Source organism: Streptomyces sp. NPDC088706 (assembly GCF_044752765.1).
Lineage (GTDB): Bacteria > Actinomycetota > Actinomycetes > Streptomycetales > Streptomycetaceae > Streptomyces.
In genome coordinates this window covers 57239-114909 of sequence record NZ_JBIVLW010000018.1, presented here as the reverse complement: position 1 = coordinate 114909, position 57671 = coordinate 57239, and the positions used below count along the sequence as shown (strand labels likewise).

The 57671-nt window shown below is 69.7% G+C and carries 46 protein-coding genes and 1 pseudogene (1 of these 47 cut by a window edge); 23 read left to right on the top strand and 24 right to left on the bottom strand.

Translation table 11 applies throughout. The features are described from left to right. From ACIQAK_RS28845 to ACIQAK_RS28830, 4 genes are all read right to left on the bottom strand, one after another. Window positions 1-122, bottom strand: the 5' end (the start) of a protein-coding gene (locus ACIQAK_RS28845) for a ParB/RepB/Spo0J family partition protein (RefSeq protein ID WP_366392058.1). 904 nt of this gene lie to the left of the window's left edge; only the first 122 of its 1026 coding nucleotides appear in the window; it begins with the start codon at window positions 120-122; the stop codon falls past the left edge of the window. Further along, window positions 119-1270 (bottom strand): ParA family protein, encoded by a 1152-nt coding sequence (locus tag ACIQAK_RS28840; RefSeq protein ID WP_366392059.1) that lies wholly within the window; start codon window positions 1268-1270, stop codon window positions 119-121. The genes ACIQAK_RS28845 and ACIQAK_RS28840 overlap by 4 nt, the downstream gene beginning before the upstream one ends. Before the next feature lie 373 nt (window positions 1271-1643). Next, the gene (locus ACIQAK_RS28835; protein ID WP_366392060.1) at window positions 1644-2840 is read right to left on the bottom strand and encodes a globin domain-containing protein; all 1197 of its coding nucleotides are present in this window, start codon (window positions 2838-2840) and stop codon (window positions 1644-1646) included. Window positions 2841-2943: 103 nt separating this feature from the next. Then, complete coding sequence (locus ACIQAK_RS28830) at window positions 2944-3390, bottom strand: Rrf2 family transcriptional regulator (protein WP_366392062.1); 447 nt, start codon at window positions 3388-3390, stop codon at window positions 2944-2946. 406 nt (window positions 3391-3796) lie between these two features. On the opposite strand from ACIQAK_RS28830, the gene ACIQAK_RS28825 reads away from it, so the two are divergent. Further along, the gene (locus ACIQAK_RS28825) at window positions 3797-4159 is read left to right on the top strand and encodes a hypothetical protein (RefSeq protein WP_366392063.1); all 363 of its coding nucleotides are present in this window, start codon (window positions 3797-3799) and stop codon (window positions 4157-4159) included. A gap of 539 nt (window positions 4160-4698) precedes the next feature. Here the strand turns inward: ACIQAK_RS28825 and ACIQAK_RS28820 are convergent. Continuing rightward, window positions 4699-5649: an AraC family transcriptional regulator gene (locus tag ACIQAK_RS28820; protein WP_366392064.1), complete on the bottom strand. Its 951-nt coding sequence runs from the start codon at window positions 5647-5649 to the stop codon at window positions 4699-4701. Window positions 5650-5764: 115 nt separating this feature from the next. Here ACIQAK_RS28820 and ACIQAK_RS28815 point away from each other — a divergent pair, with 115 nt between their 5' ends. Then, on the top strand, window positions 5765-6625 hold the full coding sequence (locus tag ACIQAK_RS28815; RefSeq protein ID WP_366392065.1) for an NAD(P)H-binding protein: 861 nt from the start codon (window positions 5765-5767) through the stop codon (window positions 6623-6625). Between the two features lie 202 nt (window positions 6626-6827). Continuing rightward, window positions 6828-7694, top strand: a pseudogene (locus tag ACIQAK_RS28810) (serine hydrolase domain-containing protein); the annotation flags it as partial. A gap of 293 nt (window positions 7695-7987) precedes the next feature. Here the strand turns inward: ACIQAK_RS28810 and ACIQAK_RS28805 are convergent. After that, on the bottom strand, window positions 7988-8905 hold the full coding sequence (locus ACIQAK_RS28805) for a recombinase family protein (RefSeq protein WP_366392066.1): 918 nt from the start codon (window positions 8903-8905) through the stop codon (window positions 7988-7990). 261 nt (window positions 8906-9166) lie between these two features. Then, window positions 9167-10657: a dienelactone hydrolase family protein gene (locus tag ACIQAK_RS28800; RefSeq protein ID WP_366392067.1), complete on the bottom strand. Its 1491-nt coding sequence runs from the start codon at window positions 10655-10657 to the stop codon at window positions 9167-9169. 418 nt (window positions 10658-11075) lie between these two features. On the opposite strand from ACIQAK_RS28800, the gene ACIQAK_RS28795 reads away from it, so the two are divergent. After that, a complete protein-coding gene (locus ACIQAK_RS28795) occupies window positions 11076-12236 on the top strand; it encodes a sensor histidine kinase (protein WP_401849338.1) in 1161 nt (386 codons plus the stop codon). After that, the gene (locus ACIQAK_RS28790; RefSeq protein WP_366392069.1) at window positions 12233-12895 is read left to right on the top strand and encodes a response regulator transcription factor; all 663 of its coding nucleotides are present in this window, start codon (window positions 12233-12235) and stop codon (window positions 12893-12895) included. Before ACIQAK_RS28795 ends, ACIQAK_RS28790 begins: the two co-directional genes overlap by 4 nt. 283 nt (window positions 12896-13178) lie before the next feature. Here the strand turns inward: ACIQAK_RS28790 and ACIQAK_RS28785 are convergent, their stop codons facing one another. Next, window positions 13179-16229, bottom strand: a complete 3051-nt coding sequence (locus tag ACIQAK_RS28785) for a Tn3 family transposase (protein ID WP_366392070.1) — start codon at window positions 16227-16229, stop codon at window positions 13179-13181. A gap of 177 nt (window positions 16230-16406) precedes the next feature. Between ACIQAK_RS28785 and ACIQAK_RS28780 the strand changes: the two genes are divergently transcribed. Continuing rightward, on the top strand, window positions 16407-17114 hold the full coding sequence (locus ACIQAK_RS28780; RefSeq protein WP_366392071.1) for a DsbA family oxidoreductase: 708 nt from the start codon (window positions 16407-16409) through the stop codon (window positions 17112-17114). Window positions 17115-17495: 381 nt separating this feature from the next. Here the strand turns inward: ACIQAK_RS28780 and ACIQAK_RS28775 are convergent, their stop codons facing one another. Together ACIQAK_RS28775 and ACIQAK_RS28770 are read right to left on the bottom strand one after the other, a co-directional pair. After that, window positions 17496-18062, bottom strand: coding sequence for a hypothetical protein (locus ACIQAK_RS28775; protein ID WP_366392072.1), 567 nt, complete (start codon window positions 18060-18062; stop codon window positions 17496-17498). Window positions 18063-18530: 468 nt separating this feature from the next. Next, a complete protein-coding gene (locus tag ACIQAK_RS28770; RefSeq protein ID WP_366392073.1) occupies window positions 18531-19538 on the bottom strand; it encodes an Lrp/AsnC family transcriptional regulator in 1008 nt (335 codons plus the stop codon). Window positions 19539-19923: 385 nt separating this feature from the next. Here ACIQAK_RS28770 and ACIQAK_RS28765 point away from each other — a divergent pair, with 385 nt between their 5' ends. The 9 genes from ACIQAK_RS28765 (at window position 19924) to ACIQAK_RS28725 (ending at window position 32218) form a co-directional block, all read left to right on the top strand. Next, a complete protein-coding gene (locus tag ACIQAK_RS28765; protein WP_366392074.1) occupies window positions 19924-21420 on the top strand; it encodes an MFS transporter in 1497 nt (498 codons plus the stop codon). After that, the gene (locus ACIQAK_RS28760; protein WP_366392075.1) at window positions 21417-22718 is read left to right on the top strand and encodes an amidohydrolase; all 1302 of its coding nucleotides are present in this window, start codon (window positions 21417-21419) and stop codon (window positions 22716-22718) included. Before ACIQAK_RS28765 ends, ACIQAK_RS28760 begins: the two co-directional genes overlap by 4 nt. An 872-nt stretch (window positions 22719-23590) precedes the next feature. After that, on the top strand, window positions 23591-25690 hold the full coding sequence (gene tap, locus ACIQAK_RS28755; protein ID WP_366392076.1) for a telomere-associated protein Tap: 2100 nt from the start codon (window positions 23591-23593) through the stop codon (window positions 25688-25690). 119 nt (window positions 25691-25809) lie between these two features. Continuing rightward, on the top strand, window positions 25810-26121 hold the full coding sequence (locus ACIQAK_RS28750; RefSeq protein WP_366392077.1) for a hypothetical protein: 312 nt from the start codon (window positions 25810-25812) through the stop codon (window positions 26119-26121). Window positions 26122-26124: 3 nt separating this feature from the next. Continuing rightward, window positions 26125-26679, top strand: coding sequence for a telomere-protecting terminal protein Tpg (gene tpg, locus ACIQAK_RS28745; protein ID WP_366392078.1), 555 nt, complete (start codon window positions 26125-26127; stop codon window positions 26677-26679). Window positions 26680-27355: 676 nt separating this feature from the next. Next, a complete protein-coding gene (locus tag ACIQAK_RS28740) occupies window positions 27356-28600 on the top strand; it encodes a ParA family protein (protein WP_366392079.1) in 1245 nt (414 codons plus the stop codon). Next, window positions 28597-29637 carry a ParB/RepB/Spo0J family partition protein gene (locus tag ACIQAK_RS28735; RefSeq protein WP_366392080.1) on the top strand — a complete coding sequence of 347 codons (1041 nt, stop codon included), beginning with the start codon at window positions 28597-28599 and terminating at the stop codon, window positions 29635-29637. Before ACIQAK_RS28740 ends, ACIQAK_RS28735 begins: the two co-directional genes overlap by 4 nt. Before the next feature lie 611 nt (window positions 29638-30248). Further along, window positions 30249-31076: a DUF1963 domain-containing protein gene (locus tag ACIQAK_RS28730; RefSeq protein WP_366392081.1), complete on the top strand. Its 828-nt coding sequence runs from the start codon at window positions 30249-30251 to the stop codon at window positions 31074-31076. Window positions 31077-31231: 155 nt separating this feature from the next. After that, a complete protein-coding gene (locus ACIQAK_RS28725; RefSeq protein ID WP_366392131.1) occupies window positions 31232-32218 on the top strand; it encodes a 4-hydroxy-3-methylbut-2-enyl diphosphate reductase in 987 nt (328 codons plus the stop codon). Window positions 32219-32255: 37 nt separating this feature from the next. Here the strand turns inward: ACIQAK_RS28725 and ACIQAK_RS28720 are convergent, their stop codons facing one another. From ACIQAK_RS28720 to ACIQAK_RS28710, 3 genes are read right to left on the bottom strand one after another with little or no spacing between them, the layout of a single operon-like run. Continuing rightward, window positions 32256-33038, bottom strand: coding sequence for an alpha/beta hydrolase (locus ACIQAK_RS28720; RefSeq protein WP_366392082.1), 783 nt, complete (start codon window positions 33036-33038; stop codon window positions 32256-32258). 36 nt (window positions 33039-33074) lie between these two features. Beyond that, window positions 33075-33290 carry a DUF6009 family protein gene (locus ACIQAK_RS28715; protein WP_366392083.1) on the bottom strand — a complete coding sequence of 72 codons (216 nt, stop codon included), beginning with the start codon at window positions 33288-33290 and terminating at the stop codon, window positions 33075-33077. A 7-nt stretch (window positions 33291-33297) separates the two neighbouring features. Further along, window positions 33298-34830, bottom strand: coding sequence for an MFS transporter (locus ACIQAK_RS28710; RefSeq protein WP_366392084.1), 1533 nt, complete (start codon window positions 34828-34830; stop codon window positions 33298-33300). 77 nt (window positions 34831-34907) lie between these two features. Here ACIQAK_RS28710 and ACIQAK_RS28705 point away from each other — a divergent pair, with 77 nt between their 5' ends. The 4 genes from ACIQAK_RS28705 to ACIQAK_RS28690 all read left to right on the top strand — a co-directional run bounded on the left by ACIQAK_RS28705 (window position 34908) and on the right by ACIQAK_RS28690 (window position 39430). After that, window positions 34908-35246, top strand: coding sequence for a hypothetical protein (locus ACIQAK_RS28705; RefSeq protein WP_401372368.1), 339 nt, complete (start codon window positions 34908-34910; stop codon window positions 35244-35246). Window positions 35247-35448: 202 nt separating this feature from the next. Then, window positions 35449-36861: a DHA2 family efflux MFS transporter permease subunit gene (locus ACIQAK_RS28700; protein ID WP_366392085.1), complete on the top strand. Its 1413-nt coding sequence runs from the start codon at window positions 35449-35451 to the stop codon at window positions 36859-36861. 367 nt (window positions 36862-37228) lie between these two features. Then, a complete protein-coding gene (locus ACIQAK_RS28695; protein WP_366392086.1) occupies window positions 37229-38779 on the top strand; it encodes a family 43 glycosylhydrolase in 1551 nt (516 codons plus the stop codon). 294 nt (window positions 38780-39073) lie between these two features. After that, the gene (locus tag ACIQAK_RS28690) at window positions 39074-39430 is read left to right on the top strand and encodes an FAD-dependent monooxygenase (RefSeq protein WP_366392087.1); all 357 of its coding nucleotides are present in this window, start codon (window positions 39074-39076) and stop codon (window positions 39428-39430) included. Here ACIQAK_RS28690 and ACIQAK_RS28685 read toward each other — a convergent pair. The 9 genes from ACIQAK_RS28685 to ACIQAK_RS28645 all read right to left on the bottom strand — a co-directional run bounded on the left by ACIQAK_RS28685 (window position 39406) and on the right by ACIQAK_RS28645 (window position 53530). Beyond that, window positions 39406-40170: an ABC transporter ATP-binding protein gene (locus ACIQAK_RS28685; RefSeq protein ID WP_366392088.1), complete on the bottom strand. Its 765-nt coding sequence runs from the start codon at window positions 40168-40170 to the stop codon at window positions 39406-39408. The two genes, ACIQAK_RS28690 and ACIQAK_RS28685, sit on opposite strands and share 25 nt — an antisense overlap. A 10-nt stretch (window positions 40171-40180) precedes the next feature. Next, window positions 40181-41038 (bottom strand): ATP-binding cassette domain-containing protein, encoded by an 858-nt coding sequence (locus tag ACIQAK_RS28680; protein ID WP_366392089.1) that lies wholly within the window; start codon window positions 41036-41038, stop codon window positions 40181-40183. Continuing rightward, a complete protein-coding gene (locus tag ACIQAK_RS28675) occupies window positions 41035-43053 on the bottom strand; it encodes an ABC transporter permease (RefSeq protein WP_366392090.1) in 2019 nt (672 codons plus the stop codon). The genes ACIQAK_RS28680 and ACIQAK_RS28675 overlap by 4 nt, the downstream gene beginning before the upstream one ends. Next, complete coding sequence (locus ACIQAK_RS28670) at window positions 43054-44253, bottom strand: ABC transporter substrate-binding protein (RefSeq protein WP_366392091.1); 1200 nt, start codon at window positions 44251-44253, stop codon at window positions 43054-43056. It lies immediately after the preceding gene. Between the two features lie 91 nt (window positions 44254-44344). Then, on the bottom strand, window positions 44345-44752 hold the full coding sequence (locus ACIQAK_RS28665) for a roadblock/LC7 domain-containing protein (RefSeq protein WP_366392092.1): 408 nt from the start codon (window positions 44750-44752) through the stop codon (window positions 44345-44347). Beyond that, a complete protein-coding gene (locus ACIQAK_RS28660) occupies window positions 44749-47169 on the bottom strand; it encodes a nitrate- and nitrite sensing domain-containing protein (protein ID WP_366392093.1) in 2421 nt (806 codons plus the stop codon). The genes ACIQAK_RS28665 and ACIQAK_RS28660 overlap by 4 nt, the downstream gene beginning before the upstream one ends. 338 nt (window positions 47170-47507) lie before the next feature. Beyond that, the gene (locus tag ACIQAK_RS28655) at window positions 47508-47900 is read right to left on the bottom strand and encodes a DUF6009 family protein (RefSeq protein ID WP_366392094.1); all 393 of its coding nucleotides are present in this window, start codon (window positions 47898-47900) and stop codon (window positions 47508-47510) included. 119 nt (window positions 47901-48019) lie between these two features. After that, window positions 48020-49546 carry a phage/plasmid primase, P4 family gene (locus ACIQAK_RS28650; protein ID WP_366392095.1) on the bottom strand — a complete coding sequence of 509 codons (1527 nt, stop codon included), beginning with the start codon at window positions 49544-49546 and terminating at the stop codon, window positions 48020-48022. A 1248-nt stretch (window positions 49547-50794) separates the two neighbouring features. Continuing rightward, window positions 50795-53530, bottom strand: a complete 2736-nt coding sequence (locus tag ACIQAK_RS28645; protein WP_366392096.1) for an AAA family ATPase — start codon at window positions 53528-53530, stop codon at window positions 50795-50797. Window positions 53531-53863: 333 nt separating this feature from the next. Here ACIQAK_RS28645 and ACIQAK_RS28640 point away from each other — a divergent pair, with 333 nt between their 5' ends. Continuing rightward, entirely contained in the window at window positions 53864-54298 is a 435-nt protein-coding gene (locus tag ACIQAK_RS28640; RefSeq protein WP_366392097.1) for an ATP-binding protein, read from the top strand. 92 nt (window positions 54299-54390) lie between these two features. Here ACIQAK_RS28640 and ACIQAK_RS28635 read toward each other — a convergent pair whose 3' ends face one another. Further along, window positions 54391-54690 carry a TetR family transcriptional regulator C-terminal domain-containing protein gene (locus tag ACIQAK_RS28635; RefSeq protein WP_366392098.1) on the bottom strand — a complete coding sequence of 100 codons (300 nt, stop codon included), beginning with the start codon at window positions 54688-54690 and terminating at the stop codon, window positions 54391-54393. A 471-nt stretch (window positions 54691-55161) separates the two neighbouring features. Between ACIQAK_RS28635 and ACIQAK_RS28630 the strand changes: the two genes are divergently transcribed. After that, window positions 55162-55641 (top strand): amidohydrolase family protein, encoded by a 480-nt coding sequence (locus tag ACIQAK_RS28630; RefSeq protein WP_366392099.1) that lies wholly within the window; start codon window positions 55162-55164, stop codon window positions 55639-55641. Between the two features lie 178 nt (window positions 55642-55819). Further along, entirely contained in the window at window positions 55820-56632 is an 813-nt protein-coding gene (locus ACIQAK_RS28625; RefSeq protein WP_366392100.1) for a DeoR/GlpR family DNA-binding transcription regulator, read from the top strand. A 24-nt stretch (window positions 56633-56656) separates the two neighbouring features. On the opposite strand, the gene ACIQAK_RS28620 is transcribed toward ACIQAK_RS28625, so the two are convergent. Next, window positions 56657-56914, bottom strand: coding sequence for a hypothetical protein (locus ACIQAK_RS28620; RefSeq protein ID WP_366392101.1), 258 nt, complete (start codon window positions 56912-56914; stop codon window positions 56657-56659). Between the two features lie 68 nt (window positions 56915-56982). Between ACIQAK_RS28620 and ACIQAK_RS28615 the strand changes: the two genes are divergently transcribed. Further along, the gene (locus ACIQAK_RS28615; RefSeq protein ID WP_366392102.1) at window positions 56983-57552 is read left to right on the top strand and encodes a thiamine pyrophosphate-dependent enzyme; all 570 of its coding nucleotides are present in this window, start codon (window positions 56983-56985) and stop codon (window positions 57550-57552) included. Window positions 57553-57671 lie beyond the last annotated feature (119 nt).

The following is a 57671-nucleotide window of genomic DNA, read 5'->3' as shown; positions in this document are numbered from 1 at the left end:
GGCAACTCGTTGGGGTCGATCGTTCCGAAGGCCTGATCGGTCAGCTGACGGCGTACGCTGCGCGCTTTGCCGGCTCGGGCGAATGATGACGAGGCGCCCAGCTGGTCTTCCTTGGAGCTCATGAAATCTGCCTCGCGATCTCTCGCATACCGGTCGACTGGTCGCAGTAGGGGGCATGTTCCAGCAGCGGCATGCGCTTGCGTACGGCTTCTCGCTGTTCCTTGAGGTCACCGATGACCGCGAGCACCTTGGGGTCGCCGAGGTTGCGCCATTCCCTGAGGGAAGAGGTCGCGACGACGCCGCGTCGGCTGTCGTAGAGGTTCACGACGAGTCCGAGGTACTCGATCTCCAGACGCAGGTCGTCCCGCAGCGACTCGATCTGGTCGGCGAGCATCGCGTAGGCCGTGGCGGATGAGTCTTCGGCCAGGACGGGGATGACCATGCCAGAGATTCCCTCGGCTTCACCCTGACGGCGTCGCCCGTAGTAGATCGCCGCGTCGGTCGCCATGCCGAGGCTTGGCGGGCAATCGATCACAATCGCGTCGAAGTCTCTCTCCAGTGGCTGCAGAGCCCGTTCCAGGGCTGCTTCCTTGTTACGCATCCGCGCGACTGCGATCTTCGCGTCGAGGAGGAACCCGTCCGGGCAGGCCGGCAGAACATGGAGACGCTTCTCGAAGCGCGAGGACTCGATCGTGACGATCAGGTCCTTCAGCTCTCCTTTGCCTTCCCCGCACATGTGCAGTACCAGGCTGTCCGTCCCCGGCGGCAGCTGCTCGACACCGAGCTGATCGCTGAGGTGCCCCTGGGGGTCGTAGTCCACCAGGAGGACCCGCATCCCATCCTCGGCGAGTGCCTGGGCCACCCCGGCCGCGACGGCCGTCTTCCCCACGCCACCCTTCTGGTTTATGACGACCTTGCGCTGGACGATGCCCGTCACCGGGCGGTGCCTGGGGGAGGGGTTGGCGGTCAACCAGGTCTGAACCGACTGGGCGAGCCCCTGAACGAAGGGCATCCCGTCCCGTTCGCTGCAGGTGCTCCTGAGCTCCTCCCACTGTCCTGGCGGCAGCCAGGTCGAGAACGGACGGGAGCCCGAGGTGTCGACCGTGGCATGCTCTTCGGACGAAGCGCGCCAGATGGAGATACCGGCGGACACCGCGTCCTGGATGTCGATGCCGTGTTCGGCGGCACGGACCTTGAGATCCTGGCGTAGCCAGGACGGCAGCTTGGAGACGACCTTCTCTCTGTCTCCGGCAGTGTTTGGAGTAGTCATGAGGTCAGTTTACTAACCTTGCAGTGGTTGATGATCCAACCCCGCCCAACACGCGTGTCGGCTGCTGACTCTGACCTCGCAGCAGCTCACAAGACGCCCTGTGCTCTTCGGCAGGGTGGGAGCAGAGGCGGAACGACACTGCTGTCACACACCGCAGCATCGCCAACCGCAGCGAGCCTGAGCGAAGGACCGGTTGAATACTCAGCCGCAACGCCCGGCTTCCGGTGCCTGCTTCCGGGCCCTGCCGATAACGGCGTTATCGGCAGGGCCCGGAAGCAGGCTTGACTCTCTGGAAGCCCTGCGTCCTTAACCTCGCACTTCGCGGTGTGGAAGGCTGAGCGCGCGTCGGGCGGCGGCCCCCTACGGCATCCCCCTATGCGCTCGCCAGCCAGAGGTCCGGGCCGAACACCTCGTAGTGGATGTCGGCCGGGCGGACCCCCGCGTCCAGCAGCCGGGTCCGTACCGCGCGCATGAAGGGCAGTGGGCCGCACAGATAGGCGTGGGTGCCCGGCAGCACAGTGATGCCGCTCAGGTCGACGAGCCCGGTGCGGTGGGCAGGGTAACCGGCCTCCGGCGCCTCGTACCAGAAGTGCGGTTCGGCCTTCGGGAGCTTCTCCGTCAGCTGGAGGTGGTGGGTGCGCAGGGCGTGGTCGGCGGGCGAACGGTCGCCGTGCACCACGGTGACGGGGCGGTCGTGGTTCTGCTCGGCCAGGTACTCCAGCATCGACAGCATGGGCGTGCAGCCGATTCCCGCCGAGGCCAGCAGCAGCGGCGCGTCCAGGTGGTCGAGGACCAGGTCCCCGTAGGGGACGGAGACACGCAGCCGGTCGCCCACGCGGGCGTGCTCGTGCAGGCGCCGGGAGACCTCGCCGTCCGGAGTCTGCTCACCGCGCACCCGCTTCACCGTGATGGAGCGCAGCCGGGAGCCGGGGGAGGAGGAAAGGCTGTACTGGCGTATCTGCCGTGCTCCGTCCGCCAGTTCGACCTGTACGGAGACGTACTGACCGGGCCGGAAGTCGGGGGCGGCACTGCCGTCCGCCGGGCGGATGTGGAAGGTGGCGACGTCCTCGGTCTCCTCGATCCGGGCGGTGACCTCCCACTCTCTCCACACATCGCCCGCCACGACGCTCCGTTGGGCGTAGAGCCGTCCCTCGATGGCGATGAGGGAGCCCGCCATCAGCCAGTAGACCTCGTCCCATGCCGCCGCGACCTCAGGGGTGACGGCATCCCCCAGGACATCGGCGATGGCGGCGAGAAGATGGGTGTGTACCAACTCGTACTGCTCGGGAGTCACCCCCAGCGAGGCGTGCTTGTGGGCGATCCGGTTCAGCATCACGTCGGGCCGGGTACCGGGGTGCTCGACCAGCGCGGTCGCGAATGCGGCGATGGACCCGGCCAGTGCTGTGCGCTGGGCACCGGAGGCCTGGTTACCGCGGTTGAACAGATCGCGCAGCAGACCGGGGTGGGCTTCGAAAAGCTTCTTGTAGAAGAGGTCGGCGATGTCCCCGACGGCCGCACCGACGGCGGGCAGGGTGGCTCGGACGGTGGCGGCGGACCGGGGGGAGAGCATGGCGAAGAACTCCTGTTTTTTTATTGGTACTAGTGATGCTTATTTTTGGGTGGCGGAAGACCGGTCCGTGGGCGCGGGTGAAAGATCCTGCCGGTGCCCGGGCTCAGTCCGGTGGTGGTCCGCTGCCGATGCCGAGCAGCAGCGGACCGGTCGGAGCGGCGACGAGATCGGCGACGGTGATCGGTTCGAGCGAGGAGTAGAAGGCGTCCTGGGCCGTCCGCAGAGCGCCGCGCAGCCGGCAGGCGGAGCGCAGCGGGCAAGGGGTCACGCCCTCGCACTCCACGACCTCCTCGGCACCCTCCAGCTCCCGCACGAGAGCCCCGATCGAGGCGGAGTACCCGGCCGCGGTCAGGGTGAGTCCGCCGCCCCGGCCGCGGCGGGCGTCGAGCAGGCCCAGGTGCTGGAGGCGGGCGACGACCTTGGCCGTGTGCGTGTACGGCACCCGCATGGTGTCCGCCACTTCGCGCGTGGTGGGCGCTTCCGTGCTGTCGGCGACCGCCAGCCGCATGAGCACGCGGAGCGCCACATCGGTGAATCTGGTCAGCCGCATGACCACATCTTAGGTAAGTTGCATATCTGATGCAAATTAACCGCAGGGCGACGAGGGGTGATGTGCACCGACCGACCGAAAGGCAAGGCGACGCGGGGGCCCGGTCCGGATCAGCGGGGCGACTCTCCAACGAACGCAGGCGCGTTGACGAAGGGCCGGCTGACGGCGGCGGAAACGGCGCACCGGCTGCGCGAAGTTGGGCTTTCCATGTGCCCAGGGAACAGCAACTATGCGGTTCTGACCCCGCCACGTGACCGCGCCTCTACCATGGGTATCCGCGTCGATCCTGGGAGCACTGGTGTTGGACCACACCCCGGACTATCCGCCGAAGACTCCACCGCCACCGAAGCGCCCTGTACAACCACCGCGCCCTGAGACGGGCTTGGAGGGGACAGGGCGGGTCCGGATGCGGGTGCGGAACCGGCGGTCGGCGAACTGGTCCCTGGAAGCGGCCTCTTGGTCGCCGAAGAAGGCGTTGGGCCATGTCGTGGGCCGGCTGCACGAGTGGGGGTACCGGGAGGCCGACCAGGTTGCGGGGGACCTGACAGAGGCGTTGGTGCGGGCCGCGGTGGCCGATGGCGGCCGACGGGTCTCGGTGCACCTCGCAGACCAGGACCGTCAGGCACTGATCGTCGCCCTGTCCCACCGGCCGGGCCTCGCGGTCGCGGACCCGGCAGTGCTGCCGGAGCTGACCGGGCTGGGCGCGGTGTCATGCGGGACAGACACCGCGGCGGACGGGCGCAGGGTGTGGGCGGTGCTCGATCTGTAGGGCTGGGAATACGTGGACGGCCCCGCCATGGGTGTCAGGCGCATCCGGGTCGACCATGGCATAGGCCCCTATGAAGAACTGATGGGTAACGGGCCCGCGGCCTCGGCCGAGGCGAGCACATGAACGACACCATCCAGGCGGTCGCCGCCGTGCCCTCCCAGAAGGCTTCCCGGCTCTCACCGGAGGGCAGCCGAAGCTCGCCCTCCGGTTCCCGGAGGAAGGCGAAGAACTCGAACTCGGTGGAGTTCTGGCGGACCAGGTGGGCCGCAGGATGGTCCACTCCGGACGGGACTCCGGTACGGCCTGCTCAACGGCGAGGTGGCTGTCACCGGGCGAGCACCCGCTGGTGAGCGTCGAGGTGTCTAGCGGCGCGGCCCGTCGGCCGGGTCGGCGGCACGCCGGCCGGATCGGCGGCGCGCAGGACGTGGGAGGAGAGGGGAACCGTAGCCGCCGATCGCCTGGAAGGTGCGGTCCATGCCGGAGGTGTCCGTGGTGGTCACGAAGATCTCACCGCCCCCGTCGGCCCAGCGGTTGACGGTTCAGGGCAGGGCGGCGCGGGCCGAGGCGCGGTGTTCTGTCGGACGGATGCCGAGGGTGCGTTTGAAGGCGACGCTGAGGGCGTAGGCGTTGGTGTAGCCGACCTGGCGGGAGACCGTTTCGAGGGTGGCGTCGGTACGGGCCAGCAGGTCGGCGGCGCGGCAGATCCGCCACTCGGTGAGATAGGCCATGGGGGGCTGGCCGACGATGTCGTTGAACCGCTGGGCGAACCGGGCCCGGGAGATGCCCGCCTCCGCGGCCAGCGAGGCGACCGTCCACGGGCGGGCCGGATCGCCGTGGATGAGTTTCAGGGCTTGGCCGACCACGGGGTCGTGGTGAGCCCGGTACCAGGCGGGAGCCTGGGCCTGGGGCAGCTCGAACCACTCGCGGAGGCTGGAGAGGAGCAGCAGGTCGAGCAGCCGGTCGAGCACGACCTGCCGACCGGGGGTGTCTTTGCGCAGCTCTTTCTCGATCATGGTGAGGGGCAGGCACCCGTCCGGCGCGGCAGGGACCAGGACGAGTCGCGGCAGGGCGGTGAGCACCCGTTCGGAGACGTTGCCCCGGACCGGGTAGGTGCTCTTGAGCAGGACCGCGTCGGCGTCGGTCGTGTCCGGCTCGCCGGGTCCGTACATCGGCAGTGCGCCCTCGGAGGCCGGCATCCCGTCGGGAGTGGTCCACCCGTCGTCGTCCAGCAGGGCCAGCGCCGGCGTGTCCGGGGCGTCCGCGACCGTGTACGGCTCGGGGCCCACCACGATCGCCACGTCTCCCTGCCGCAGCAGCATCGGGGCCCCGTCGTCCGGGGTCAGCCAGGCGTCGCCGCTGAGCATCGTGAGGAGGGAGAGCGGGGCCTGGTCGAGGAACCGCAAGGACCATGGCGGATTGACGACCGACTGGTCGAAGAGTGCCCCTTGGGCACAGACGTCCTGCAACAGCCCGGACAGCACATCATCCATGGTGTCCGAGCTTAGGGCAGGTCCGGCTCAAATGGAACGGGAAGTGAGACGGACAGACATCAAAACGAGAGGATCAGCCATCGACCGTACCGCTTCCGTGGTGTGGACTTCAGGTATGACGACTGAAACGAATGAAACAGCCCAAACCACCGGATTTTCCCGCATTGTCGTTCTCGGCGGCACCGGCAAGACCGGCAGCCGCGTCGCGGCCGCGCTCCGCCGGGACGGCCTGAACCCCGCCGTGGCCTCCCGGCGCGGCCCGCTCCGCTTCGACTGGGCCGACCGCTCGACCTGGGGGCCGGCCCTGGAGGGGACCGACGCCGTGTACGTGGTCGATTCCCAGGGCCCGAACGCATCCGCCGAGGTCCGTGACTTCGCGGCCGCCGCGGCCCGGGCCGGAGTGCGCCGGCTGGTGCTGCTGTCCGCCCGGGTCTGGGGTGAGCTGCCCGGCGACAACCACCTCGCCGTGGAGAAGGCCGTAAAGGAGTCCGGTCTGCAGTGGACCGTCCTGCGGCCCACCTGGTTCGCCCAGAACTTCACCGAATTCGAGTTCTTCGCCTCCCTCTGGGGACCGGAGGGCGAGCTTCGGCTGCCCACCGATGAGGGCCGGGAAGCCTTTGTCGACCTGGAGGACCTCGCCGACGTAGCTGCGGCCGCCCTGACGCAGGACGGGCATGCGGGGCGGACTTACATCCTCTCCGGCACTCGTTCCCTCAGCTTCGGGGACGCGGTCGCCGAGATCGCCCGCGCCGCAGACCGCCCCCTGCGCTTCGTCGCGGTCTCCGACGACGACTTCCGCGCAGAACTCGCCGCCGCCGGATTCCCGGACGCCGTGACCGACGAGATGATCACACTGTTCCGGCACATCCGCGAGGAGCGCGGCGCCGAACCGGTAGACGGCGTGCGCGAGGCGCTGGGGCGCGCACCGCGCGACTTCACCGACTACGTCCGGCGCACCGACTTCTCCGCCAGCTGACGAGGACGCCCCTGCCTCCGGGAGCACCCGGCCCCGGCACACCCGGGGCCGGGCACCGCGCCCCGACGAGCAGCACCACGTTTCCCGAACGGAGAACGGCCATGACCACCGGCAAAACGACCATGAACGATCTCGGCCTCTTCACGGGCGTGCCACAGCACGCCAACTTCTCCCGCATGGCCGACTGCTCCCCGCCCGCACCATGCCCGCCTCCAGCCGGCCCCGCCCGTGGCCCGTGGGGGAGGCCCTCGACCTACCGGACTACTACCGCTTCGGCGGCGCCCAGCGGTCCACCGAGCACTTCCTCACCGAGACGGACACCGCCGCGCTGCTCGTCCTGAAGGACGGCAGGCTCCGCTTCGAGCAGTACTGGCTCACCGGGGGACCCGACGCGCCCTGGCTGTCGATGTCGCTGGCGAAGAGCTTCGTCTCCGCCCTCGTCGGCATCGCGCTGGCCGAGGGCCACATCCCCTCCCTCGACACCCCCGTCAGCGACATCGTCCCCGTCCAGGCCGGCTCCGCCTACGACGGCGTCTCCGTCCGCGACACCCTGCGGATGTCCTCGGGCGCCCGCTGGAACGAGGACTACAACGATCCCGTCTCCGAGGTCTACCGGCTCGGCCGGGCGCTGTCGCCGGGCGGCTCGCTCGACGCCTTCGTCGCCTCCATGGTGCGCGAGAACGAACCCGGCACCGTCTCCCACTACAACTCGGGCGAGACCCAGGTGCTGGGCGCCCTGGTGGCGCGGGCCACCGGCCGCACGCTCTCCGACTACATGACGGAAAAACTCGTGGAACCGCTCGGAATGACCTCGCCCGGGCACTGGCTGATCGACCCGGCCGGTACCGAGCTGGCTTTCAACGGACTGAACCTCACCGCGCGCGACTACGCCCGCATCGGCGAGCTGTACCGCAACGGCGGCGTCGTCGGCGACACCCGCGTCCTGCCCGAGGACTGGGTGCGCGAGTCGGTGACCATCGCCGCCCCGCACCTCGAACCGGGCCGCGTCCTCGTCGCCGGTCACCCCTTCGGAGTCGGCTACGGCTACCAGTGGTGGATTCCCGACGGCGACCGCGGCGAGTTCAGCGCCGTCGGGTGTCTACAACCAGTTCGTCTACATCGATCCGACGAGCGCCACCACGATCGTCAAGCTCTCCGCCAACCGCCGGTACGGCACCTCACCCGGCGAGGACACCAACCGCGAGATGGAGACCATCGCGTTCCTGCGGGCCATCGCCCGCCACGACGACTGATCACGGCGTTCCGGCCAGGGCCCCGGAACCGCTGCGACCCGGAACCGCCCGGGCAGAACGGCCCTCGGGGAGTATCCGAACGGAAATTAGCGGTAGCCGCTGACCCGGATCATGGTCCGGTCGGGGTGAGGGTGCTGACGCGGTTCTCGTACTCGCGGCGGGCCTTGCGCTGGGCCGGGACTGCCGCGGTGCCGTCGAGGGGCTGGCAGCGGTCGAGGAGTTGGCGGTGGACCGCGGGCACGGTGGTGATGCGCAAGGTGTAGCCCTGACCACGTCGTACGGTCACGCCGTCGTCGAGCGCGCCGCGCTCGACGACGTCCAGTTCAGTCGCGCGGAGGAAGTCGGCGACCTTGCCCGGCATGTCGAGGGTGACCGCGATCTCCGGTGCTGGGGTCTCCTCGCGATCGTCGGTGTGCTCGGGCATGAGGTCGGCGACGGCTGTACGGATGGCGCCGCGGCTGACGTGGTGGTCGCGGGCCAGACCGGCGATGGACCGGCCGCCCAGGTACCCGGCGCGCACGGCGGCGGCCTTCGCGGCCGTGACGGCGGGGCGGCGTCCGCCCTTGTTGCCCTTGGCTTCGGCGGTCCGCAGTCCGTCGTAGGTCAGTTCGCGCTGGAGGTCTCGCTGGAGTTCGCCGGCGGCGGCAAGGGTCTGCACCATGAACTTCACGGTGGACAGCAGCTCTTTGGTGCGCGGGTGGCGTGCGGTGAGGTCCATCGCGGAGAACGCGCCGTCGTGAATACGCAGCGCGACCTGGTCGCGGTGCAGGACATCGAGCACGTCGAGGATGTGTCCGGTGCTGCGTACGAGGCGGAACATCTCGGAGATGTGCACGGTTTCGCCCGGCCGCGCGTAGGTGAGCAGTTCGCTGAACTTCGGCCGCTGGAGGGGGTGGAGGCGGCTGGAGGTGCCGGGGTCCTCCTCGAAGGCGACCTGGTCCTCGATCCCGGCGTCGTCCAGGACGAGGTTCTGCCGGGCGGTCGACTGCTGGTCGGTCGACACCCGCTTGTAGACCAGGTTCGCCACCGAGGGCCCCTTCCGTAGGGAGGATCGGACCCTATCTGTCGTCAAACCGTGTCAGCAATCACCATCGGATCTGATTGGATTCGCGCCGCCGCGAACCCCCGGATTGCACGGGTTCATTGGACGCGTCGGCCACCTGTCGGCAAACGATCGTTTGCCGACAGGTCGGCCTGGCGCGCTGGTCCGCGGCGGGGGCGGCACCGCGGACTGCACTCCGGCTGGGAAGGGGAACGGCCGTGCCGTCGGCTGCCGCCGCCCAGCCGATCAGCGGTTGTTGCTTGGGCGGTAGACGCTGAGGTCGCCGTAGGCCGACAGGACGCCGGCCAGGTCACCGGGTTTGTCCCGCAGGGTGGTGTCCAGGAAGGCGAGAGTGGTTGCGGCGACGACGCGGGGGCTCTCGGTGCGGCCCAGGGAGCCGACTATCGAGGGCACAGGCGGCAGGTACAGGGGGCCGTCCATGAAGGTGAGGTGTGCGGCGCCGGGGATGGTGAGCCGGTAGCTCGTCGCGGTGTTGAGCTTGAGGGCCTTGGTGAGGCGGGGCATGTAGTGCGGGTCGGTTGCGGGGGTGATGGCCTGGGTGAGCGCGAGCGTCGGCTGGTGGAGGGAGGGGGAGGTGGGGCCGTGGGGGTAGCCGTCCAGATCGATGACGGCGTCGAACCGGTGGTCCTGCCGGGCTGCCTGCAGGGCGGCGGCACCACCCATGGAGTGGCCGGTGACCGCGACCCGGCCAGTGTCCAGGCGTCCGGTCAGCGGGCCGGCGATCTCACCTCGGCCCAGACGGTCCAGCTGAGTGAGGACGAAGCTGAGGTCGGCGCCCCGAACAGTCGTCCAACCGGCCGCCAGCTTGTTGTCCTTGTCCCGGTCGCCGGTGGAGGTGGTCTTGGTGTGAATCGTTCGGCCGTCGGTGAGGACGACGGCGGCGGAGTCGTACGGGTGGTCGAGGGCGGCGACCAGATAGCCGTGGCTGGCCAGCTCCTCCGCCCAGGCGGTGTTCTGGGTGCGTACTCCGCCCGATCCCGGAGAGAACAGCACGACCGGGAAGCGTCCGCCCCCGTCGGCCACCGGGGCGTTGAAGACCGAATGGGTGTGGGCACGTGGGATGCCGTCGACCAGGAAGCCAGGCAGGCCGACCGCGCGGGTGAGGGCGTCGGAGACGGTGCGCGCCTCGTGCTCCGTGCGTCCGAGGTACTGGGCCCGCTGCGTGCCTGCGGGGCTCTTCTGCGCGGGGTACCAGAGCTGGACCACGACCGTGCGCCGGTCGTGCGGATCGGCGGTGAAGGTCTCGGGGCGGCGTGGGTCGGTCCACTGCACCACGCGGGTGCCGACCGCGAAACGGCCTGACGGCTCGGGGAACACGGGTACGGGAAAGGCCCAGGCGGCCACCGGACCTGTGGCGATCAGGCCGACGCAGGCCACCGACCCGGGCAAGGCCAGCCACCACCGGGCCCGCCACGTCGGCCGGCCGGTATGGCGTCGCAGCAGGGGAGAGAGGGCGAACGGCAACGCGACGACAGTGCCTGCCAGTACTGGCAGCAGCTGCCAGCGGATGCCCACCACGCTCAGCACGATCGCGGACAGCACGAACACTGCCCCCGCCGCGATCGTGACGCGTGGGCGGACGGCAGGGGGAAGCCAGCGCGCCACCACCAGCGCGACGGCACCCAGCAAGACAAGGACTTCCAGAAGGGACATGTGCAGTCCCATGATGTTCTCGGTCACCCGGCCATGCTCGGCGTGGGGCACGCGCTGCCACATCGCCCTTGGGTCGCCATCGTGTACAGCCGGAGTCGCAATCCGAGGCACGCCCATGTGAGAGGCCTTGCGACCGTGGGGGGTGGCCGGGCTCCTCCTGTGGTCGTACTTCCGCGCGATTCCTTCAGACGGTGGACTCATGCGTGCCGCTGGATCGCGGCCTACCGTGACAGGGCTGCGGTACGTGCGGGCGGCGCGGGTCTTACGCTCCCGTACCCGACCCGGCTCCGGCTGTACGCGGTGGCGGCCCCGGCTGGGGCCACTGTGACGCTGAAATCGACAGGGACGTGTGATGACCGAGGCGGCCGCAGAAACCGGTAGTGCCCACCCGTTGCGCTACCGGGACCGGGTGCCGCGGGCTAGGACAGCCGTACGGCTGACGAGGTACGCCGACCTGGCCTCCGCACGAGCGGCGCGACCGATGAGAGCCGCCCGGCGCTGGGGCTCCCGGCTGCCGCCCATGGTGTGGGACTCGCTGCTACCGGCGCTGCTCCTGATCAACATCATGACCACGCGCGCGCCGCAAGAGCTCCCGGTGGCCGTGGCCCTCACCGCCGCCCTCGCACTGCCCCTGGTGTGGCGACGCCGGGCCCCGCTCACGGTGTTCGGCGCCGTGGCAGCCGCGGCCTTCGTCCAGTGGCTGATGGACGTCCAACTGCCGGCGGACATCGCCTTGCTGGTGGCTCTCTACACGGCGGCCGCGAACTCGGGCCGGCGCGGCACGCTTGTCGCCGGTGCCATCGTGGAGGGCGGGGCCCTGCTGGCCTGCCTGCGCTGGGCGACGGAAGGCGCGTTCCTGACCCCCTTCGTCGCGGTGACCGCGATGGTCGTCGCCGCCGCCGTCCTGGGTGTGAATGTGCGGACCACACGCGCCTACCTCGCGGCCTTGGAGGAACGCGCCGCACACATGGAGCAACAACAAGACCAGCAGGCGCGGCTGGCCGTCGCCGAGGAAAGGACACGTATCACCCGGGAGATGCACGACATCGTCACCCACAACCTGTCCGTCATGGTCGCGCTCACCGACGCCGCCGTGTACGCACAGCACCGGTGCCCCGCCAAGGCCACCACCGCGATGCTCCAAATCTCCGAGACCGGCCGGCAGGCCCTGACCGACATGCGACGCTCCTTGGGCATCCTGCGGACCGACGAACCGGACGCGGAGCGCCACCCGCTGCCCGGCATCGCACAACTGGCAGCCCTCGCCGACCAGATGTGCGCCGCCGGGCTGCCGACCCGCGTCGAGGTCCAGGGCGGCCACACCCACATACCCGCCACTGCACAACTGACCGTCTACCGCCTGGTACAGGAAGCCTTGACCAACACCCTCAAGCACACACCCCCCGGCACACACGCGAAGGTCCGGATACGGTGCTCGACCGAGACCGTCACAGTGGACGTCACCGACAGCGGCCCCCGCCCGCCACTTCCCGGCGCCACACCATCCGGCCACGGCATCCCCGGCATGAGCGAGCGCGCGGCCGCCTACGGGGGGACGTTGCAGGCCGGACCGCTCCCGGGCGGCGGCTGGGGAGTCCACACCCGCCTCGACCTCGGCAGCAGCGGAGCAGCATCCGCATGACGATCCGCATCCTGATCGCCGACGACGAAGCGCTGCTCCGTATGGCCTTCAGCACGGTCCTGGAGACCCAGCCCGACATGGCACCGGTCGGCGAAGCCGCAGACGGCGTCCAGGCCATACGCCTCGCCCGGGACCTGCGCCCCGACGTCGTCCTCATGGACGTCCGGATGCCCGGGACCGACGGGATCGAGGCAACCCGACAGGTCATTCGCATCTCCCCGCAGAGCAGAGTACTGATCCTCACCACCTTCGACCTCGACGAATACGCCTTCACCGCACTCAAAGCCGGAGCCTCGGGCTTCCTGCTGAAAAACACCAGGCCCGAGGAACTGCTCACCGCGATACGCAGCGTGGCAGCGGGCGACGCGGTGGTCTCCCCGCGCATCACCCGCCGCCTGCTGGAGAACCTCCGCCCACACATCCCCGACGGCAGCAGCGCCGACCGCGACGAGCGGCTGAGCCGACTCAGCGCCCGCGAGCGCGAGGTGCTCATCAAGGTGGGCTGCGGCCTGTCCAACACCGAGATCGCGGCCACCCTGTACCTGGCGGAGGCGACCGTGAAGTCCCACCTGGGGCGAATCCTGCAAAAGCTCGAACTCCGCGACCGGATACAGGCCGTGATCTTCGCCTACGAAAGCCGCCTCATCCACCCGGCATGAGGTCGGCAGGGAGCGATTCGACGCCGAGTTCGCCAAGGCGGTCAAGGGCACCGGCATCGAGCCGCGCGCTCTCCGGGAGCGGACCACGACCGCCGCGAAGCGGTTGAGCAAGGCGGCAGCCCGCAAGCCGATCAGCGCCCTGGCAGGTACCTGATCTGTTCAGCATCGTCTGACCCGTGCTCACCCGGCGGCCTGACTGAGCCTCATACCCAAGGCGGTCCGGCCCCGGAGTCATGGGTGGTGACTCCGGGGCCGGACCGCCTTCGACTGTACGGGCGCGCAGCTACGCGTCCTCGCCGTCGTCCGTCTCGTCGTCGCTGTTCGGGTCGCGCAGCCTTCGAAGGCCCGGCACCGGCGGCCGGGTGAAGGCGTACCGGCCCAGGAAGTTGATGTGATCGAACTGGAGCGGGGAGAGCCGGGCGAGCAGCTCGTCGGTGACCGGGAAGCCGTCAGCGGCCAGCTGCTTGACGGCGGCGTCGATGTAGAGGCTGTTGAACAGCACCACGGAGTTCAGCGCCAGGCCGAGCGCGCCGAGCTGGTCCTCCATGCCCTCGCGGTAGTGCTGGCGCAGTTCGCCGCGCTGTCCGAAGAAGATCTTCCGGGCGAGGCGGTGGCGGGCCTCTGTGACGTTGAGCTGGGCGCCGATCATCCGCCGGTATCCCTCGTCCGAGACGAACTGGAGCAGGTGCAGGGTCTTGAAGATCCGCCCGTAGTGGGCGAACGCGTCGCCCAGCCCGGTCGGCTTGCCGTCCCGGGAAAGCATGCGGATCAGGTCGTGGCCGCGGACCTCACCGAGAGTCAGGGAACCTGCCACCCGGAGCATGTCGTCCCAGTGGGCGCGTATCCGGTCCAGGCGGATGGTGTGGTTCGAGACTGGCTGGAGCGGCCCGTAGTCCGCCGCGGTGTTCGTCCGCCACAGCCGGGCGTCGGAGATGTCGGCGATCCTCGGTGAGAACTGGTAGCCGCAGATCGCGAACAGGCCGAAGACGATGTCGGAGTAGGACGCGGTGTCGGTGATGACGGTCTCCGGCTTCGGGCCGCCGTCGCGGGCGTGGATGGCGTCCAGGATGAACAGTGAGTCGCGCAGCGTGCCCGGCACGACCACCCCGCCCAGGCCCATCACCTGGTCGTTTACGACGTTCAACCACGTTGCGCCCTTGTGCCGCAGACCGAAATAGCGCGGGTTCGAACCCGCGTACAGGGTCTGGACGGGGACGGTGAACCGTACGCCGTCGGCGGAGGCGACCAGGCCGCCGCCCCACGCCCGTACGACGTCGATCTTCGCCTGCGCCTCGATGAACAGGCCGTTCGCCGCCGAGATGTTCTCCGCCCGGAAGTAGCCCTGGTCGACCTGGACCAGACGGCCACGGGTGAGCGCCGGGACGCCCGGCTTGATGACCGGGGTGAACCCGACGTTGCAGGCCTCCGACAGCAGCACCGCGCACAGGCTGGTGGCAAAGCCCTCCATGTGGGAGTCCGCGCCGGAGATGTGTGTGAACACCTCCTCCATGCCGGTCAGTTCGGCGACCTCCAGCAGCAGTTCGGGGAAGTCGACCTTCGGCAGCATGCCGTTGACCATGTGACGGAACGGCGGCATGAGCTTGGGTTCCTCGGCCTTGCCGAGCTTGGCCAGCTTCAGCTTCCCGCCCACCACCTCCAGCGCCGTGTTGCCCGGCAGCCCGGCAGTGACCTGGACGTACGCCGCGTGCAGGGCGGAGGCAAGTTCGGCGAGGTGTCCGGCGGGCTCGCTTTCCAGACCGAGCGCGGTGAGCACCTTCGGCTCAGCGGCCGTCCACCTGGCCCCGGCCAGCAGCTTGGCGCGCGTATCGCCCCAGCGGTCACCGTCCCTGGCGAATACGTCCCGTCGGCGCAGCGAGCGGTGCAGGTGCTCCAGGACGCAGAACGAGTACGCGGCTTTGTCGACCACGCCGTGCGGCAGGCTGGGGTTGGCGAACACCAGCCGCCGCCACGAGCCGGTCACCAGGTCGGAGGCGACCTCCTCGGCGCCGACCTTCTTGCGGCCGATCAGTTCCGGCAGAGCTTTGAGTGCCTTCACGACCGGGGCGCCGGCCTCGACCGCGCCGAAGTCGATGACCTCGACCAGCAGGCGGATGAAACCGCGCACCGTGCCGTACCGGGCGACCAGTTCGGCCCGCCACTCCGCGTCGTCGTCCCCGTCGGCGTCCGGGACCGCCGCGGCGATCGTGGCGAGCGCCTCGGCCAGCTGCTCGCGTGGCACGACCTGCTCGATCGCCGACCACGCGTCGACCACGGAGACGAGTTCGCCGGTGTCGGTCGCGGGCGGGGTCGTCATCAGCACGTCGACCGCCGCGGCGACCTTCTTCGCTGCCTTCCGCAGCTGGGGCAGGGCCTTGAGCTTGGCGTCGTTGCCCATCCGCTCGGCCTTCGCGTGCAGCTTGGTGGCCATCAGCGCGTGCAGCAGATCGAGCGCGTCGTCCACCGTCGCCGTCTCCAGATGCCGCACCGTCGCCAGCAGCGTGGCGGTCTGCCTGGTGACCTCCAGCCGCTTCAGCGTCGGCGCCTTCGAGGTCAGCCCGTACCGGGCCAGCCCGGTCATCCGCGCGGCCGGGACCCGTCCGGCGTCCACCGCGCCGGCGCCCAGGCCCCGGACCTCACGCGCACGGTCCAGGGCGAGTTCCATGGCCCTGCCCGACACGCGCATCGGGCCCAGCCGCAGCCGTTCCAGCTCCGACACCCGCTTCTTCTCCGGTACTTCGAGCAGCCGGATCATCTCGGTGCGCAGGTCGTACGGGACCGCCTCGTACAGCGCGGCATGCAGCCGGTCGTTCTCCTCCGACCGTACGGCGGCCACCATCCGGGCCAGCGTCGTGACCCCGGGCAACAGCACCCGGTTGTTCACCAGCCACACCACCGCCCGGTCGAACAGGGCACGAGGCCCCTCCAACGACGACCACACTCGCGCCGCCAGGAACTCCTTCAGCTCCGCCTCACCTGCGGCGAAGTCCCGGTAGCTGTACTCGTCGCGGATCTCCCACGCATGTTCGTACACCGTCTGCGAGCGCGCCCCGTACTCGGCGAAATGCTCGCCGCCGCCGCCGAGCTGTTCGGCGACGAACCGCACCACGGCGGCTGGCACCACGGTGGGGTCCTCAGTCAGGAAGGTCCCGAGCATCCGTACCGTGCCCCACTGCACCGCCCACCCCAGCCTCGTCGCCGGACGGCGCTTCGCCCGCGCCAGACCCAGCGCCTTCTTATCGAGACGGAAGAACTGCTCCAACTCCCCGGGGGACGGCTCGGTGGCGAACCGGCCGTAGCGGGCCTCTTGCTCAGCAGACAAGTACTCAACAGGCATGCCGAGGACCGTAGAACCCGCTGACCAGGTAAAACGGGCACGTCACCGAACCGGAATCAAGATCGTCCCGCTACCGCTAATTTCCGTTCCGATACTCCCCGAGGGCCAGAACCCCGGTGCCACCCCGGCGGGAGCACCGGCCCGTCCATCCCCCTACGAACCGGAGAGAGAACGTCCATGCGTGTCGAGATCTGGAGTGACATCTCCTGCCCTTGGTGCTACGTCGGCAAAGCCCGTTTCGCACAGGGCCTCGCGGCCTTCGCCCACGCCGGCGAGGTCGAGGTCGTTCACCGATCCTACGAGCTCGATCCCCACCGCCCCCACGGCGACAGCGCCCTCATGGTCGATGTCCTCGCCCGGGAGTTCGGCCACACCCTCGACCAGGCCCATGCGTTCCAGGATCGCGTGAGCGCGAGCGCCCGCGCCGAAGGGCTTGAGTACCGCACCGACGTGGCCACGCACGGCAACACCTTCGACATCCACCGCCTCCTTCACCACGCCAAGGCCTGGGGGCGCCAGGACGCGCTGCTCACACTCGTCTACCGCGCCGACTTCGCCGAGGAACGCTCCGTCTTCGACCCTGAAGTCCTGGTCGCGCTCGCCCTTGAGGCGGGACTGGACGAAGGGGAGGTCCGCGGTGTCCTCGCGGACCCGGCCGCCCACGCCGAAGACGTGCGCGCCGACGAACGCCAGGCAGCCGAAGTCGGCGTACGGGGCGTGCCGTTCTTCGTCATCGACCGGCGTTACGGGACCTCCGGAGCCCAGCATGCCGACACCTTCACCCACACTCTGGAACAGGCGTGGGCCAGTCGGCCCCTGACCTCGTTCGGCGCCACCGAAGCCGCCACCTGCGGTCCCGACGGCACCTGCTCTTCACCTTCCTGAGGCAGGCCGGGTGGCGATGCCCGTGCGGGTGTCCATGAGGCCTGCCGTCGGCGGGCCGCTTCCCACCTGGTCCGCGGCCCGTGTCCGGCTGTCGCAAGGGCGGAGCTCTTGGAACACGCCGGTCCCGCGTTCCATCGACGCGGCCGGGTGATCACACGGTCCGCCGGACAGGCCCTGGGCGTTTCGCTCGGCTCCATGGATTCCACGATCGTGCGTGCTCACCGGCACGCGGCGACCGGGCCGGCCGGTGCCCGCAGGAAGGGGCCCCGGCCGGCGAGCCGCACGACCATGCCGTCGACCGGTCCTGCGGCAGGCCGACCACGAAGATCCACCTCACGGCCGACGCCTGGTGCCGGCCCCTGACTAGGCCGACCAGCGGCGTCACGCCTCGACGACGATGGTGCCTATGGTCGATTCCGGGCCGGGCCCCTCCGGACGGTCGACCTTCCACCAACCCAGCACCTCCTGATACTCCGGCTGTGGGATCGCACGTCCTTCGGGAGTCATCAGACGTCCCTGATATGCCTGGGCATAACGTGCTCGGATCGAGTGGACGCCGTGTTCGTCGGGAACGACCAGGTCGCACGACACATTCACCCACTCCGCAGGACCTGCATTGTCTTCCGCCAGCGCCGCGACAGGCGTGTCGGCATTGACCACCTTCAAGCCGCCCCCGCTACGCTGCTTGCCGTTCCATACCGACGCCTGGGCCCGGTCCTGGCCCGCCAGCCCGACGATCACCTGGTTGATGGCGTTGCCGCACCCCGAACAGTCATGCAGCACATCGAAACTGAGCTGGTGCGAACCGCCTCCTTGGACTTTCACCATGTCACCCTGCCCATCGATCTTCACGTTGCGGATCCTGAACCGCGACGGCTCCACCATCTCGGTGTCGGGCGTGAAAGCCGTGGTTCGGTGCACATCGCTGTGACTCAGCTTGTCGGTCATATGCCAAGTAGACAGGGGGCCACTGACATGAGCCCAGCCTTCAACGGAGTTGACACGTCGGCAGCAGACGCAGTTTCTGAACTCATCCAGTGGCAGCTGTGTCCGCCCGCGATGCAGTCCCAGGTCCCTGAGGGACCGCCCCTGCCGTACTGCGGTGTCTACCTCGAACGGCACTGGACAGGCCTGAAACCGAAAACACCTGGGCACGGCGTGACGAACGCGCCTCCCTCAACTGCCCCAAGCCGACCGACCCCGCTGCGCTGCTGCCGGCCCCGGCTCAGGTCGAGCGGGACGTGAACCCCGACCACGTCTGGAACGCGTTCTTCGATGTGTGACGGAACCATGCGCCCCTCGAAGCGGCTTCCGCCCGGATGCTCCTTCCACCCACACTCCATGGGGGCCCTGCCGTCGCTCCGAATCCGATCTCTGACCGGCCGATAGGGTAGCGGTGGATGCCATCGAGCCGAGTCAGCGCCCGACCGGCGTCGATACCCGCTCCGCGAACCCCGCCCGCTTGTACGTCCGCATCAGCAGCGCCACGTCCGTCGACGTCACCCCGTCGAGCCGGCCGAAGACCCGGGATGTGAAGGCGTGCAGATCACGGGCGGATCGGTGGCTGGAGTAACCGAGCAGGGTGGTCGTCCCCGTCGTGGCGACCAGGTGTCGCACGGCCGCTTCGCGCGCCAGCGCGCGCACCGCCCCGTCGAGCCGGTCGTGCCCCACGGCGAGCCGGAAGCGCGCCTCGACGGGGTAACCGAGGACCGCGGGGTCCGCGTGCAGCCGCAGATGCAGGATGTGCGAGGTCATCAACCGCGCCAGCCGCCGCCGCGCGGTCGTCTCCCCGACCTGTAGCTCGCGCGCGAGCCGGGTCGTCGACATCCGAGCGTCACGGTGCAACAGTGCCACCAGGCGGCGGTCCAACTCGTCCACGACGAGCGGTTCCGGCAGCGCCAGCCCCTCCATGGCGTGCCTTCGTACGTCGGTCGGCTCGTCGTCGTACGGTGCCCAGTCGCTGGCCGTGAGCAGCAGTCGCAGGAGCACGGACGAGTGGACGTCGACCACCCCGTCCATCCGCCCGACCACCGAGTCGACGACGCTCAGCAGAGCGTCGTGGTCGGGCACGTTCAGTTCGACGAACACCTCCAGAGCACCCGTCGCGACCTCCACGGACCGGGTCTCCGGCCGTCGTGCCAGCGCGAGCGCGGTCTCGTGCACCCGCCCGGGCGCACAGCGCACCGCCAGTTCCGCCGTCACGCCCTCGCCCAGATACTCGGGGATGAGCGCCGCTGTGAAGGCCACGTCCCCGCTCGCCGTCATCCGGTCGAGCCGCCGTGCGACCGTCCGCTCATGGACCCCGGCCTCCGCCGCGACGGCGGCGAACGGTGCACGCGGATTGTGGTGCAGTGCCCGCAGCACGGCGTGGTCCAGCGCGTCGAGCACGAGGTTGGCGGACGGCCCCGCCGCGTCCGTAGCCATGAACGGCACCTCCTTTCAGCCGGGAGCCGCAGCCCGGCCGGCCCCCGAGCGTGTCGCCGAGCCGCGAGACGGAGTCTGTCGGAGTGACGGGCCCACCGAAACGACGGGCCCACCGGGACCGTACGACATCGCGGTCTCCGTCACGCTCGGCTTGACCGAGAACCACCTGAGGAGCGTCTGCCCTGCCCGTATGCGCCACGTGACCCCGCCCTCATGCCGCCTTCACCCGACTACGAGGCCCACCCTTGCCCAAGCCCCGGCCCACTGGCCACATTGTGGTGCGGATTCCGCCACACGGCAGGTCGACGGCCGACTCCCGGAGCACTCCCGCCCGCTCCCTCCTCACACCGTGGCCTCCGAGGCCCCTCCCGAACAGGTGGTACGTATGACAGACACCGGCACCCTGCGTACGCCACCGGCGTCGAGCACCGTCCGCGCGACGCCCGCCACCGCCGTGATCGCCTCCGTCGTGCTGGTGGAGCTGTCCAGCGGCATCACCCAGGGCTTCCTTTCCCCACTGCTCAAGGGACTCACCGAGACCCTCCGGGTGACTGCGGCAGACCTGAACTGGATCAGCATCGCCAACCTGCTCTCGAGCGTGGCCTTCACCCCGGTCCTCTCCCGGATGGGAGACCTCTACGGCCACCGGCGCATCCTGCGCTGGAACCTCGCCATCGTGCTGCTCGGCTCGGTGCTCGTCGGCCTCAGCCGATCCTTCGGCGTGCTGCTCACCGGCCAGATCCTCCAGGGCGCCTTCGCCGGATTCTTCCCACTGCTCGTCGGGATCCTGCGCAACCGTGCCACCGCCACCACCCCTGAAGCTGACGTCAGAGCAGGCGCAGGCAGGGACACCGGCGACGGCGAGAGCCGCCGGGGCATCAGCTTCATGGTCGCGGCGCTCGTCGCCGGTCTCGCCCTGGGCCTGGTGGCCAGTGGCTTCGTGGCCAGCACGGTCGACAGCCCCACCGCCGCCCTCTGGGTACCGACCGCCGCCGTCTGCCTCGCGCTCGCCGTCACCTGGCCCCTGCTGCCCGAATCGACCCATCGGCCCGGCGGCCGCATCGACTGGGCGGGCGGGATGCTGCTCTGCCTCGGCCTCGTCGCGATCATGCTCGGCCTCGGCATGGGCGGCCTGCCCGGCTGGGAGTGGGGCTCGGCCCGCACGCTCGGCTGTCTGATCGGCGGCGTTGTCGTGACAGCCCTGTGGGCCCTGGTCGAACTGCGCACCGCCGAACCGATGATCGACGTGCGGATGTTCCGGCACCGCAACGTCGTCACCGTCTCCCTGGTGACGCTCACCTTCAGCTTCTGCATGCTCGGGCTCCAGGTCGCCAACCCCGTCTTCCTCGGCACCGACTCGACCCAGCACGGCTACGGCCTCGGCCTCGACCCCTTCGCCATCGCCCTGGCCATGCTTCCCAACCTGCTGGCCCTCGCCCTCGGCGCCCTCGCCGCGCCCGCCGTCGCCAGGGCCGTCTCCGACCGGCTGACCCTCCTCGCCGGCTCGCTCCTCATGGCCGCCGGCTACCTGGTCTCCCTCAGCTGGCACACCTCGATGCTGCCGTTCCTGGCGGGCACGGCGGTGGCCGGTGTCGGCATCGGATTCCTCCAGCACTCCACCCGTACGCTCGCTGTGGAGAGCGTGCCGCGCGACCGGACCTCGGTCGGCTCCGGCATCAACGAACTCCTCATCAACGTCGGCGGGTCCCTCGGCGCCGCCGCCGTCCTCACCGTCTTCACCACCCGCACCCCGGCGGGTGCGGTCCTGCCCGAACTCGGCGCGTACACCACGTCCTGGACGATCTGCGTCGTCGTCTCGCTCGCCGGCGCCGCGATCGCCCTGTTCCACCGCACCCTCAAGAACACCGAGGCCCGCACATGACCACCCCCACGCACCACACCCGGGCCGACAGCATCCCCACCGGTCACACCCCCACGCACCACACCCGGACCGACAGCATCCCCACCGGTCACACCCCCACCGATCACAGCCCCGCCGACCGCCATGGCGCCGAGCACGCCCGCACCGTCCTGACGCGTCGCCAGGACGAGGTCCTCGCCCTCAGCCACCAACTGCACGCCGACCCCGAACTCGCCTACGAGGAACACCGCGCGGCCCGCCGTATCACCGACCTCGTCGAGGCAGCCGGCTTCGACGTGACGCGCGGCGTGTGCGATCTGCCGACCGCGTTCACGGCCACCGTCGGTGCGGGCGAACTCGTCATCGGCATCTGCGCCGAGTACGACGCCCTGCCCGGCATCGGCCACGCGTGCGGCCACAACGTCAACGGCGCCGCTTCGGTCGCCGCTGCCCTGGCGCTCGCCCCGCTCGCCGACGATCTCGGCATCACGGTGAAGCTCCTCGGCACGCCTGCCGAGGAGTCCGGCGGCGGCAAGGTGGACATGCTGCGGGGCGGCGCCTTCGACGACGTCGCCGCCGCGATGATGGTGCACGCCGCCCCGCAGGACGCCGTCGGTATGACCTCGCTCGCCATCAGCAGTTGGAAGGTCGGCTACACCGGCCGCGCCGCGCACGCGGCGGTCATGCCCGAACGGGGCGTCAACGCCGCCGACGCCATGATGATCGCCCAGGTCGCCGTCGCCGCGTACCGTCAGCAGATGCGGCCCGGCTCCGTCGTCTCCGGTGTCGTCACCCGAGGCGGCGAGGCCGCGAACGTCATCCCGGCCCGCACCACCGCCGACTACGACTGCCGCGCCGTCACCGCCGAGGAGCTCCGCGAACTCCAGGCCCGCATCCGCGCCTGCTTCGAGGCGGGCGCGCTGGCCACCGGCGCCGAACTCACCCTGGAGACCGTCGGGAACGACTACACCGACCTCCGCCAGGACCTCGCGATGGGCCGCAGCTACCTCGCCGCCGCCCGCGCGCTGGGCCGCGACGTCCCGGATGTCGACCCGAACCTCCGGGGCGGCTCCACCGACATGGGCAACGTCTCCCACATCGTCCCGACGATCCACCCGATGATCGGCTACGACTGCGGCGACACGATCATGCACAACCCGCAGTTCACCCGCTACGGCACCACTCCCCAGGCCGACCGCGCCGTCCTGGACGGCGGCCTCGCCATGGCCTGGACAGCCATCGACCTGGCCACCACCCCCACCCACCGCGCGTCCCTCCTCGCCCGCCTGGCAGCCCGCGAGCCGCTCGGGGCCCTCTGAACCGCCCCCGGTCGGCCCGGTCGGGAGCCCCGCCTGGCTCCCGACCGGGCCGAGGTCCGTGCGCCTGCTGCCCGGGCGGAGGGCCGCACCCGGGCCGCAGGAGCACGTAGCGGCCAGAGGTGACCGGGATGCCGACGGGCAGGGCGAGGTCCGCTCCGCCGAGCGTGGCCGCGATCGGGCCGGTGTACGGCGTGTTGACGCACAATGCGGCGGCGCCGACCCCGCCCCGAACGCGAGCGCGCCTGCCGTGTTGACGCCGCCCGAGTACCACGTCCGGAGTCTCGTCCATCAGGGCCGGCTCGTCGTAGCGGTTGCGTCGCAACGTGATGCCGGTGGCGTACAGGGCGGGCTGCTGCCGGGCGCCTCCACCGCGTACGAGCCGACCTCTCGCCCTGTGCCACGGGCGCGGCAGCTACCTGCCCCGCCCCCACCAGGAGAACGGCCACCCGGTGCCGACGGACGGGGAACTGCGCACCGATGCCTCGGACGTGGCCGACCCGCTCGTACGCCACGACCGGCAGTACGGGACCTGGGCACAGCCGGCGGCTGCCCCCGGTATGCGGGTGACCGCCGGAGCGGACTCTCAGGTACCTGATCATCGGTGTCGCCGGGGGCTGTGCCGCCGGCGGAGGGTGCGTTGTCGGTGGGGGAGAAGCGGTCGTCCAGGGTGATGGTGACGGGCCGGCCATGCGCGGCGAGACCGACCAACCGCTTGCCAGGAAGGGGCGATCCGTGAGCTGTGAGGCAGGGCCTGCGGCTGCTGCCCGGAATCGCCCATTTCCCACTCGTCCACCATCCCGAACGGGATAAAAAAACAGGCTAAACAATGAGGTAAAAATTGCTAGGGTGGAGCACGAGAGGAGATTCATCCCATGGCATCCGAGGAAGAGCTGTTCGCGAACATCGACGCTCTGCTGGAGGAGGATCCGCAGCTCCCGCCTCCAGCGGAACGCGCCCGGCTGCGGGAGGCAGCCGGCATCACCCAGGCTCGTCTCGCGCAGGCGTTGAAGTCGACCGTGCAGACGGTGAAGAACTACGAGAACGGCCGCTCCGAGCCGAAGTCGCCGCGCCTGGAGGCGTACCAGCGACTGCTGAACGGATGGGCCGCGAAGTATCCCGCCCACCCCGTCCCCGCCGCTCCGGCCCCCGTGCCGCAGCCCGTCCCGGTGCCGGAGACGTTCACCGGCCCGGCCGCGCCCGAGGCCACCGAGGAGGAGACTGCCGACTCGGCCTCGGCTGTCCAGGCCACGCCCGAGCGTTCCATCCGTCGGGCGACGTCGCGCCGCCCAGCGGTGAAGCCCGCGGCTGATCCGCGGTTCCCGCACGGTCCGCTCGCCGTGCTGGACGGGGACGGCTCCGCGTACGGCACGGACGGCCTCGTGCTGGACTGCCCGGCCACCACTGTGCCGGAGCTGGTGGAGTGGACCCTCAAGGAGTCCGGCCTCGGTGCCGCAAAGCTCAACCGGTACGGCAAGGACAGCGACCCGCTGATCGTGCTCACCGCGGCCGCTGCCGTGAAGCTCGGGCTGCCCGAGCGCCTGGAGGGCCACGAGCAGCGCCGCTCCCTGCGCCTCCCGGAGGGCCACCCGGTGGTCAAGCAGGTGACGAAGGCGAAGTGGCGGCTCACCCAGCGCGGCTTCGGCCCGTGGGCGCGGATCTACCGCAAGGCGCAGGGCCGCGAGCGGCAGTGCGTGCAGCTGGCGATCCTGTCCTGGGACGCCCTCGATGAGCGGTCCTGGCCCGGTGTCTCCGAGATGGAACCGGCCGACATCGCCCGCGTGCTGGGGGTGTACGCGACCCGGGTCATCACCCCGCGCGGCTCCACCGCCGTCTCCGGGCTGGAGCTGATGACGGCGCTGCGCCCGCCGACGAAGGCCGTGCGGGACGAGGAGACCGGGAACTGGGTGTCCGGCCACAACGCGGGTTCGCTCGGGACGGAGCCGATGGACCCGGCGCCGCCGGAGGCCACCCCGGAACACCCCGTCGTGGTGAACTCGGGCTGGACGGGCGGCTTCCTGAACGAAGAGGCCTACCAGTGGGTGCGGTCGGTGGAGACCCTGTCCGATGAGGAGTGCACCCTGCACTTCGCGGTCGGCCTGGACCTCAACACCGCGTTCCTCGCCGCCGCGGCCCGGCTCGTCGTCGGCCTCTCCGCCCCGGACCACTTCCACGCCCCGAGGTTCAACCCGAAGATCCCCGGGAGCTGGCTGGCCGACCTCAGCCACATCGAGCTGGACCCGCGCCTGCCCTCGCCGTTCACCCCGGACGGCACCCGCCCCACCGGCCCGGCCTGGTACCAGACGCACACCCTCGCCTACGCCCAGGAGCTCGGGCACGACGTGCACCCGATCGAGGCGTACCTGCGGCGCGAGACCGGCGCGTACCTGGACCCCTGGCACGACCGGCTCAAGAACGCCTACGTCGACACCCTCGCCGACATGGGCGTCACCAAGGACCTGGACGACCGTGCCTTCCTCGCCGCGATGGAGCAGCACAAGCAGAGGGACCCGGCCCTGGCCGCCGTCCTGTCCGCGATCAAGGCCACGGTCAAGGGTGGCGTCGGCAAACTCCGTGAGCGCCCGCAGGGCAAGTCCTACAGGGAGGGCGAGACGTGGCCGGCCCTGTCGCGGCCGACGTGGCGCCCCGACATCCGGGCCGCCGTCATCAGCAAGGCCCGGGTCAACATGCACCGCAAGCTCAACAACATGGTCAAGATGACGGGCCTGTACCCGCTCGCCGTGCTCTCCGACTGCGTCGTGTACCCCTCGCCGGGCGAGAGCCCACTCGACTTCCTCCCCTACGCCGCATCCGGCAAGCCGCAGCCCGGCGGGTTCCGCCTGGGGCCCACGCCCGGCCTGGCGAAGCTGGAGGGCGTCCAGTCGATGCTGTGGGCGGTCGACCTCATGGAGAAGGGCCTCAACCCGGCCCGCCACATCAAGGGCGGCGACGCCGTCCTCGATGAAGGTGAATGACCCGCTCCGGAGAACCCCGCCAAGGAGGCACAACGTTGACCACCACCGACACCGCTACCCCTGAGTGGCCCCTCCCTTCCGCACCGCCCGCTCATAACCCGGTCCTGTTCGCTCGGGCGATGTGCGACATGCGTCTGACCTGGTGTGTCCGCGGCGTCCTGGCCGAACTCGCCACCGGCTACAGCCCCGGGCAGGAACCCACCATCAGTGAGCTGGCCTCCCTCACCCGCGAGGAGTGCCTGACCGCCGAAGGCCGCGAAGCCTTCCGCAAGGCGGTCAGCGCACTGCGCGCTCCCGGCTGCCCCACTCCGGACGCCGCCACCACTCGTACCAGCGTGGGCGAGGGTCTGGTCGTGGACTTCCGTCCCGCTGTCGGTGCCCGCCTGATCCCTCAGTGCTACGGACACAGCTCGATCACGGACGGGAGCTGACCGGTGGGAAAGATCGAGGACGCCATCGAGCGTGCCGACCGGGAAGCGTTCACCCGACAGCCGCCGAAGACTCTCAAAAGCCAGATCGGCTACCTGCTCAAGCAGCTCGGCAGCGCCAAGGCCGTCGCGGCGGAGCTCGGTGTTACCGCCGACTCCGTCAACCGCTACCGACGCGGCGCCCGCAAGAACCCGCCCAAGGACATCGCCTCGAAGATCGACGACGCAGTCCGCTCCCGCTGGCAGCCGCAGGTGCGCAAGCGCCGGCGCGAGCAGGCCGCCGCCACCGGGATCACGGTGGAGACCCGGGCCCGCTTCGGCTACACCGCTTCCGTAGGCACGACCGACGACGGCCGCTTCCGCCGCCTCACCGTACGTCTCCCCGCCGCCTACGCGCAGCGCCTGTTCGACGCCCGCGACACAGGAGCCAGCGACCAGGAGATGCGCGGAATCATCGCCGAAGGGTTCAAGGAAGTCTATTTCCAGGACGGCGGTGGCCGTGCTACGGGACTGTCGGACGTGGAGATCAACGACATCGACTATGTGGATCTGGACTACTGAGACACCGGTCTCCTGACGGCCAGTCGACGCCGAGCCCTGGTGGGCGATCCACGCGGTCGCGCGGGTCGCGGTGGAGCAAGGCCAGGGTGCCGCGCGCATCGCGGGGGGCAGGGGCGCCGCTTCCCGCCGGCGCGGGGACCGTCACCGGGCCTCCGGCGGGCGCGGCGCCACGGTCTACTCCGGGACGGGCGCGGCGCAGCTGAAGCAGAAGGGGCGGGGCCGGCTGTCGGCGCTGGTGGCGATGGCAGGAACCCAGGCAGGTCGCAGACAGCGCACACATTGGCTGATCGCTGTCTGCGGATCAGGACCGCCCCTTGGCCGACTCCCTGTCCGTCGAGGTCATCGAGGCCTCCGCCGTGACTCCCTCGTCGCTGGGTCGGCGAGAGGTCCCCACCCCAGGAAGGCGAGTAGGTGGATGTTTCGCTCTTCTCGGGAAAATGCGACAGCCGTGAAGGGGCCTTGAGGGGTCGATCTCAAGAGTCCTGGTGTATCCGGTCGTTCGCCGGGGTGAGAGGACGCCAGCGGGCCACACAGCCGTTTTTGCTTCTGTCGTTGTCGTGTCTTCGGTGTCAGGCAGGGCGTATTACGGCGTAATACCGCGCTCCTGAGCGCCCGTCAGAGCAAGAACTAACGTGATGGCGCTGAATTGGATCACTAACGTTAGTAAAGTACGTCCATGACTTCAGCCGACCCCGGCGACCGCGAGAAGGTCGTCTCCAAGCTGCCCCCCGCTCTGCAACAGGATCTGAAGATCCGGGCTGCTCAGCACGGGAAGGGCATCCAGCACGCCGTCGAAGCGGGCATCGAGGCTTGGAGCAAGCTCGGTTCCAACCGGCCCGCCACGGACACTTCGGGCGCCAAGCCCTTCGCCACGTTCCTCCCTCCGGGTCAATGGGACGCGTTCCGCACCGACTGCTCCGCCCGCGGCATCTCTCTCATCCAAGGCCTCACCCAGTCCGTGCAGGTCTGGCTGGAGACCAATCCAGCACCCGCCATCGTCCGACCCGAGCACCCGAAGCGGATCATCGCGTGCAACCAGAAGGGCGGTGTCGGCAAGACGGCCATCGCCGCGGGCACCGGCGAAGCACTCGCCGAAGACAGCGAGCAACTCCACCCCGTGCGCATCTCGAAGCACTTCGCCGCAGCACTGCCCAGCACAGCCGAACCGCCGGCCTCCCAGCTCGACTACGAGGACCTACCCGGCCTCGGACTCCGCGTGCTCCTCGTCGACTTCGACCCCCAGTGCCACCTCACCCAGCAGCTCGGCCACACACCACTTCCCATCGACGGCGACAGCCTCACCAAGCACATGGCCGGCGAAGCGAAGGGGAACATCGCCGACCTCATCGTCCCCATCGAGAACCCTCGCTTCGGCGACCGGCTGCACCTCCTGCCCGCCTGCACCGATGCTTTCCTCCTCGACGTGAAACTCTCCAGCGTCAGGGCCCGCGAAGCCGCACTGGAACGAGCCCTGGCAGCTGTCGAGGCCGACTACGACGCAGTCATCATCGACTGTCCGCCCAGCCTGGGACTGAGCATGGACGCCGCGGCCTACTACGGACGCCGTCGCACCGGCGAAGCACCCGGCAACTCCGGCATCCTCATCGTGGTCCAGGCCGAAGACAGCTCCGCCGACGCCTACGGCCTCCTCACCTCCCAGATCGAAGACCTCCGCAGCGACATGCACCTGGAACTTGAATACCTCGGCATCGTCGTCAACCACTACGACGCCCGACGCGGATACATCGCCACCTCATCCCTCCGGTCATGGATGGACATAAAGGATCAGCGCGTCGTCGGGGTCATCGGCGACCTCAAGGAACAGAAAGAGGCGGTCCGAATGAAGCAGCCCCTCCTCGCCTACTCCCCCCGCTGCGACCAGTCCGTCGGCATGCGCGCCCTCGCCCGGGAGATCTCGTGACCAACAAGGCCAAGCTGCTCGGCACCGGCACCTCCTTCGGCCAGGCCCGCGGAGGCATCAGCGCCCGCCGGGCAGCAATCGACGCAACAGCCGTAGCTCCGACCGAGGGTGCACCTCCGCCCCTCAAACTCCCCCTCGACGCGATCAGCCTCAACCCGGCCAACCCCCGGTCAGAGCTGGGCGACCTGACCGCCCTGGCGGCCAGCCTCCGCGACCACGGCCAGAAGACCGCCATCAGCATCATGGGCCGGTTCGCCTACCTGGAAGGCAACCCCGACCGCAAGGACGACTTGGAGGAGGGCACCAAGTACGTCGTCATCGACGGCAACTCGCGCCTCGCCGCCGCCCGCGAAGCCGGACTCACCGAAATCAAGGTGATGGTCGACGACGACCTCGGAAGCAACCCCGACGAAATACTGGAATCAGCACTCGTCGCGAACGTCCACCGCCAGGACCTCGACCCACTCGACGAAGCGAAGGTTCTCCAGCAGCTCCTCACGGTCCATGGAACACAAGAAGCCCTCGCCGCACGCCTCCACCGATCACAAGGCTGGGTGTCGCAGCGACTGGCGCTCCTCGGCCTGACCCCCGAGCTCAAGGAGAAGCTGCAGTCCGGCGAGGAGTCGGCTGCCCTGCTACGCCGGGTGGGAAAGAAGAAGCCGGAGGAACAGGCGGACCACCTGAGGCGCCTTAAAGAGAAGAATCAAGGAAGCGTCCCGACCGGGAGGCGGAATACCGCTCCGCCGCAACCCTCCGTCATCCCGGCGCCCGCTCTCCCGGTCCAGGATCATTACGCCGTAATGAAGCCTGCCTCCGGCGGCGACCAAGAAGCCCCCCTTCAGAGCGCTGCGGACAGTCCTGGCGGGGCACCGGCAACGTGGGAGAGCAACGAGAACCGGCCGGGGAGCGAAGACGCGGCGCCTGCCGCATCCCACGTCGCTTGGACGGAGCCGGATTCGGTGATCGCGGCGATCCTGAAACGGTGCCCCCCGGACGTCGTGCAGAAGATCGTCCGAGGGCTTACGCAACCTCGATGAAGTACGAACTCGCACGCTGCAAGCAAGAGCTCAGTGCCTTGAAAGGTCAGGTACCGCTGCATGGCCCTTCCACACCAGCGGACCACCAGGGAGTGCGAAACCCGTTGAAGTTCCGCCCAGCAGAACTCCAACGGGGCTGGCACTGGAAGGGCCGAACACGGACCAGCGGCCAACAGACGGAGCTACGGCCGGACTCACCGCCCCGGCTCGGCGGGCTGGCGGGTGGCGGCGACGTTGTATCGCGAGTTGGAACGAGCTGACCTGCGATTTTCCAACTTCGCACGGTGTCCCCGGCCGATGCCTGGCTCCGGAGGATGCGGCTGTGCCCGAGCTGGAACGACCGCCGCTGCGGCGCGCCCGGCCTCACAGGTACTCACAGCGTTCCGTCTGGTGGTAGGGGTGCAGCACGACATCGGCCCGGACGACACGAGCAGGCCGAATGGGCAGGGCGGATGAACAGTTCTCATCGGCAGGCGAAGCGAGGACACCACGTCTGAAGGGTGCCGCATCGGGGATTCCGGCCTTTCGCCTGTTCATGAGCTTCTCAGCAGCCATCAAGGTCACCAGTCGCAGGACAGCCGGTGACAGTCGCGTCTGCGAGAGTGCCGGACATGACGAATGACATCGAGAACGACATGTACGAGCCCGTTGTCCGCGTCCTGGGGCCGGAGATGGGCGAGCACTGGCGGGCCAGGACCCGCCCCGCTTTCGCTCTCACCATCGACGAGAGCGAAGCTCCTGTCGTCGGGCAGCTCCACGGACTGCCCTCCCTGCCCGCGGATATGCCCTGGCCCATACGGGAGGGGTACGGCCCGATGACCCATTTGGCCACCATCCGATGTGCAGAACTGCCCGAGGGAGTGTTGGACTTCCACCTGCCCAAGGACGGCACCCTGCTCTTCTTCCGCTGGTCGTTCGCCGACTGCGAGCGCTTCTGGGAGAGCGGGGGAGGCGACAGCTACTTCTCCGAGGGGCACGGTACGGACCCGGGGGCCGGGGCCAGGCTGCTGTACATCCCTGGCTCCACCGACACCTCCCCCCGCTCTGCCCCGGACGGCGTCGAGTTCGGCGAGACCGTCCCGCTGCACCTCGTCGGGACCTTCGCATCACGTCTGAGCTGGGATACCACCGAACAGGAGTACCCGGTCCCCGAAAGCCTCGGAGACGCGCTCGCCGGAGCCTTCGACGAATGGGAGGGACACGAACTCCTCCACGCCCAGATCGGTGGCCACCAGAACCCGGTACAGAACCCATCGGTGAACAATGCTGCCGGCGGAGACCTGCGGGGCCCCCACGGCTCGCAGGCCGGCGAAGACATCATGATCATGCTCGCCGCCATCTACGACTGCAAGGACGAAGTCGAGACCTACTGGTTCATCCAGCCCCAGCACCTGAAGCACAACCGCTTCGACGAGGTCTACTACGACTACCAGGCATGACATCGAGCACCACCGGACCTCCCCACCGCAGGAGGTCGGCGTGTGGCTCCGGCTCCGCCGGCAGGCCCATCGGGCAGAGTGGCAGGCCCTTCGGGCTGTCAAGGAGGCAAGCAGACGCTCTCCGCGAACCCCCTTCCTAAGATGATTTCGTGACTATCCATGAAGTTGGGTCTCGTCGTGTTCTTCTCGCCGCGCCCCGTGGCTACTGCGCGGGTGTGGACCGTGCCGTGATCGCCGTCGAGAAGGCCCTGGAGCAGTACGGGGCCCCGGTCTACGTCCGCCACGAGATCGTGCACAACAAGTACGTGGTCCAGAAGCTGGAGAAGAAGGGCGCGATCTTCGTCGAGCGGACGGAGGAGGTGCCAGAGGGCTCCATCGTCATGTTCTCCGCGCACGGCGTCGCCCCCGTCGTCCACGAGGAGGCGGCCCGCGGCAAGCTCGCGGCCATCGACGCGACCTGCCCGCTGGTCACCAAGGTCCACAAGGAAGCCATCCGGTACGCGAACGAGGACTTCGACATCCTCCTCATCGGCCACGAGGGCCACGAGGAGGTCATCGGCACCTCCGGCGAGGCCCCGGACCACATCACGATCGTGGACGGTCCGCACGACGTCGAGAAGGTCACCGTCCGCGACGAGTCGAAGGTCGTCTGGCTCTCCCAGACCACGCTGTCCGTCGACGAGACGATGGAGACGGTCGACGCGCTGAAGACCAAGTTCCCGCTGCTCCTCTCCCCACCCAGCGACGACATCTGCTACGCCACCTCCAACCGGCAGGCAGCGGTCAAGGTCATGGGCGCCGACTCCGACCTGGTCATCGTCGTCGGCTCCAAGAACTCCTCCAACTCCAGGCGCCTGGTCGATGTCGCCCTCGGAGCCGGCACCAAGGCCGCCCACCTCGTGGATTTCGCGAGCGAAATCGACGAAGCCTGGCTCGAAGGCGTCACGACCGTCGGCCTGACCTCGGGCGCCTCGGTGCCGGAAGTCCTGGTCGAAGAGGTGCTGGAGTGGCTGGCGCTGCGCGGTTACGCGGACGTGGAGATCGTCAAGACGGCGGAGGAGTCCATTACCTTCTCCCTGCCGAAGGAACTCCGCCGCGACCTGCGCGCGGAAGCCGCAGAACTGGTCGCCGCCGACAGTTGAGCGGACCTGCTGGCAGCAGCGTGGACCAGAGCCGTCTTCAGTCGTCGTCCCGGATCAGGGCGGCGACGGGTCCAGGGTCGAGGAGCGGGGCACAGTGGTAGGCGCCCTGGAGCAGATGCAGGCGCCCGTGTGGGAACGCCAGAGCCATTCGTGTCGCGGCTTCGGGGGTGGCGACCTGGTCGTGTTCCGCGCCGACGACCCTCACGGGTGCCGTGACCCGGTGCAGTTCGTCCAGTCCGTCGAAGGCCGCGATCATCCGCAGCGTTGTGGCCCACACCGCCGGATCCGCGGCGGCGAGACATGACTCCGCGTAGCGAACCGATGGGGCACCGGCCGTAATCGCCTCGGGAGAAAACCAGCGTGCGATGACGGGTGCGGCCTCGGTCCGCCCGGACTCCTCCAGGAGCCTTGCCGCCTCGGCGAACGGGGGATAGGGGGTGGCCCGGGTGCACAGCAGCGTCAGTCGTCGCGCCCGGCCGGGGAAACGCACCGCGAAGCACTGCGCGACCTGGCCGCCGAAGGAGTGGCCGACCAAGTGCGGGCGGGTGATCCCGAGCAGATCCAGGAGTTCCGCCAGGTCATCGGCGTAGTCGGACATGGAGCGGACCGACGGCGCACCAGCTGCGGATCCGTGCCCCCTCAGGTCGTAGCTGACCACTCTGCGTCCGCCGACGAGCAGCGGTACCAGCCCGTCCCAGGAGCCCTGGTCCAGAGGCGATCCGTGCACCAGCACACAGGCCTGTCCCACTCCCTCGTCCCGGATCGTCGTCAGATGCTCACCGCCGCGGTCGCCACCAAGGCGCATCCAGTGGCGTTTCATGGCGCCTCCTGTCGGCGTGACGCGCTCATGGAAGGCTCAGGTCGGTATCCTGGCGCGAACGCTCCGTCCTGCAACCCTCGGCCCGGCGACGAGAGTGCTGGGGTCGACCGCTTCAGCGGGCGCCCCGGTGGCACCGAGGTCATCGGGCTGGGTGTCGTGATCGTGCGGAAGAAGCCAGAAGACCCTGCGAGGAGAAGGTGTCTGATGGGTGGGAGGCTTCGGCTTCGGGTCCAGTGGGGCATAGCCGACCATGCGCCCGTCACGGCGGGGTCTGATCTGCGTTCCCGGACCCCGGGCGGGCACGGCGTAGGAGGACGAAGACTGCGATCGCACTGACGGCGACCGCTGCCGCGCCTGTCATGAAGGCCAGGTGCATGCCGGTGGTAAAAGCGTCACGGGCCTGTTCGGTGAGTTCGGGACTGCCGACTGCGGCTGCGGCCGCCAAGGAGGAGCGGGCCGCTTGGGCGACAGATGAGGGAAGACCCGTCACATCGAGGTGACTCCGGTAGACGGCATCCAGGACGCTGCCGAGCACGGCGATCCCGACGGCACCGCCGAGTTCACGCGAGAGATCGTTGAGGGCTGAGCCGACGTTCTGCCGGGCGCGGGGGAGAGCATTGGTGATCGAGGCGGTGGCAGGAGTCATGGCCATTCCCATGCCGAGACCCAGGGGCAGCAGACCGGCCAGGACCAACCCGTAACCGCTGTCCGCGTCGAGCCGGGCCAGGACCATCAGCCCGACGGCAATCGCGACCAGACCGAGGGACCATGACCCACGCTCGCCGAAACGTGCTGTCAGACGAGGCGAGAGGCGCGTGGTGGGGATCATGACCGCTGCCATCGGCAGAACACTGACCGCTGCCATCAGGGCGCTGTCCCGCCGGACGAGCTGCAGGTACTGCATCATCACGAAGATGAAGCCGTAGAAAGCGAAGAACTGCAGCGTGACCGACAGGGCCCCGGCCGACAGGTGCGGTCGGCGGAACAATCGGGGATCGAGCAAGGGGTGGGGCCGACGCAGTTCCCATAGGACGAACCCGGCGAGCACGACGAATCCAGCGGCGATCCCCCCGAGGGTGCGGGCGCTTCCCCACCCATTGTTCGGGGCCTCGATGATCGAGTAGACGAGGATGCCGAGGCCGACCACTGTCAGCACGGCTCCGACGGTGTCGATCGGGTGGCGCCCCGGTTGGGCGGACTCCGGGACCCACACGAAGGTACCGATGAGCGCCAGCCCGGCGAGCAGTACGTTGAGCCAGAAGACCGACCGCCAGGACCATGTCTCCAGCACAGCTCCGGAAGCCAGGAGACCAAGAACCGCGCTGCCGCCCGCAACCGCTGTCCAGATGCTGACGGCGCGAGCCCGCTGTTCCCGGGGAAAGGTACTGGTGATCGTGGACAGAGTGGCCGGCATCACGAAGGCGGCGGCGGCGCCGAGCACGGCACGCAGCACGATCAGCGTCGTGGCATCGCTGGTGAAAGTCGCGGCCAGTGAGACAGCGGCGAACAGTCCCAAGCCGCTCAGGAGCGCCTTCCGGCGGCCGTAGCGGTCGCCGAGAGTACCGGCGAGAAGCAGAAGCGACGCGAACACCAGGCTGTAGGCGTCGATGATCCACGAGAGTTCCGACTGCTTGGCGTGGGTCTCGCGGGCGATGTCGGGGAGAGCCACGTTCAGCGAGGCCATCGCGGCGACGACGGTGGCGAGGGCCAGACAGGTAACCGCCAGGACCGCAGGGTGACGGACCGGCTGCGGAGCGGGCCAGATACCTGATGAGTCTGTCCGTTTGTTCATGACGGCTCCGGATGTCGCGCGAACCGAATGTTTCCAGATTTACCCGTATGGAACGATTCCGGCCACCCGGCCACCGTGTGCCGTCCACGAACCCGCTGCTGCCCGGCCGAGGGCAGGCGTGGGCGGAGCTCCGCACCGGACAGCGCGGTCAGGTGGACGCCGTCGTACAGCAGCTGCGCGGGGACGGGTTCGAAGTCCGCGACGAGGACGTCACCCGTCTCCCGCCGTTCGTCCGCCGCCACATCAACATGCTGGGCCGCTACTCCTCCCCGTTCCCCGTCCTGCCCGGGGGCTTGCGACCCCTTCGAACTCCGGAGACAGACGGCGAGGAACAGCCACTCACACCTCCGCGCCGGCCCCGGCAGGTGCCGACGTGGAGGCCGATATGTCAGCTCGCCCGGATGGTCGGCCGATAGGTGGACATCTGTATGCCAGCCACCTGCCGAAGATGGTTACAGATCCAGTTGACCTGGTGTGTCGTCGAGTCCTTGGGAGCCCTGCTGTGCGAATCGAAGTGTGTGTGGACGCCATCGCCCGACGACGGGCTTCCGTTCCCCGCCTCGGTTTCCCGCGCCTCCGCGTGCGGCCGGGGCGGGCATACCGAGGACACGACTGAAATTGCACCGCCCGCTTCGTAGCCCCTCTTCTCCCGGCTCGTCCACGAGCCCCCAGGCAGCGCTGTACGCGCTCTGCGTCAGCTACTTCATGATCGGCCTGGACGCCACGGTCGTGAACGTGGCCGTCCCCGACATTCGAGCCTCCCTCGGGGCGTCGCTCAACGAGGCCGTCTGGGTCAACAGTGCCTACGCCCTCTGCTACGCCGTGCCCCTCATCGTCGCGGGCCGGCTCGGAGACCGCTACGGCCCCAAACGGATCTTCCTGACCGGCCTGGCGGGCTTCACCGTCGCCTCGCTGGCCTGCGTACTCGGCCCGAACGCTTCGGTGCTGATCACTGCCCGGGCCGTCCAAGGGCTGACGGCCGCCCTGATCGCGCCCCAGACCATGTCGCTGATCGTCCACCTCTTCCCCGCCGAGCGCCGCGGCCGAGCCCTGGGCGTATGGGGAGCCATCGGCGGCGCGGCCATGGCAGCCGGCCCTGTGATCGGCGGGCTGCTGATCACCTGGACCGGATGGCGCGGCATCTTCCTGGTCAACATCCCCATCGGCGTCTTCGGGTGGATCGCCGCAGTCCGTCTGCTGCCCGACTGGCAACCCGCCAAGGAGCACCGCCTCGACCTGGGGGGCATCGCGCTCAGCAGCCTGGGACTGACCGCGCTGGTCTTCGGCGTGCAGAGCGGTGAAGCCTACGACTGGGGCACCGTCGCCGGACCCATCACGATCCCCTCGATCCTCATCTTCGGCACTCTGTGTCTGGCGGTGTTCGTGTGGTGGCAGCACCACGACAACCGTGAGCCGCTTCTGCCCCTGCGGCTGTTCCACAACCGGAACTTCTCCGCGGCCGCCACCGCCGGCGGAGCCATGGGAGCCGCCATGGGCGGGCTCTTCCTGCCTCTGATGATCTACCTGCAGAGCGACCTCGGCTACAGCCCCCTTGCAGCCGGCGCCGCCACCGTACCGATGTTCGCCCTGTCCTCACTGTGCGCACGCCTCGCCGGCAAGTGGTCCGACACCACCAGCCCCCGGGCACTCGCAGCCCTGGGCTTCACCCTCCTGATCGTGGGTACCAGCTCCCTCGCCCGGCTGCTGCACCCTGGTATCAGCCTCTGGACGCTCACGCCATCGCTCCTCGTGACCGGTACCGGGGTCGGCCTCGTCTCGGCCCCACTCGCCGGGATCGCCACCCGAACCCTGGAACCCTCCCTGGTCGGCGCGGCCTCAGGAGTCTTCAACACCACCCGCCAGCTCGGCGGAGCACTCGGCAGCGCCGCCACCGGAGTCCTCCTCCAAGCCCACCTCGGAAACACCCCCGCCACCGCAGTCCAAGCCGCCCTGATCTTCCCCGTGGCCGCGCTCCTCGTCGGCCTGGCGTGTTGCGCCGTCGTCCGGCCAGCCGCGGCGGAGACCGCCTGAGGGGCCTGGACGGGCACGCGAGCTCCAGCACGCCGCACCTCAGCGTCGGCTGTCGCCCGGAGCTGCTCGTCGAGCAGTGCGCCCTTCAGGGGGCGCGGCAGGAGCCGTGCGGTGCCGGCCTCGCGGCACCAGCCGAACCAGGACAGCACCCCGGCCCGGCGGGAGTCCCAGGTGTCGACCGCCGGCTCCTCATGGCGACCGAGGCGTTCGCAGGTCCTGCCCTCGGGCCGCGCTTCCACGAGCGCACGGCTCTCAGTCAGAGCCGTCCGGGTCCCAGCACGTCTAAAAATTCGTTTCACGCAGGGGTCCTTAAGTAATCCATCATGATAATTTTTTTCACCCTCCCCATGTCGTCCGAGGAGTACCCATGAATGTCCGTGGGCGTGTCACGCGCCTCATCACTCTGACCGCCGCTGCCACGTTGGTCCTCGCCGGCGGACTCGTCATGCCGGCGCAGGCCCTCGAACCGTCCTCCCGCATCGCCAACGACACCGTCTGGACCGATACCGCCGGCAAGGAGATCCTGGCCCAGGGCGGCAACGTCCTGAAGGTCGGGTCGACCTACTACTGGGTGGGACAGAAGCTGGTCAGCGGCCAGGCCAAGGCGGTCAACCTGTACAGCTCGACGGACCTGGAGAACTGGACGTTCGAAGGCCCGATCCTGGAACAGTCCGGGACCGAAGGGGCCCTCGCCGTGGGCAACTGGCTCGGCCGCCCCCAGCTCAACTACAACCCCACCACCAAGAAGTTCGTCCTGATCGCCGAGGTCAACGACCAGAAGGTCTACGTGGGCAAGAAGCCGACCGGGGAGGACGAGTACTGGGGGCGCAACGGCATCCTGTTCGCCACGAGCGACACTGTCGACGGAACCTACACCCCGACGAGCACGCAGTCCGTCAAGGTCAACGGCCGTACCACGGGTGACCACTCCGTCTTCGTCGACGGTGACAAGGCCTACCTCGTCTACGTCGCGGACCAGGGGGGCCGGAGCATCAACAACATGGTCAACGTGGCGCCGCTCAACAAGGACTGGACGGGGGTGGAGCCGACCGTCTACTGGGAGAGTGAGCCCCATAAGGAGGCTCCGGCCATCCTGAAGGCGAACGGCAAGTACTACCTGCTGGGTTCCGGCATGGACAGCTGGGACGCCACCGCCACCTACTACCGGGTCAGCGACACCCTCGGCGGCTGGAACACGCAGGAACCGTGGAAGAAGGTCACCCATCGGCCGGCACGAGCCGATGGCGGGGACAACTCCTTCGGCACGCAGTTCGAGCAGATCATCCCCGTGGTCGGTGAGAGCGGGACGACGTCCTACCTCTTCAACGGCGACCGGTACTCGCAGTACCACGCGGGGCCCTATCCCGCACCGGGCGGCATAGGCCGCAACGCCTGGTACCCGCTGACCTTCGAAGGCACCACCCCCGTGCTGCACGGCTGGACCGACGTGGACGTCGATGCGAAGGCCGGCACGATCACCGGAAACCGCGTCGCCAACGGCCGCTTCGACCAGGACGTCGCAGGAGGGAGGATTCCCCACTGGACCGTCAAGGCCGGCTCGAACGCCTACACCCAGAGGATCCAGGAGAACCCTGCCGTGAAGCCGCACGAGATTCCGCGGCAGCTCACCGTGGAGTCCGGATGGGTCCAGCAGGACGTGCAGCTCCCCAACGGGTCCTACGAACTGTCCTTCGACTACCGCTCCAGCGGCGCGCAGAAGAACGCCTACTTCGAGGTGAAGGGCCATGACGGGCAGCGGTCCGAGAAGGCCTATCTCAACACCGCCCAGAACCAGTGGGCGACGAAGAAGATCCCCTTCACGGTGAAGTCGGGAAAGGTGACTCTCGGAGTCTGGGCGGACAGCTCCGCACCGACCTGGCTCAACATCGACAACGTGTCGATCTGGTCCGCCGGCTGAGCATGTCCGGATGACCGCTCCCCTACGTCCGGAGCACCTCATCGCAACCACCCGACCAGGGCGGTGAGATAGGTGCTCCGGCGCCGACCGCGACAGTCGTCGGCCACGGCTCACCGGTAGAATCCCGAAGGGCCCTGATGGCGAGGACGGGCCGATCCGCGCTGGTCGCGCGCATCGCACCGGTCGTCCCGACGCGACGGCTTCTGTGTCAGGCGACCGTAACACCGAGAGAGCGGAGCGAGTCAGCCATGCGCGCAGGCAGCACAGCCGTGGTCGGCGGCAGCATAGCGGGGTGTGCCGCGGCCCTGGCGGCGGCACGCGCTGGTCCTCATCGGCGATGCCGCCAGCGTCGCCCGGCCGCACATCGGCGGGGGCAGCGTGAAGGCGCTCCAGGACGCCACCGCTCTGGAGGCCGCCCTGAGCACCCGGGAGAGCTGGGAGGAAGCCCTGGAGGCGTACGACGCCGAGCGTGGCCCCATCGGCTCCGCCATGGTCGCGCTGGCGCGCAGGATGGGCGGTGCGCGGGTCGAGAACACGCCGGACTGGTCCGCCATGGGCCAGCCGGAGTTCGAGGTGTGGTGGCAGGCCCAGAACGAGGGCTCCGATGGGAACAGCGGCTTCGGCGGTCACGCCCTGAAGGGGCGCAGGTAGGGCTTGCTCCGTTCCGGGGCGGTCGGCGCCAGGTCCAGTGCCGCGTGAAGAACGCTGGGGTCCTGGCGCACCTTCGCGCCGTCCAGTCGCAGGGTCGCCCGTCCCGAGGTGATGACCGTGAGCGTACGGGCGCATCGGGCCGCCTGCTCCGGGCTCGGTGACACCAGCAGTACGGCGATGCCTTCGTCCGCCAGCGTGGTCACCAGGGCCTGGACCTGCCGGACGAGGGCGGGCGCGAGGCCCTCGGTCGGCTCGTCGAGCAGCAGCACGCTCGGCGAGCCCAGCAGCGCGCGGCCCAGTGCCAGCATCTGCTGTTCCCCGCCGGAGAGTTCCGCACCCCGGTTGTCCCGGCGTTCGCCGAGCCGGGGCAGCAGCTCCAGGACGCGCGCGGGGGTCCATACGCTGGGGCGCGGAGCGTCGCCGCGCCGGGGAGGCCGGTGGGCCAGGCGCAGATGCTCGGCGACGGTCAGCCCGGCGAACACCCGGCGTCCCTGGGGCACGAGACCGATCCCGGCGCGGGCGACCCGGTGCGCGGGCTGCCCCGTCACGTCCCGGTCGTCGAGCCGTACGGAACCGGCACCGGGGCGCAGAAGTCCGGCGACGGTGTGGACGAGGGTGGTCTTGCCCGCGCCGTTGTGGCCGACGACGGCGTGGACCGTGCCGGCGGGGACCGAGAGATCGAGGCTGTGCAGGACGGTGCCGCCGTGGTAGCCGGCCGTCAGACCGGTGAGTTCCAGCATCGGTGAGCGGTCATCCTCTCGTCGTGGTGGTGGGCTCGTCGCCGTCGGCCCGTCGAGGGCCCGTGCTGCTACCGGCCTGGGTCCGGTCCGCCATCGGCGTGGCGGTGCCGCGGTAGGCGTCGCGGACCTCGGGGTGGGCGAGAGCCTCCCGTGTCGGGGCGGTGACGAGCACCCGGCCCGACGTCAGCACGCTCACCGTCGTGGCGAACCGGGCGACGACCTCGGCGTGATGCTCGACGAGGATGACCGCGACGCTCCTCGGCAGGCCGTCGAGCACGCCGAGCAGCAGCCCGATGTCGCCGTCGGTCAGCCCCGCCGCCGGTTCGTCCAGGAGCAGCAGACGCGGATGGCCCGCCAGCGCGGCGGCCAGGTCCAGCAGGCGCCGATGCCCGTGGGAGAGCGTGGCGGCCGGCCGGTGGGCGGCGTCCGCGAGGCCGACGGCCTCCAGGTGGTGTTCGGCGGACCGGGTGTGCAGCCGGTAGCGCTCACGGCTGCGCCAGGCACCCCGGCGCTTGGGGTGGTGGGGCCAGCCGGACAGTACGACGTTTTCCAGCACCGTCAACTCCGGTATCACCGAAGGCTGTTGAAAACTGCGGGCGACACCGAGGCGGCTGCGCTCGGCCGTGGCCGTACGGGTGATGTCCCTGCCGTTCAGGAGGATGCCGCCGCCGTCGGGTCGGCCGGTTCCCGCGATCAGGTCGAGCAGGGTGCTCTTGCCGGCCCCGTTGGGACCGATGACGGCGTGCCGGGCCCCTGGGGGAATCCGCAGACTGACGTCGTCGACCGCGGTGAGATGGCCGAACCTGCGGGTGAGCCCGACGAGTTCCAGCACCGGGGGTGGACAGACGCTGGGCGGTGACGTCGTCATGGGGATGCCTTTCCCGTGGGGGGCGGGACGGCCGCGGAGGGGGCCGGGGAGCATGCGCCGCCCGGCGGCCCGCTTGGACCGGGACCCGCGCGCAGTCCCGCCAGGCCGCGGGGCAGCAGGTACACGGCGGCGACGAACAGCACACCGAGCAGCAGCGGCCCGTGGCCGGGCCACCAGCCCGCGACCCAGTCCCGGGTGATGACGATGAACCCGGCGCCCGCCAGGGCGCCGATCACGGACGTCGTGCCGCCGATGACCGCCGCCAGCAGTGCGAAGGCGGCGATCTCGAAGCTGACGTCGGCGGGGGAGAGGTACTGCTGGACGGTGACCGTCAGCGAGCCGCCGACGCCGGCCAGAGCGCCGGCGCAGACGTGCGCCACCAGCAGATAGCGCCCCACCGGGTGCCCCGAGGCCCGCATCCGGGCCTCGGCGGACCGGGCGCCGGTCAGCAGCTTCCCGGCCGGCGAGCGCAGTACGAGCAGGGTGATGGTGACGGCGATGACGGCGACGACGAGGGTGTAGGTGTACAGCGCGCTCTCCTCGGTCATCCCCTCACCGCCCCACAGAGCCTGTGTCGGCGGGAAGCCGACGAGACCGTCGGCGCCGCCGGTGAGGGACGTGAACTGATTGATGGCCGCGCCGGTCAGCTCACCGATGGCCAGTGTGATCATCAGGAGGGTCGTGCCCCGGGCCCGGATCACGGCGGCCCCCGTCAGCACGGAGAAGACGGCGGCCGCGAGGGCCGAAAGGACGAGCAGGACCGGGCCCTCGGTCCACCCGGCGGCCGCCAGATTCGCGGTGGCATAGGCGCCGACGGCGAACGGCGCGGTCTGCCCCAGGGTGGGCAGACCGGCGTAGCCGGTGACGACGGTGACGCTGACGGCGAGCAGCCCCAGGGCCAGGGCGGAACCGGCCAGCGAGAGGCTGTACGCGTCGAGCACGCCGGGCAACGCGATCAGCAGCCCCAGCAGCGTGAGCGACGGAGCGGCCCGCCGCCACGAGACGCCGCGGGGAAGGCGCCTGAACCCGGCGAGCGCGCTCCTGTCCCCGCCTCGCCTCGCTGCGTCCTTCCGGCCGGCCGGACGCAGCGAGGCGAGGCGCTGCCTGAGCCGGTCCAGCGGGTCCGGTCCGGAGGGAGCCGGGGCGTGGGCCTGTGCCGGCTGTACGGAGTCGGAGCGGAACACCAGCACTGCCGCCATTGCGGCGAAGAGCAGGTACGGCGCCAGGTCCGGGGCCACCGCGACGCCCAGCGTCTGTACCTCGCCCACGGCGACCGCCGCCGCGATCGTCGCCCACAGGGAGCGCAGCCCGCCCAGGACGATCACCACGAGGGACAGCATCAGCACGTTCTCGGACGTGCCGGGCCCGGGGCCGATGATCGGAGCCCCGAGTGCGCCCGCCGCCCCCGCCAGCGCGCCCGCCGCCGCGAGGACGCCGGTGTGCACCGTACGGGGGTTGTGGCCGGTGGCCGCGAGCATCTGCGGGTCGTCGGCCGAGGCCCGTACCGCCGCGCCCATACGCGTCCGGGTCAGCACCCAGGTGCCGAAGGCCGCGAGCAGCACGGCCACCACGATGAAGACGAGCCGGTAGGCGGGATACCGGTGGCCCAGCAAGGTCACCGAGGAGTCCAGCTCCGCGGGCAGGTGCACCGGCAGCTCGTCCGCCCCGAAGAACTGGATGAGCAGATCGCCGCCGATCAGCGCCAACCCGAAGGTCAGCAGTGCCTGGGCGAGGTGCCCGCGCCCGGCGAGCGGAAGGGTCGCGGCGGACAGCACCGCACCGGCGGCGCACGCCGCCGCCGTTCCGGCACCGAGGCCGAGGAGCAGGCCCGACCAGGTCCCGTCGCTCAACCCGGCGGCCGTGTAGGCGCCGATCGCGTACAGGGTGCCGTGCGACAGGTTCAGCACACCCGCTGTGCCGAAGGCGAGGCTCAGGCCGGCGGCCACCACGAACAGCAGCAGCCCGTAGGCCACCCCGTCCACCACCGGCATGAGGTGGGCGTCGAGGAGCTCCATTCAGGTGCCGAGCGTCGCCAGGTCCTGGACCATGACGTTGGACAGCTGATTGCCGTCCGGCCGTACCTGCCGCAGGTACCAGGTCTGGACCGGCGAGTGCGCCGTGTCGCCGAACTCCCAGGTGCCGCGCGGGCTGTCGATCTGGCCCAGGGCCGCGATGGCCTTATTTATGGTCTGCGGTGTCACCTCGCCCCGCTTGTCGGCGTCGGCGATCGCCTGGTCCAGCACGGCGGCCGCGTCGTACGACGCCATCGCATACGTGGTGGGCTGTCCGAGGTACTTGTTCATCCAGTCGGCGGCGAACTTGCGGTTGGCCTCGTTGTCGAGGTCGGCCGAGTAGTTCTGGACGGAGTAGATGTCCTTCGCCGCCTTACCCTGCGCCTGGAGACCGCTGCCCTCGGTGACGAAGGCCGTGTACAGCGGGAGATGGGCGATGTCGGACTGCGCGTACTGCTTGACGAAGTCGATCGCGGCCTTGCCGGCGTAGAAGCAGTACACCGCCTTGGCGTTCGTCCGGGCGATCTCGGAGAAGTACGGCATGAAGTTGGTGGTCTTCGGGAACGGCGTCCAGGTGGTCGTGCCGCCGGGGTTGGCGAGTTCACCGCCGACGCGTTTGAATTCCTCGGTGAAGCCGCGCAGCTCGTCGTGGCCGCCCTGGTAGTCGGGGCCGATCGCGTAGACCGGCCCGTCGACGTCTTCCTTGACATAGGGGGCGATGGCCCGGCCCGGTTCGTCGGACAGGAAGCTCGTCGTCCACACGTACTCGATGTCCTTGACGGTCGGGCGGGCGTTCGACCCCACGAGGGGGATCTTCGCCTGCTGCACCAGTGGCAGCACCGCGTTGAACGAGCCTCCGGCGACCAAGCCGGTCAACACGTCCACCTTGTCCTTCTTGACCAGCCTGGTGGCCGCCGGGAGGGCGGTCGGCGGACCGTCCCCCTCGTCCGCGACGACGAGCTCGACCTCGCGGCCCCCCAGCTTGTTGCCGTGGGTCTCCAGGTACAGCTCGAAGCCGGCTCGCAGATCGGTGCCGACGGTCTTGTAGGTGCCGGAGAGGGAACTGAGCAGGCCGATCTTCACAGTGCCGTCGGTGCCGCTGTCACCGCTGCACCCGGTGACGGCTGTCAGACCGAGGGCGAGGACGGCAGCGCAGACCGGCCGGATTCTGCGACGACGTGCGAGGGGTGTGCCGAAGAACATGGGGGCTCTCATCCGTGGGAAGGGGCGGACCGGAGCCCGGGTGCGGAGCGGGCTCACCGGGCCGGGAGGAGGGGGAGGAGCGGTCCGGTGGTCAGCGCGAGATGGGTGCCGGTTCGCGGATCTGGGGGGACAGCGCCTCACCCACCTGATTGATCAGCTCGGACATCAGGTAGCTGACCTCGCCGATGTCCGCCTCCCTGGTCGTGGTCACCAGCAGCGAAGCCCCGTTGGAGACCGCCATCGAGAACATGTAGCCGCCCTCCATCGCTGTGAGGCTGTGCTCCACGGGATCGGTCTTCGTCAACTGGGCCGCGGCCGACAGCAGGTTGACCATGCCGGACGCGATGGCCGCCAGCCGGTCGGCATCGTCCCGGTCCACGCCGGTGTAAGCCAGCGCGAGCCCATCCACGGATACGGCTATCGCCTGAGTGACTTCCGGGATACGCGCGGCGAATCCGCTCAGGATCCAGTTCAGGTCGGAAGATGAGGATGAAGTCATTTCTCGTTCCGTTCGGTGTCATCGTCTGTGGCGGGACGGCCGCGGCCGCGGGTGCTCCTGTTGATTCCCTGGGCGTAGGCGGCCAGGACGTCGGAGACCTGCCGGGAGTCCCGGTGCCGGGGCGGGGCCTTGGGCGCGGGGGCGGCCGAACGCTGCTGCGTGCCGGGCCCGTGGGCCCGCTGCTGGGGAGAACGGTGGCGTTGCCGCATCGGCAGTCCCGAGGAGCTGACCGCAGTGCCGGGCGGACCCGGCTCACCAGGCACGGGGTGCGGGGCCGGCACGTTCCCCACCGCCCACTCGCGCGCGTCGGAGGATACGTCGCCGTGGGGTCGGTGGCCGTCGGCGGCAGGCATGCCGTGGCCGCCCGCGACACGGTCCGGGCCCTGGGGCCAAGCGGGGACGGCGCCCGTGAGGGCGTTGTCGTTCTGCCCGTTCTCGTACTGCCAGGGGGCTGCGAGGGGGTGCGGCTCCCCCTGGTACCCGCCGTCGCCGTGTCGCTCGTCGTCCGCCCGTGACGCCTCAGGCGGCGGGAGAACCGGGGCCAGTACGGCGGCGGGCAGGCTGACCTCGGCGATGGTGCCGGGGCCTGAGGAGTCGCGCAGCTCGACGGTGATTCCGTGACGCGCGGCGAGCCGTGCCACCACGTGCAACCCCATGGACCGGACGTCTCCGATACCGGACCCCGGCTCGCGCAGCGCGGCGTTGTGGGCGTCCCGGCGTTCCGCGGGGATGCCCACGCCCTCGTCGACGATCTGCACGACGGCCCGGTCCCACAGCCGCCACACGGTGACCCCGACCTGCTTGTCGGGGGGTGAGAACTGGGTGGCGTTGTCGAGCAGCTCCGCCAGGATGTGCGCCACGTCGTGAACGGCGCGGGCGGTGATACCGACACCGGGTTCGACGATGCCGAGCGACACCCGGTCGAAACGGGCGATCTGCTGGGCCGCCGCCATGATCACCGTGGCGCAGTCGACATCGGCCGAGCGCACCCGGCCGTGGCCGTAACCACCGAGTACCAGAAGGCTGTTGGTGTTGCGCTCCATGCGGATGGCGAGATGGTCGAGGGCGAAGAGGGTCTGCATGCGCTCGGGGTCCGACTCGTCGCGCTGCACCGTGTCCAGCTCGGACACCATGACATTGGTCAGCTGTGCCCCTCTGCGGGCGACACTGACCAGTGTCTCCGCGAACTGGGCGTGGGCGTGGGCCTGTTGGGCTGCCAGACGGACAACTTCGTGGTGGACGACGTTGAACGCCTCGCCGACGTCGCCGATCTCGTCCGTACCCGTGTCCTTGACGGGTCTGCCGGTCAGCAGGGCGACCTGCTCGGGAGGCGCACCGCGCAGTGCGCCGGGCCGGGAGATCCTGTCCATCATGGCGGGCAGCCCGGTATGGGCGACCTCGTGGGCGACGTCGCGCAGACCGCGCAGTCGTCGGACCATGTCGCGCCCGAGGCGGACGGCGACGACGACGGCCCCGACCAGGGTCAGCACCACCACGACCGCTTCCACCACGGCTGTCCAGATGAGTGTGCCGCGTACGTCGGAGACGGAGGCGACGATGGATGTGTCGATCCGCTTCTCCACCGAGCGCAGCAGTATCAGTCGGCCGTCGGTGGCCTTCTGCCACTCCTCGGGATTCGCCCGGATGTTCTCGCCCGTCGCCGTACGCCCGATCTCGTCCTCGAGTTGCCGGGCCCGCAGGGCCTTGGGACCGGAGAGTGTGCGCTCCATCCAGGTCCGCCACTGCCCGGGGCCGATGCGGAAGAGGTCAGCGGTCGACTTGGAGTAACCCAGCCTGGTCGCCTCGAACGCCCGCTGCGAGGCAATCGTGAAACTGCCCGCCGCCTGCGCTCTCAACACCGTGACCTGCTGCTGGGCCAGGTACTCGGCTGCCTGGGACAGGGCGGCGGCGGCCCGGATCCGGTCCGCGATGTCGGCGTCGACACCGTCGGCCTGGGCGATGCCGTCGCGGTAGGCGTTGAGGTCGGCGATCACGATCCGGTAGCCGAAGGCCAGGGCGGAGACGTTGGCTTCGCCCGAGCGCACATAGGAGCGCAAGGTGGATATCCTGTCGGCGAAGCCCTCGACACGCACCAGCGCCTCCCGCGCCTGGGCAGGGACGTGTGACAGGCGTCCGAGGCGGCCGCGGAACGCGGCGACACTCCTGTCGCTCGCCTCGGCACTCTCGCGGAACGCGTCCGCGTCCCCCTGTCCGGATGCCAGTGCGGTGGCCGTCGTCCGCTCGCGCTGCAACTGATGGGTCATCTCTCCCGCGCTCGCCGCCACCTCGACCATCGCGGTCAACCGATGGGCCTGGAGCGCTTGGTCGGTCGCGGGAGCCAGGGCCAGAAGCGAGAAGGTGAGGGCCACGGTGAGGGGCGCGGTGACGAGCAGGACGAGACGACGATTGATGTTCACTGCGCGGCTCCATCGCCGGAACCGACGCTGACTGCCGGAGACAAACAGACACCTGATAACGGTTGTGGGGGATGGTGGGGGGAGCGCTGACTGATTGCGATCATCGTCATGGGACGGGGGCGTGGGGCGCCCGGTGCGCGGCTTGCATTCTATGCCGTGACACAGCGTTCACCATCAAGCAGCGCTCACCGCCCATGAGCACTGAGAGTGGGCGGTGAGCACGAAGGGCCTGGTTGTGTGGGTGTGGTGACGACGTTTCGGGTTTTTCCGGGGGACCCCGGCCCCCGGGGTCCCGGCTCGTGCCGTCCCCCCTCGCACGGCGCCGGGATCTCCTTTGTTCAGGTGGCGGGGGCGGCCGGTGCGGTCATCGGAGCAGGGCCTCGCTGCGAACGCCAGGTCTTCTGCCCGGCTCTCCTGGGACGGATGGTCCGGGGATCGATCGCCTCGCCCGGAGCCCCTTCCTGGTAGAGCCCCTCGGGGTCGTTGTCCCGGTCGTGGGGGAGCAGGAAGAACACCCGGCGCCTGTACAGTCCGCTGTCCGGATCGGCGGGGGCCGTGTCATCGAGTTCCGTGTAGCCGACCATGCGGCCGTCCCGGGCGTAGCGGGGCTTGTTGCGCCGACGCGTCGTCTTGTCCAACGCCTGGCGGACGTAGTCGAGCTCGCCCACGTTCTCCAGCCACACGACCTCCGCCTCATGGGCCAGATCGCTGTCGCTCAGTAGCGAACTCACGGGTGCGATCCCTCCTCTGTGCGTCTGGCCGTGGCATGGTTCCATCGTACGAGGACCCCGCGGGCGGTACGACGGGTCGTCCCTGCGAGAGGGATCGGGTTGTGGTCGCTCAAAGCCATCTAGTCCACCACCAGTCCGATGCCGGGATAGAACTTCCTGCCGTTCGACTTGATCATGTCCGTCGGTGAGGCGAGCCCCACGTCCTGGCGCACCCGGTGGGCGAAAGCCCGTGCGCTGGCGGGCCGAATGCCCTCGCTCGCATTGCACCACGAGCTGTAGCTCGCGTACAGCAGCCCCTGTTCCACGCGGAGTTCCCCTCCATTGTCGCTCTCCCGGGTACAGCACTCGGCGAGGAAGCGGCCGATGTGGTCCTCGGTCGTGGCGTAGGCGCGGGTGGCGATACGGACCCGGTCCGGGCCGGAGAGCGTGTCGCGTGTGGTGAGGTAGCGCTGGGCGCCCTGGACGAGCCACTGGAGGATGCCGGGTCCTTCGTCGCGGACGAGTTCGAGTGCCAGGTTGTCGATCTTGCGTTCGTCGGAGACCACGCGCTCGAAGGGCAGGAGCCGGATCCTGCGCCAGAAGGCGAATCCACCGGTGCTCACCTCGGGGCGGTGGTTGCCGAGCAGCCACAGGTGGTGGGTGGGGCTGAAGGAGAAGTAGTCCTGGCGCATCCGCCGGGCCTTGATCTTGTCGCCACCGGTGAGCAGGCGCACCCTGGCCTCGTCGAACTTGTCGTTCGGCTTGAGCTCGCTGCACACGACGAGCCGGCGGCCGTGCAGTTCCGTCAGTTCGGTGGAGTGCTCCGCGAACGCTCCACGGTCCATGAGGAAGCCCGGCGGGGCGGCGTCGGCGTAGTCGCCGAGGATCTGCATCATCACATCGAGCAGGACGGACTTGCCGTTCTTCCCCTCGCCGTGCAGGAACGGCAGTACCTGGGCGCCGACGTCACCGGTGATCGAGTAACCGAGCAGGAGATGCAGGAAGTCGATCATCTCCCGCCCCTCCTCGTCCTCTCCGAAGGTGTCCTGCAGGAAACGCAGCCACCGGGGGATGGGCATGGTCTGCGGGCCGACGCTGGTGGCGCGGGAGTGACAGTCCTTCTCCGGGTCGGGCGCACGCAGCAGCCCGGTGTACAGGTCGACCACTCCCGCCGGTGTGCACAGGGCGTACGGGTCACCGTCGAGTTCGTCGGGTTCTGCCGACAGGTGCGGTGAGGCCTTGGCCTGGGTCAGCAGCGCCTTCATCCCGGCGGTGGACAGGGTCCTCCTGCGGTGCACGTACAGCTCGCGGTCGGTGAAGCGTCCGCTGGGATCGCTGGTCGGCAATGCCTCGGCCATCTCGCCGGCCGCCCACAGGGCGGCCTTCTCCCCGCCCGTCCGCTTCCAGCGGTATCCGTCCCAGGAGAACCAGCCGAGGCCGTCGAAGTGGCGGAACTGGCTGCGGAACCGTTCGACGAACAGCTTGGCGTTGCCGCGGTCCGACAGCGACTCGGGCAAGTCCTCGGTTGCGCCGCTCCGCGGCCGGGGCAGCGCTGCCTCATCCCCCTGGACGGGGGCCGTCCGCCGGCCCTCCTCGAAAGCCTCCAGCGCGAGCATCTGCTGAGCCGCCGCCGCCGCGTCGAAGTGCGTGCTTCCGGCGCCGGTCATCGGCGTCCCTGGAGTGGGACGGGGTGCCTGCCGCCGGCGGTCGGACCAGTCTCGATGACACGTTCGTTGCGCCCGGGGGCAAGCGGATGGACAGGCCAGCCGTGCGAGGCGCACCGGAGTGCCACCCTCACGGGGGGCACAGGGGGTTTGTTCGCAGTCGAAAGCACGTGGTCGTCCTTGTCGAGGGCGCTGATACACCGTCCGATACCCTCGACCGGCGTTGAGCGGCGGAGAGGTCCCAGCAGCAGGGACGGTAGGGACTGGGTTTTCGATGAGTGTAATACCTGTGGGCCGATATCAAGACCGTGTGTCTCGTTTCACCGGCTTCCCGGCTCATCGGTCCCATGTCCGGGCGGGCGGGCCGCCTTTTTCCGCACGTGCTTCTTCTGGGCCAGTGAATACACCTTCTATTTGTTCAGCGGTCAACAGCCTTCTGCTCGGAGCCGTCCACCGGGCGGCAGGGGCTGAAGCGTCCAGGGTTTGCAGAGCCTCGGTCCTGGTGGGTTCTTGCAGCTCAGGGGGTGTCTGGGTAGGGAAGGAGGGGCTGAAGGGGCTGAGTCCCGCATATAGCTCACCGCAGAGCGGATCGAGTGAGAGTTCGCGCGGGCGTCGAAGATCATCAGTTCGGGAGGGAGATAACAAGAAGACTGCGTCCCTTTGGTCCCTCCAGCCACAGTTTCACCCTCTTGACCTGCGGCTTTACTGTAGGGACGCAACAGGAGCGCAGCACTGTCCGGTGTCGTCGGCCGTTCTGTCGACACGGGCCGGGGTGTCGGTAAAAACCTCCATGCTAAGAAATTCTGGAGAGAGGATGAAAATCTGGCAGAAACTGCTCAGATCTCCTGAGCGCTTTTCGGGATGCGGTGCACCGCGCGGAGAAAAAACCCCTCCCGGTCGAAAAACGCGCAGGGAGGGTGAGCGCTTTTTGTGAGCAAGCCGCTGCCTACTCCGGAGTACAGCGAGGAGCGCCGGGTCCCGGCGCTCTGTGAGGCGATGAATCGGTGCCGGCGGGTGTAGTTCTCTCAGCCGACCCGGAGCCGGTCGTAGTACGTGCCTGTTTCTCCACGGGCATGGAATCCCTGATATGGGGCGAGCGTGCTGTCACGAAGCGTTTCGACGAAAGGAACACCCCGGGAGCGTCCTCGGCGAGCAGCTCCTCGGCCTCGTCGAAGGCGCTCTCCGGCATCAGGTCCAGATCGAGTTCGATGCCGGCACCGCGTGGGCCGGTTCGCGCCCGGCCCGGTCCCGTCAGGACAGCCGTTCCTGCATCAGGTCCCGCAGCTCGTGCCGGCCCCGCAGCTCGTGCTTGGTGTAGATGTTGCCCAGGTGGTACTCGACGGTCTTCGCACTCAGATAGAGCTCGGCCGCGATCTCGCGGTTGGTCCATCCCCGGGCCACGAGATCGGCCACGTCCTTCTCCCGGTCCGACAGAGCCTCCCAGACGTCGCGTGCCGTGTTGGCGGCGGCGGGACCGTCCCCGGCTCGCGCACGGCTCGCTTCGGCGAACTTCTCCGCCCCCATGCGCCGGAAGGCCGCTTCGGCTTCCCGCAGCGCCGTCCGGCCCTGCTCCACCTCGTTCCGGTCCAGGAGCAGCGCGCCGAGGTCATGCCGTACGAAGGTCCTGATCAGCAGGGGGTCGCCACCGTTGCGGGGGAGGTTCAGGGCAGCCCGGTACAGGTGGACCGCCGTGTCGTCGTCACCTCTGCGGACGGCCGCGGCTCCTTTGGCCCAGGCGCAGGCGAGGGGGTGCATCGCCCCCCGCCCGGTCGAGCTCTCCAGCCGTCGGATCACTTCCTCGGCGCGCACCAGGTCGCCGGTGCGGGCGTGGGCGACCGCCAGCAGTGGCAGATGGGGCAGGGCGTACAGCCGGGTGCGGCTCGCATGGGCCGGGTCCGTGTAGACCTGCTCCAGCAGGGCGGCCGACCGGCTGTAGTTCTGCTTCCCGAACTCCACCGCCGCCCGCGAGGCGTAGAGGTGAAAACCGGGGCCCGGGAAGTCCACCGACATCTCCACCTCCGCCGCCTCGTGGAGGTCGGCCTCGGCGGCCTCCGGCCGGCCGGAGAAGGAGAGCAGGATCGCACTCAGGCAGTGCAGCGCGAAGAAGTCCGGAGAGCGGCCCGCGGTCTGCGCCACGTCGCGCGCCACGGACAGGGTCCGGGACGCCGCCCGCCAGTCGCCGAGGAAGAAGTGGCACCAGACGCTGTACAGCAGCGGGGCGGTCACGCTGATCCGTGACATTCCCCAGTTACGTCGCCGGGCGGCCACCGACAGGTCCAGCAGCGCCCCCGTCAGATCGCCTGCCAGCATCCGGAGCATGCCGCGATGCGTCAGGGAGTCGGTCTCGGCGAGTGAGACCGATCCGGAGTCCTCGCCCAGGTACTCCAGTTGCAGAATGCCCGAGGCCGGCCCGCCGACGAGCGCCTGCCCGTAGGCGCTGTTGGCGTGCGCCATGCCCCGGACCACTTCGCCCTCGGCGTGCCGGAGCGCGTAGGCGGAGGATTCCAGTGCCTCGGCGCCCCGGCCCAGGGAGCATGCGGTCATGCCGGACTCGGCTGCCGCGATCGCCGCGGCGGGCCGTTGCGCGAGTGACTCGTACGCCTCCCACGCCTCACGCAGCCGGACGTGCGCCGCGGTGTCCTGGCCGTCGGCGAAGTCCAGGAGACCCAGCACCTCACTGCGGCGGGGTCCGGAGGGGACGCCTGCCACCCGTGCCCGGTGCTGCAGCGCGGAGCGGTACTGACCCGTGATCACCAGCAGCCGGACTCCGCTCAGCAGGGCCTCTTGACGTCCGGCGGCGCTCGGGTCGATCTGGGAGGCCGCCAGGCTGTACTGCGCTGCCAGCGCGATCTGTCCGTAACCGGCTTCCTGACGGGCCGCGGCGTGCAAGGTGGCGGCGAGCTCGGGCTCGTAGGACTCGGCGGCGGCCACCTGGTGGCGCCAGCGCTCGGGAGGCTCCAGCACCTCGGCGATCCGGCGGTGAGCCGAGGTCCTCTCGCTCTGGGACAGGGCGGCGTACAGCGCCTGCCGCTGGCCCGCGTGCAGCAGGCGCAGCTGGGGGACTCCGTTCTCCTGGGACCAGAGCACCATGTGCCGCTCCGCCAGCGGCTCGGCGTCCTCCAGAACGGTCTCGGACCGCAGGAGAAGACTCAGCAGGGGGACGGAGGCCGGTGCGTCCAGGACGGCCAGCATCCCCAGGATTCTGCGTGCGGCCGGGCTGAACGTACGAGCCCATTCGCCCACCACGTCGCTCAGGGGAGGGGGCACGGCGAAGGCCGGGCGGTCGGGCAGACCGCCCGGCAGCGCGCCCAGCACGGCTTCCAGATAGAGGGGGTTGCCCTCACTCCACTCCACCAGGGTCTGTGCCCGGGACTCGGAGGGGGCCCGGCCCAGCCGGCCGGCCACATAGGAGCGCGCCTCGGAGACCGTGAACCCCTCGATCTCGATGCGCTCCAGCCGTGCACCCGCGCTCTTCAGGCCCATGTCCGCGACCGTGCGAGCGGGCCGGTTCGTGCCGATCACGACGAGGACGCGGTCGACGCCCAGTCGCAGCAGCGCGAAACCGCATGCCTGGAGGGTGCTGAGGTCGATGTCCTGGGCGTCGTCGAGATGGACCAGAACGGGGCGTGCGCTCTGGGCCCGGTCGAGTGCCTCGATGATCTCGGTGCCCATCTCGAGCACGGACGGGCCGGGCCCGACACCGGCACGCGCGTCGCCCCCCGGCTCGGGGCGCACCTGCGAGAGCAACCGGGAGGCGGTGGCGAAGGGGTTCTCCCTCTCATGTGCCGAGCCGACGACGGACAGGACCGTGAAGGTCCCGCCGAGTGTGGTCACGAAGTGATCGACGAGGGTGGTCTTGCCGATGCCCGCGGGTCCCGACACCAGGACGACGCCGGGAGTCCCTGCCGCCGCGGCCGCGGCCGCGTGCCGCAGCCGGCCGAGTTCCACCGACCGGCCGACGAAGGAGCGCGGGGAGTTCTCGTCCATGTCACCACCTCGCCACTCGATACACGAGGGCGCAGCACATCCGCGATGCAGCCCGGCTCCGGCGAGGACCCTTCGCTCTCAGATATATCTCACTACCCACGGTGATCCGGACACATCGGGTCCCTCCGCCGTTGGGCGCGCCTCCGTGGTGGCGGGTGTGCCCCGGGGAGCGGCGTTAGGGAGAGACCCTTACCGGCCGGGCGCCGGATGGTGTGAGAGTGACATACATACAGCTGTCCTGGCGGACTCCTTGTGCCGTGGCTTTCGCCAGGCCGTGCCACCACCTCGCTGACCTGGCCGGTGTTTCGCCGGCCCGGTGAAAGGCAGGAAGCCGTGATTGCGAACAAGTCCTGGACCGACGTACGTACACCGTCCGTGACGGTGGACCTGACATGCCGTCAGGAGTCCGTGCGCCAGGCCCGGGAGGCGGTGCGCAGTTATGTGGAGACATACAGCCCGCCGGCCGCCGGCGACGCCCGCCGCGTGGACGATGACGCGGACCTTCTGCTGGTCGTACGCGAACTGGTGACGAACGCCCACCGGTATGCCGAGGGACCCAGGCAGATGCGGTTGGAAATGAGCGGCGGGAAGCTGTTCATCGAGGTGAGCGACGGCAGTTGGTCATCACCCTGGGGCGCCCGCGTGGAGGAGCGGGCCGCTGCCGGTGGTTTCGGCCTCGGCTCGGTCCTGTCCCTGGTCGAGGGCTGGTCCACCGTCTGCACCAGCTGGGGCAAGAGGATCCAGGTCGTCGTCCCGCTCTCCCGCTGACGGGAGAGGAGGGCGCGCCGGGGGCGGGGTTCAGCGTCGGGGGCCCAGCGAGCCGGCGTCGATCCCGAGCTCGGCGGCCGCGTGCTCGCGCATCAGGCGCCGGCCTCCTCCTTCTTCAGCACTCCGCGTCGGCCGATCATCTGCATGGCGAGTCCGTCGAGGAACAAGGTGATGCGCCAGGTCGCCACGCGGGCGTCGGAGCAGTGGAACTCCCCGCGTGCCATGCCCTCCGCTATCAACGAGGTGAAGATCTTCTTCCACTCCTCGTCCATGTTCTCCATGACCGTGCGCAGGCCCTTGTCGCACAGACCGGCGGAGTAGCCGTCGATCCAGAGCCGCCATCCCGGAGCCGCCTTCGCCGTCGGGCTGTACAGCCGCAGGAGGGCTTTCATGCGGGTCAGGGCGGAGCTGGGCGGGAGAGCACCGCTCGCGCCCCGTCCAGCTCCAGCCGCACCGCATGCGCGAAGGCCGCCCGGACGCCGGCGGGACGGCGAGGACTGGGGAAAGTCCCTGAACCGGGGTCCTTCGACGATCTCGTTCACTTTCCAGCGAATTGATGGGTTGACCCCGGTATGCCCGCACCGTAGTTTCCGGACGTAGTGCGGCGTCGGCGGTTTCCCGGCGCCGCCCCCCGCGACCTGCTCGCTCTCCTCGTTCCCCGCGACAGCGAAGAACCTCCGCTCCACCGACGATTTCGTCCCACTCATCGAGGTGGTCCGGCGCCGTGACGGGGATCGGCCCGATGGCATCGGTCCGCGGCATTCCCGCCGGGACGGCCGGCGGTCCACGACCCCCGGCCGACCGCGCCCTCGGCCGTACCACCCGCCGGCACGTTCCGCGACGGCACCACGAGAGGACGAGGAATGCCCCACAGCAGAGCGAAGACACCCGGGCCCCCGGCCGGCACGCGGGACGGCGACTGGTGGAACCAGCACGCCGACGCCTTCGACGACGAACAACGCGCCAAGAACGACGAAGCCACCGAACGGCAGCGCCAGGCGTTCGCGAAGGCGGTGCGCGCCGGGGTGCGGATCGGCTTCGGCACCGATGCCGGTGGCTTCCCCCACGGCCTCCGGGCCCGTCAGCTCGGCACCATGTGCGACCTCGGCATGAGCCCGTTGCAGGCCCTGCGGGCGGCGACCCTCACCAGCGCCGAGTGCACGGGGTGGCAGGACCGCGTCGGTTCGATCGCTCCGGGCAAGTACGCCGACCTCATCGCCGTTCCCGGCGACCCTCAGGACCCGGCGTCCTTCACCGACGTCCGCTTCGTGATGAAGGGCGGCGCGGTGGTCCGCGACGATCTCACCGCTGAGCGGGCGACCGGCCCGGCCGACAGACCCTAGGGACTTTCCCCGGTCCGTCCGCGAAGTGCGCAGGAGAGAGTTGCGGTTGCCGGTACTTCCCGTACCGGCCCGCCCGGCACCGAACGGTCGGGGCGTCGTCGCCGTCCTCGGTGCGCCGCCTGTCGACCGGTGCCCGCGGGTCGTCAGTGCTTCGGACCGGTCGGAGAGGCAGGCGGAGATGAGTGACAGGAAAAGCGACGAGCGCATCTCGGCGGTCTTCTCGCTTCTTTCGCAGCGCGGAGAACTGCAGGTGCGTCTTCTCCCCGGTCTGCTCGGCGTCTCCGGAGCCACCGTCCGGCGCGATCTGGCGGTGATGGAGGAGGCGGGCCTCATCCGTCGCTCCTACGGAAAGGTCATCGCGGCCCGCCGGGGCACCGAGCTGCCGGTGAGCCTGCGGCTCGCGCAGAACACGGAGGCAAAGCGCCGTATCGGCGCCCTGGCCTCGTCACTGATCCCCTCCCGGCCGCTCGTCATCGCGATGAGCGGAGGCAGCACGGTGGGGTTCGTCGCCAAGAACCTGGGCAACCGGTCGGACCTGACGGTCGTGACGAACGGCCTGGGCACGGCGACCTCCCTGATGACGCGCAGCTCCGTGCAGGTCGTCGTCACGGGAGGAAACGCGCGGTCGCTCTCGCACGACCTGGTCGGGAGCCGCGCCGGGAAGGAACTGCGCTCGTACCGCTTCGACTACGCGGTCGTCGGAGTGGACGGCATCAGTCCGGAGGCCGGATTCACCCGCCACAGCACGAGCGGGGCGGAGATCGACCGCATCATGCTGGAACAGGCGGACCACACCATAGTCGTCGCCGACAGTTCGAAACTGGGCAGGGCGCGCCGGGCGAAGATCGCCGACATCGCCTGCGTCGACACTCTGGTGACCGACTCGCACGCCAGTGCCGACATGGTCGCAGCTCTGCGCAGGATCGGGGTGAACACCACCACGGTGGTGGTTCCCCCCCAGGCCGAGGGCCGCTGCCTCCCCTTCATGTGAGGTACCGGCGGGGTCGTGAAGCCTTCAGGCGCCGGCGGAGAGGTGCGAGGCGAGCCGGAACAGCTCGGGCGGGGTGCCGGCACCGGTGACCAGGTCGACGGCGAGTTCTCCGATGAGCGGGGTGAATTTGGCGCCGTGCCCGGAACAGGGGGAGCAGACGACGACGGGCCCCACCCGGTCGAGGAGGAAGTTCTCGTCGGGCGTGCTGGTGTAGAGACAGGCGGCCTCCCCGCGCGGCGTGGCCTCGCAGCCCGGTATCCAGCGGCTGACGTAGTCGGCCATGGCCGCGGGGCGGCAGCAGCGGCGCCGCCCTTGGACTTCGGGCGCTCGCCGAGCGTATCGGCGCGCCCGTGGTCACCACCGCGAACGGCGAGGGCATTCTCGTCGGCGACTCCGCGATGTCCTGCTACTACGGCGCGCTGTCCAACACCCCCGCCTACCGGCCCCGTTCGTTTCTCCACCCGACAGGTCCGGGCGCCCTCGGCTACGGTCTGCCCGCGGCCATAGGAGCCAAGCTCGCGCGGCCCGGTGCGCCGGTCGTCGCCCTGCACGGGGACGGCGGCCTCATGTTCACCGTGCAGGAACTCGCCGCCGCCGCCCAGCTGCGGCTTCCACTGCCCGTGATCGTCACGGACAACGGGGGCTACGGCGAGATCCGCAACGAGATGGCGCAGCGGGGCGACCCCGTCCACGCCGTCGGCCTTCCCGCCGTCGACTCCCCGGCGCTGGCCCGCGCCCTGGGCTGCCGAGGACTGAGCGTCGAGGACGGCGACGCGCTGGAGCACGCTTTGGAACGGGCTCTCACCGCGGATCGGCCGACCCTGATCCACCTGCCCGGATCGCCCGCTGAGGCGTCGGCGCACCCCCTGGGCCGCGACCCCCGCGCGCCCGGGCCGAGATCCCGCGGAGGAGAACGATGAACGCCCTCACCGAACCCTGGCCGCTCACCAGCGAGCTCGGCGGCGGCGGCTCCACCGATGTGTTCACCCAGTGCCTGGTCCAGGAGGAGCCGTTTCCCGCAACCTTCCCTGACCCCGCA

What these genes read in the sequence shown, in the direction of transcription:
- ACIQAK_RS28785 (WP_366392070.1), bottom strand. Translation starts at nt 16,229, where the DNA reads ATGCCTGTTGAGTACTTGTCTGCTGAGCAAGAGGCCCGCTACGGCCGG.
- ACIQAK_RS28790 (WP_366392069.1), top strand. Translation starts at nt 12,233, where the DNA reads ATGACGATCCGCATCCTGATCGCCGACGACGAAGCGCTGCTCCGTATG.
- ACIQAK_RS28760 (WP_366392075.1), top strand. Translation starts at nt 21,417, where the DNA reads ATGACCACCCCCACGCACCACACCCGGGCCGACAGCATCCCCACCGGT.
- ACIQAK_RS28750 (WP_366392077.1), top strand. Translation starts at nt 25,810, where the DNA reads ATGTGCGACATGCGTCTGACCTGGTGTGTCCGCGGCGTCCTGGCCGAA.
- ACIQAK_RS28715 (WP_366392083.1), bottom strand. Translation starts at nt 33,290, where the DNA reads ATGGTCGGCTATGCCCCACTGGACCCGAAGCCGAAGCCTCCCACCCAT.
- ACIQAK_RS28695 (WP_366392086.1), top strand. Translation starts at nt 37,229, where the DNA reads ATGAATGTCCGTGGGCGTGTCACGCGCCTCATCACTCTGACCGCCGCT.
- ACIQAK_RS28800 (WP_366392067.1), bottom strand. Translation starts at nt 10,657, where the DNA reads ATGTGGCAGCGCGTGCCCCACGCCGAGCATGGCCGGGTGACCGAGAAC.
- ACIQAK_RS28670 (WP_366392091.1), bottom strand. Translation starts at nt 44,253, where the DNA reads ATGTTCTTCGGCACACCCCTCGCACGTCGTCGCAGAATCCGGCCGGTC.
- ACIQAK_RS28625 (WP_366392100.1), top strand. Translation starts at nt 55,820, where the DNA reads ATGAGTGACAGGAAAAGCGACGAGCGCATCTCGGCGGTCTTCTCGCTT.
- tap (WP_366392076.1), top strand. Translation starts at nt 23,591, where the DNA reads ATGGCATCCGAGGAAGAGCTGTTCGCGAACATCGACGCTCTGCTGGAG.
- ACIQAK_RS28825 (WP_366392063.1), top strand. Translation starts at nt 3,797, where the DNA reads ATGCGGGTGCGGAACCGGCGGTCGGCGAACTGGTCCCTGGAAGCGGCC.
- ACIQAK_RS28780 (WP_366392071.1), top strand. Translation starts at nt 16,407, where the DNA reads ATGCGTGTCGAGATCTGGAGTGACATCTCCTGCCCTTGGTGCTACGTC.
- ACIQAK_RS28835 (WP_366392060.1), bottom strand. Translation starts at nt 2,840, where the DNA reads ATGCTCTCCCCCCGGTCCGCCGCCACCGTCCGAGCCACCCTGCCCGCC.
- ACIQAK_RS28840 (WP_366392059.1), bottom strand. Translation starts at nt 1,270, where the DNA reads ATGACTACTCCAAACACTGCCGGAGACAGAGAGAAGGTCGTCTCCAAG.
- ACIQAK_RS28815 (WP_366392065.1), top strand. Translation starts at nt 5,765, where the DNA reads ATGACGACTGAAACGAATGAAACAGCCCAAACCACCGGATTTTCCCGC.
- ACIQAK_RS28795 (WP_401849338.1), top strand. Translation starts at nt 11,076, where the DNA reads ATGAGAGCCGCCCGGCGCTGGGGCTCCCGGCTGCCGCCCATGGTGTGG.
- ACIQAK_RS28665 (WP_366392092.1), bottom strand. Translation starts at nt 44,752, where the DNA reads ATGACTTCATCCTCATCTTCCGACCTGAACTGGATCCTGAGCGGATTC.
- ACIQAK_RS28635 (WP_366392098.1), bottom strand. Translation starts at nt 54,690, where the DNA reads ATGAAAGCCCTCCTGCGGCTGTACAGCCCGACGGCGAAGGCGGCTCCG.
- ACIQAK_RS28645 (WP_366392096.1), bottom strand. Translation starts at nt 53,530, where the DNA reads ATGGACGAGAACTCCCCGCGCTCCTTCGTCGGCCGGTCGGTGGAACTC.
- ACIQAK_RS28650 (WP_366392095.1), bottom strand. Translation starts at nt 49,546, where the DNA reads ATGACCGGCGCCGGAAGCACGCACTTCGACGCGGCGGCGGCGGCTCAG.
- ACIQAK_RS28680 (WP_366392089.1), bottom strand. Translation starts at nt 41,038, where the DNA reads ATGACGACGTCACCGCCCAGCGTCTGTCCACCCCCGGTGCTGGAACTC.
- ACIQAK_RS28730 (WP_366392081.1), top strand. Translation starts at nt 30,249, where the DNA reads ATGACGAATGACATCGAGAACGACATGTACGAGCCCGTTGTCCGCGTC.
- ACIQAK_RS28630 (WP_366392099.1), top strand. Translation starts at nt 55,162, where the DNA reads ATGCCCCACAGCAGAGCGAAGACACCCGGGCCCCCGGCCGGCACGCGG.
- ACIQAK_RS28765 (WP_366392074.1), top strand. Translation starts at nt 19,924, where the DNA reads ATGACAGACACCGGCACCCTGCGTACGCCACCGGCGTCGAGCACCGTC.
- ACIQAK_RS28720 (WP_366392082.1), bottom strand. Translation starts at nt 33,038, where the DNA reads ATGAAACGCCACTGGATGCGCCTTGGTGGCGACCGCGGCGGTGAGCAT.
- ACIQAK_RS28820 (WP_366392064.1), bottom strand. Translation starts at nt 5,649, where the DNA reads ATGGATGATGTGCTGTCCGGGCTGTTGCAGGACGTCTGTGCCCAAGGG.
- ACIQAK_RS28740 (WP_366392079.1), top strand. Translation starts at nt 27,356, where the DNA reads ATGACTTCAGCCGACCCCGGCGACCGCGAGAAGGTCGTCTCCAAGCTG.
- ACIQAK_RS28710 (WP_366392084.1), bottom strand. Translation starts at nt 34,830, where the DNA reads ATGAACAAACGGACAGACTCATCAGGTATCTGGCCCGCTCCGCAGCCG.
- ACIQAK_RS28830 (WP_366392062.1), bottom strand. Translation starts at nt 3,390, where the DNA reads ATGCGGCTGACCAGATTCACCGATGTGGCGCTCCGCGTGCTCATGCGG.
- ACIQAK_RS28675 (WP_366392090.1), bottom strand. Translation starts at nt 43,053, where the DNA reads ATGGAGCTCCTCGACGCCCACCTCATGCCGGTGGTGGACGGGGTGGCC.
- ACIQAK_RS28620 (WP_366392101.1), bottom strand. Translation starts at nt 56,914, where the DNA reads ATGGCCGACTACGTCAGCCGCTGGATACCGGGCTGCGAGGCCACGCCG.
- ACIQAK_RS28770 (WP_366392073.1), bottom strand. Translation starts at nt 19,538, where the DNA reads ATGGCTACGGACGCGGCGGGGCCGTCCGCCAACCTCGTGCTCGACGCG.
- ACIQAK_RS28685 (WP_366392088.1), bottom strand. Translation starts at nt 40,170, where the DNA reads ATGCTGGAACTCACCGGTCTGACGGCCGGCTACCACGGCGGCACCGTC.
- ACIQAK_RS28775 (WP_366392072.1), bottom strand. Translation starts at nt 18,062, where the DNA reads ATGACCGACAAGCTGAGTCACAGCGATGTGCACCGAACCACGGCTTTC.